Here is a 45,029-nt window from a genome sequence, read left to right on the forward strand (position 1 = left end):
CATTCGCATTCCGTTGACACCCATTCAGGAGGTCCTCCCCACGCCCGTGGGGGTGAGCCGGAGACCACGATGTCGAGCATGACCCTGCTGAACGTCCTCCCCACGCCCGTGGGGGTGAGCCGGAGCGAGGAACGTCTATCGTTGGGGTGGTACTGTCCTCCCCACGCCCGTGGGGGTGAGCCGACGCCCAAGCCCGCGAGGCCATCGCCCGCGCCGTCCTCCCCACGCCCGTGGGGGTGAGCCGGTCCAGGGCCGCATGAGCGCCGTCGAGGCCGCGTCCTCCCCACGCCCGTGGGGGTGAGCCGACCCAAGGAACGGCCCCCTCACCATGGACACCGTCCTCCCCACGCCCGTGGGGGTGAGCCGTCCAGGCGCTCCATGGTCAGCATCGGCGTGACGTCCTCCCCACGCCCGTGGGGGTGAGCCGCGAACGCCGCGCTGCACTGCTCGTCCAACGTCGTCCTCCCCACGCCCGTGGGGGTGAGCCGTCCTCCCGTTCGCCGCGCCCGGCGGCCACCACGTCCTCCCCACGCCCGTGGGGGTGAGCCGCTCCTTGAGATTGGGTTAGGCGGCGATCTGGTGTCCTCCCCACGCCCGTGGGGGTGAGCCGCACCGCAACGCCTGGGCCGCCTCCCGGTGGAAGTCCTCCCCACGCCCGTGGGGGTGAGCCGTCGGCTTGTACGCGCGTGTCGCCATGGGATGTGTCCTCCCCACGCCCGTGGGGTGAGCCGCCAGGAGGCGGCATCTCGGATGTACTTGGCTGGTCCTCCCCACGCCCGTGGGGGTGAGCCGTCGGGTACCTGAACGTCGGTGGCGAGGGTCCGGTCCTCCCCACGCCCGTGGGGGTGAGCCGACGGCCAGGAACTGCCGGAGATCCACCCCTCCGTCCTCCCCACGCCCGTGGGGGTGAGCCGTTGTCCCACATGCTGACCAGCAGATGGAGGGAGTCCTCCCCACGCCCGTGGGGGTGAGCCGGGTGACGAGTAATGCCCGCAACCGCCATGCCGGTCCTCCCCACGCCCGTGGGGGTGAGTCGTGCCCGGACCCGCACACAGGCTGGCACGTCCCGTCCTCCCCACGCCCGTGGGGGTGAGCCGGCTCCGTTGATGTCGCGGAGGATGCCGTTGATGTCCTCCCCACGCCCGTGGGGGTGAGCCGACCTCCGGGGAGTGATGTCCCGGCGCGGGGCGGTCCTCCCCACGCCCGTGGGGGTGAGCCGTCGGGCACGCCCGCGTCCGGCGGGATGACGTCGTCCTCCCCACGCCCGTGGGGGTGAGCCGCCTCCCCCACGGTCCTCTGTGGGTTTGGGTTGGTCCTCCCCACGCCCGTGGGGGTGAGCCGCAGGGGTAGGCCGGGATGGTCTGCCGGACCATGTCCTCCCCACGCCCGTGGGGGTGAGCCGACGGCCAGGAACTGCCGGAGATCCACCCCTCCGTCCTCCCCACGCCCGTGGGGGTGAGCCGGTAGATCATCCGCGCGTGGTCAACGTACCGTTGTCCTCCCCACGCCCGTGGGGGTGAGCCGGGAGCCCTCGTCCTCGTTGAACGCGCTCTCCAGTCCTCCCCACGCCCGTGGGGGTGAGCCGATGTCGGCCTGCTCGAACGACGCGGCCATGATGTCCTCCCCACGCCCGTGGGGGTGAGCCGGAGCCGCGCCCGTCGGGGCGGCGGATGCGGCCGTCCTCCCCACGCCCGTGGGGGCGAGCCGTCTGACGAACGCCGGTGGGGAGCCGGTGGGGCGTTCTCCCCACGCCCGTGGGGGTGAGCCGGAGCCGCGCCCGTCGGGGCGGCGGATGCGGCCGTCCTCCCCACGCCCGTGGGGGTGAGCCGCACGAAGTCTGGCGCGTGCACGCCACCAGCAGTCCTCCCCACGCCCGTGGGGGCGAGCCGTCTGACGAACGCCGGTGGGAAGCCGGTGGGGCGTTCTCCCCACGCCCGTGGGGGTGAGCCGGCGGTCCCCTCCTTCCCCGCGCGGATGTTCGCGTCCTCCCCACGCCCGTGGGGGTGAGCCGGAAGCGGCGGCGCCGTCGGACACCGACCGCCAGTCCTCCCCACGCCCGTGGGGGTGAGCCGGCGACCGGGTCGACCATCGTTGAGCCCTCGTCGTCCTCCCCACGCCCGTGGGGGTGAGCCGCGCGTAGAGGCCGGCCTCACCCAGGAAGAGCTGTCCTCCCCACGCCCGTGGGGGTGAGCCGCCAGGCAGCGATCGCGGCGCCGCGATCGGCAGCGTCCTCCCCACGCTCGTGGGGTGAGCTGGGTCGGACCATGACGGCGTAACCCTGAGGTGCTTCGCCGTGTCCGGCTGTCGTTGACCTGCTGCGATTTCCTAATGCCTCCCACGGATCATGTCTCCTTGAGCGCCTCGGAGATCCGGCGGCGGGCAGTTTCGTCCTGGCCCACGATGCACTTGGCGTAGATCCGCAGGAGGACGTCCACGCTGTGGCCGGCCCACTGGGCGACCTGGGGTGCGGGAACCCCGGCGTTGAGCCAGGTCGAGACGCAGGCGTGCCGGAGATCGTAGATCCGCCGGGCCAGAGGGGAGGCGACCTCCTGAGGGGTGAGGGCCTGCTCGCGCGCTGCCGCCCATGCTCGCCGGTAGGTGATGGCTGGCAGGTCCCCGCCCTTGACCCCGTAGAACAGCCGCCCGTCGGGATCGTTGCCGAACTCGGCGAGATGTGCGCGGAGAATCCTGGTCAGCTCCGGTGGGCACGGTACGGAGCGCGCTTGCCCATCGGCACGGTGCTTGAGGGAACGCACCTCGCGCAGTGCCCCGTCATCGGTCCACTCGCGGCCGGCGAAAGGCGCGGCCTCGGAGAAAATGAGCTCTCCCCAGTCGTCCGCGGGCTCTTCCAGTCGCCCCGTCTCGGGGTTGTGGACCAGAGGCGGGATCGTGACGTTGTGAACCCGGAGGTGTACAGCTTCCTCGGGACGCAGCCCGGCGTAGTACATGACGGCGAAGAACGCCTTGAGCCGCTTGCCGCTGGGTTTCCGCGCCTCCACGGCGGCCAGCAGCGCCCGTGCTTGGGCGTGGTTGACGACACTGCGGCGGTCCACTTCGGAGGTGCTCTTTGGTCGTTTCCACTTCAGGGCCTTGATCGGATTGTGGGAAAGGAGCTTGAGCTCCACGGCGTAATCCAGCGCGGTCTGCAAGATGGTCTTGTTTCGCAGCATGGTGCTGGTGGCGGCCCGCTTGCCGTCCAGCCGGGAGGTGGCGACCGCCAGCAGCTCCCGGACGGGCTGCGTTTCGGCGAGCGCGGACAGGGGCTTGGTGTTGGCCGCCAGCCAGCGCAGCACGCTAGCCGCATCCTCAGGCGCGCTATCACGCTGCCGGGTATTAAAGGCCCAACGCTTGAGCGCCCTCCTCACGTCCCGGTCCGGGGGTCTTCCACGTCCATCGATGATCATCGCGGGAGTGGCAGCGGTCAGCGCCCGCGCGATGTCCTGGCGATAGTTCGCCGACGAGGCGTTCCACTTCATGTCCACGAACGCGCACGTGAAGGCGTACCAGCTCATCTCCGGCGCTTCGGTCCGCTGCCACGAGAGGGGTTCACCGGTCAGCAGGCTGAACGGCTCACCGGTTCGTGCGGCCGTCAGCAACGCACTGCGGTAGGTGTCCGCCTGGCCTTGCCGAGGGAACGACTTCTTCCACTGCTTGCCAGCGGTCTGCCACAGCACCCGGTATGACGTGACCTTGCCCTTCGCATTCGTGCGCTTCTCGATCTTGTAGACGCGCACGTTATGGGTGACGTCCCTCATCGGGCGTCGGTCTCCAGGCCGGCCAGCCAGCGGTCGAACTCGCTGCGATAGATGCGCAGCTCCCCATTGGGCAGCCGAAAGCACTTGGGTGCGCGGCCCTTCTGGCGCCAGTCATAGAACGTGGAGCGAGTGATCCGCAGCTCGGTGCAGATATCGGTGACGGTGAGCTTCTCAGCCTTGGACATAAGGGGACTCCGTATGGTCTTCAGCGGTGAGGTGGGTGCGGTGATGCTCGGCAGGCTGGATTCAGGTCACCGGCATCGGAGGTGGTGGCAGGGGAGCGCGAACGCCCCGCAGCAGAGCACGGTGGACGATCCGGGTGGCCAGGCGAGTGGGCAGCCCGCTGCTCTCGCCGGCGGTGATGAGATGGGCACTCACCTGGTGTTCGGGAAGGCCGGACCAGGCCAGCAGGCCGCCGACGTGGTAGGCCAGGGCTGATAGGGCGCGTTGGCGGCCGTCGGTCAGGGTGGCCAGATGGGCGGCGCCGCGGGTGAGGACGGTGGTCAGGTAGGCGGCCGGGGCGCCGTAACAGCGTTCACGCCGGAGGGTGGGGGAGGGGCGAGGCTGGGTCGGGGTGGGGGCGGTAACGCGGAGGACTTCGTGGGCCAGCCACTCGGGCAGGCGGCCGGGAGATGCCAGATCGCCGGAGCGCAGGCGGTAGGTGCCGGTGCTGGTGGTGGTACCCGGGGCGAGGCCGTAGTTCCAGCCGGCTTTGATGTCGATCTGCCAGCCCAGTTTCCCCAAGGCCTGCCGGAGGTTGGCTGAGGGTGCGCGGTACCACAGGTGCCGGCCGCCGCTGGGAGTGGTCGTCACGACGGGCTGATGTTCGGGGGTGGTCGGCCAGGGGTGAGGTCCGCCGCGCACGCGGGCGAGCAGGGTCAGGGTGTGCAGGCCGGTGCGGATGCGGGCCAGCTCGGCAAGGGCGGGGTCGCCGGTCAGGTCGATGCCGGGCAGCAGCCCAGTGGCCGGATCGGCTGGGAGCGGATCGTCATGGGCGTCCAGATCCAGCAGGACCAGGCCGGAAGGACCGGCGGCCACGCCGGGCACGGCATCGGGTTGGCGCTGCCACCAGGTGCTTAGGCGGGCCGGGTCGGTGGTGGCGGCGTGCACGCCGTGGCACCAGCGTCCGGTCGGCAGGCACGGGCAGGTCTCGATGGGATGTGTGCTGCCGGGCCGGGCGGTGCTGTGGCAGCGGGGGCAGTTGGCCAGGGGGCGTTTGCTGGTCGGTGACAGCGGCACGATGTGCCAGCCCATGGCGGCCAGATACAGGGCCAGCTTCAGTGAGGCAGTCGGTAGGAGGGTGGGCATCAGGGGTCTCCGAGATCGATGGATGCGCAGTACGAGGCGCAGCGGGGGATGCCTCCACGTCCGGTTGGTGGCAAGGTGACGGGCCGCACCCGGACTGAGAGATCGCATGACTCGGCGGTGACCGGTCGCCTGCCGCGGTGGAGGAAGCGGGAGGCATCCCCCGCTGCCGCGCGGTGTGCGGAATATGAGAAAGCGCGGCGAATCGTTGTCCGGTTGTCCCAATCAGGCGTTGACCTGCACAAACGGTGGGACAACGAGTTGTCCTTCTCTTGTCCGCAGACGTCCCTTCCCGCATTGATCTTGGGACAACGGGGACAACTGGGGACAAGCCGTTGTCCCACTGTTCGTGCAGGTCAGATGAGGGTTGGGACAACCGGACAACGATTGCTTCTCTTTTCCAATCTGGAAAGAGAAGCTGATCTACGGTTCTAAACCGGTCGCATGCTTGATCACGTGAACGAAGCGCTGGGCGCCGCTTTTACGGCGGCGGATGTCCACCCCGACCTTGCGCAAGGACGGGGCCACCTCGGTCAGCCGGGTACCGAGGGTGCGCACATTGCCGGGCAATTCGCCGACGGGCAGGCCGTGCTCGATGCAGGTGCGCTGCAGACCGGCCAGCAGCTGGGCGGTGCTGTCCTCCCACGGCGTGGGACCGGCGAACAGATACAGCGCCCGGGCCAGGGTGTTGCCCTCGATGATGCTCATCCCAAGAGCGGCGATGCGGGCCCGGTAGGTGGCCAGGGTGCTCCAGCCGGTCACGGTATCCAGGGCGGCCAGCACGCGGGCGAAGTCGGCCATCCGCGGCAGGTCGCTCACCTCCACGGCCGGCAGCGCAGCCAGCACGCCGGACACCAGATCCAAGACCGCGCCCAACGCCTCCGGCAGCACCTGCTCGCGTACGGCCCGCACGTGGGTTTCGGGCAAGCGCACATCCAGTACCTCGGGCTCGACCAGCAGCATGCGATCGACCAGGTCACCGGCCAGCGGGGCCTTGAATCCGATGGTGGTCATCGCGATCACCCGCTGGAAGGCGAAGACGGTGATGTCTTCATCGGAGTGCAGTACCCGTTGCAGGACGGCATCGCCGGTCACTCCCTTGCACAACGAGTTGGACAGCCAGTCGGGAATGTCGGTGACGTTGTCGAAGGAGAAGGCCCAGGAGGCGCGGGCGAAGATGGCCCATTCGCGCTGGCTGGCCGGGGGTTCGCGATCAGCGGCCGGCTGCGGGTCGATCAACAGCAGCAGGCAGCGGATCAGGTTGGATTTGGCGGTGCCCTGCTCACCCTGGATGAGCAGGATCGGGTGCGGGATGTCGATCAGATAGGCGGCCACCACCCAGGCGATGGTCAGGCGCCAGTCCTCCTCCGACAGGTTGATCAAGGCGCGCAGGCCGTCCAGGCTCCCTCCGCGGGCCGGAGTGACCAAGGGGTGGGTCAGTTCCGAGCGGCGGAAGATGACCGGCGCGGTGGGTTCGGTGCGCCAGCCGCCGGGTGTGATGACGATTGCCTCGCCGGTCTCGGTGCCCATGTCCACCACCACGCTGTCTTCATGGCGGGCCATGCGTAAGAACACCGGTTCGGGATCCAGCTCGCCTGCCTCGCCGGCCAGCACGTTGAGCGCATCGGACAGCTCGGCGCCGGAGGCTACCTCGCCGGTACGGCGAAACAGGGAGGTGGCCAGCTTGGCGCGCAATCCGGAGCCGCCCTTGGCGGCCAGCGGTACGGCCAGGGCCGGGCCGAGCCGGGGGACGGCGTAGCTGCGGCCGTCATCGGCGCGGATCAGGCGGTAGGTGTCTTCGGCCATCTGCACCAGTACCTGGGCCAGTTTGGTCTTGCCCGACCCGGTGGCCGCATCCGGGCCATCGGGGTCAGGAATGGGGCTGCCGTCAGCGAAGCGGTCGGGGTCGTCTCCTGCCGGGTTGTGATCAGATGCCTCCACGTGCGAGCCTTTCGAAGTAGTGCGTGAACGTCGCCGAAAAGGCCCCGGGCAGGGGGCCTTTTCGCATTTCTCGGGGCGATGCGGGGACTAGAACGGCGGTTCGTCCCCGCCCCAACCGCTGCCGGAGGGATCGGACTGCGGGCCCGGTGGCGGGGCGGCGGCTGCGGCGGTCCACGGGTCGCTCCCGCTGACGGCGGGATGCGGGGCCTGCTCCCGGGTGGTCTTGGTGACGTGGGCGGTGGCGAACTTCAGCGACGGACCGACCTCGTCGACGTCGATTTCGTAGGCGGTGCGTTTGCTGCCGTCCTTGGCCTCGTAATCACGCTGTCTGAGGCGGCCGGTGACGATGACGCGCATGCCCTTGGTCAGGCTGTTGGTGGCGTGCTCGGCCATCTGCCGCCAGGCGTTGCAGCGCAGGAACAGAGTGTCGCCGTCTTTCCACTGGTTGCTTTGCTGATCGAAGACGCGGCGGGAGGCGGCCACGGTGAATGAGGCGACCGCCGTGCCGCTGGTGGTGAAACGCAGGTCGGGGTCGGCGGTCAGGTTGCCGACGATGGTGATGGAAGTGTCGCCGGAGGACATGGCAGGGCTCCTTCATTCGGGGACGGCGAGTGCGGGATGAGGGGTCAGTCGTCGCGGGCGAAGCGGCGCAGTTCGCGGCCGGTGCCGCTGCAGGCATCGCAGGCGCGGAAGGCGTCGGTGAAGAACCAGCCGCGGTGTTTGCCGGATCCACGGCAGCGCCGACAGGCCTTATAGGGATGCAGGCGCAGGGAGATGGCATAACCGGCGCCGTACAGCGCGGCCAGGCTGATCAGAACCAGCCAGCCGGGCAGCGCGCCGGCGGTCTCCGGCGGCGGCTCGGACAGGAGCGCAAGGGTCAGGGGGAGCATGGCCGGAGTCCTTTCGCAGCGCATGGCACAGCGCCCGGGCGGCGGTGATCGGGTGCCGTCCGGGCGGGAGAGTGGTTACGGAAGGTGAGGGCTGAACTGTCCGGCCGGGAACTGTCCTGCTGTCCTGCCGGGTCCTCTATAGGGCGGCGGCAGGACAGTTCGTCCGGACAGTCGGCCAGGACAGTTGCCGGCCTCGACGGTTACGGTTCGTAGCCTTCGGAGGCGTCGTCGCCGGGGGCGTACTCACGGAGGTAATAGCGGGCCGCCCGGCCCGCACCGAGCGCCGTGATGCTGCCGTGGTCACGCAGGATGGCCAGCCAGCCGGCCACCACCGAGCGGGAGCGGCCCACCGCGGCGACCAGCTCATCACGCCGAGCCCCAGCCGGGCCGCGCTGGGCCAGCAGGCGCAGGATGGGCCGGGCGATGTGCTCAGGTACGGGAATGGCGCGGTTGACAGCCGGATCATTGGCGTCGGCGTGCTCCACGGCGTGCTTGGCAGCGATCAACTCATTGAGGCTGGTGGGCCGAGCAGGTGGGGCCGGCATGTCGGTCAGACGGGCTTCGATCTCAGCGACCATGTCCTGGGCCAGCCGGTCGATGGCGGTTGAATCGGTGGGATTGATGCCCCAGTCGGTGCCGTCAGATCTGGTGGCGCACCCACCCCCGATGCCCTTCCCGCCAGACGGCACCGCGGATGCGGGGGCAGAGTGGCGGTGACGCTCGCCGTACCCGGGAAGCATCGCGGCGATGGCCGACTCCAGGCAGGCGACCGGCGCGCCGCGTCGGCCAGCCAGGGCTTCGACCGCATCCAGATCTGACAGATCGCGCACCCGGCCGGCCCGCCACAGGCTGTTGCCGTCGACCACCAGGGCCACTCCGTGCACGCCGCGGGCATAGGTCTCCATGTTCGGCATGCCAGCCAGCTCCCAGCCGGGGATGACGTTGTTCATCTCGCTGGCCCGGTTGACCCGCAGCACGATCTTGTTGTCGGCGTTGGCGTGCGGGTCCTTGGTGCCGGTGTATTGGATCACCCCGCGCTGGGAGGCGGTGGCCAGCACCACCCCGGCCGAGCGACCACGCCGGTAGATCTTCTCCACCAGCGCCTTGGCCTGAGTGCCGATGGGCGAGTTGTAGCCGGTGACCTCATCCAGCTCGTCGATCAGAATCAGGAGCACCGGCGCGCTCGGTGAGGGCTTATGGTTGCGCCCGCCGGAGGCCCGGGAGCGCTCGGTGATGACGACACCGGCCCAAGCCAAGATCTGCAGTGCCTTGTCGTACTCGCCGATGCCGGCGTGGGCATCGAGCACCTGTCCCCAGATCGCACTCAGCGTGCCCTTGGCCACGTCGATCCCCATCACCAGCACGTCGCACCGGTCGCTGGCTTGTTCGATGAGGTTGTTGTACAGCGTGGTCTTGCCGCTGCCGGTGGGCGCCACCAGAAAGGTGTGGTGCCCGCCGGCCTTGTCGAAGACGCTCAGGGCCAGGTCGTCGCCGCTGTCGGGATCGAGTCCGAGCACCAGCGGCCCGTCCATGATCGAGCGGCGCGCTGCGCCGGTCGATGCCGTGCCGCTCAGCGCCGGGTGGGTCACCTCGCCCTGCCACGGGTCGATCAGCTGCACCGCGATGACGATGATGCCGGCGTGCTTGGCATCGGCGCTGATGCGCACTCGCTCGGTCGGCAGAGCCAGGTGGGCGGCCAGGTCTTCGGCCAGGCCGCTGCCGGGCCGGGCCAGCTGGCTGGCACGTTTGCCGGTGGCGCGGATGTCGATGCGAAAGCACTGGCCCAGCCGGGTGTCGTCGGCCGAGATCAACTTAGAGTCTTCCAGGCCCACTGCAGTGGCCAGGGCATCCCACTGCAACTGCCGGGCCTGCCAGGCACGACGCTCACGCAACACGTCCGACCAGGTAAAAGCCGACCAGGCCAATGCGGCGGTGCTGGTATAGCCGACCAACGTGGGCAGATTGAAGGCTCCCCAGTGGGCGGCAAAGGCCAACCAACCTGGTACGGCGGCCACGGTGGCGGTCAGCGCGGCCGAGTACTTCACCGACCGGTGTGCCTTGTAGGTGCCCACCCAGGCCGACAGCGCCAACGGGGGCGCCAAGGCGCCGACCAGCAAAGGCTCTGGTCCTAGGGCGTGCATCACCTCCCCGGCCGGATACAGGGCGGTGAGCCCTGAGGCCAGACCGCGGGTCTCGGGCGCATGGGCCACCCACCGGCCATAACCGCGCACCCCTGCCGCCAGTACGCGGCCGGCGCTCAAACGGTCGCGGTAGGCGCCTGCCGGATACGGCAAGCCGTCGCCATAGCGGCTGGGAGCACCGCCTGCCCAACCGCGTCGGCCGGACCCACCCGTCCGGCGGGGACTGCGACGGGTACCGAAACGCTCGCCTCGTGCCATGAGCAGATCACCTCCTTCGAACCGGTGGGTGGCTCCGGCAAGCAGGCAGAGCTGCCTGCCGGAGCCATGCGGGTGAGCAGCGACGGGAAACGACGATCAACCAGCTGAGGCTGACGATGCGGGGCCGGGACGGCGGGTGACGATCTGCCGATAGCCGGGACCGTCCTCCCAAGCGAAGAAACCATGGCGCCGGCCGTCCTCTCCCAGCAGGGAGAATCCCCAGCGGGAGTTGTCGATCAGACGACCGGACCATTCGGCCACATGATCACCGGTGGTGGGATGGACGGGACTGAACTCCCGCCGGATGATCAGATGATCGCCGATGGTGACGTCGTCCCAACCGAGCGCAGAGGACGCTCGGATGGGCGCGGGCGTGCTCATAGTCGGCACCCCTGAGCATCAGGCGGCGTCTTGGCCGGTGATGGCCAGACCACGGGCGGCGACCTCGCGGGCCTCTTCGAACTCCTCTTCAAAGCGGGTGGCCGCAGTCACCGCGCCGGCCGCCGCCTCTTCCAGGCCGGTGGCGACCGCGGTCAGCGGGTCGGTGACGTTGGTCGGCAGCCCGAGGGCGGCCACGCCTTCGGCCCAGGTGCCGATCTCTCCGGCCAGGGTGCGCAGGCACTCGGCCATGGTGATGCAGTCAGTCAGGAACTCGGCGTCGGTGGTGGGCGGCTCGATGTTGATCAGCAGTTTGGACATGGTGACGGTTCCTCCGGAAAGAGCGGGACGGCGGACGGAGCGAGGTGGATGCGCCGAGGCAGGGTTCGGCCGACTGTCGGCAGGAGGGGACGCTTCGCCTGATCCAGGCGATAGAACGGCCGGAGCTGTGCCCTCGGCCGGGGGAGTGGCCGGCTGCGGGGGCGTCGGCTCCCCGGCCGAGGGTGCCGTTGGTGCAGCGGTGGAGTCGTCCCGATCAGCCTGACCACGCTGGGGAGAACCTCCGGAGACGGTGTCTCGGCCGTCGGGATGAGAACGGCGGTGGCGGCCGATCAGCGGGATGGGAGTGTGTCCGCCTGCCAGGCGCCGATCCCAGCGCTTCCGCATCCGGTGTTCGGCGCGCCGGTAGATGCGGTGGGCCAGGGTGCTGGTGATGCGGCGGGTGGCCCGGGTGCCGCGGGCGAACAGACGGCCGCTCCAGGCGCCGGCCCGGCCGGAATGGTGGATCAGCGCCTGGCTGGGAGTACGCCAGCCGGTCGCCTGATAGCCCGAGCGGATGGCGTTGGAACCGGCGCGGCGGCCGGTCTTGGTCCCCAGGATCGCCAGCACGATGATCAGGGTGAGGGGATCAATCATCGTCACCGCCCGGGTCGAGGTCTGGACCGGCGTCGTGGGCGGGCCGGTCGGCCAGGGTGAGGAGGGCGTTGATGACCACCAGGACGGCCAGCGTGCCGGCGGCCACCGCACCGAACCACCACGACCAGCCCCACAGGTAGTGCACGGTGACGGTGATGGCAGTGATGATCAGGTAGTCGCTCCAGTGCGGGCGCTGAGCCCACAGCGCGCGGCCGAAGGCGGCCAGGCGCCGGCGGGTCGGCACGGGGACGGGGCCCAGGGCCAGACCGGCGGTGACCGAGTCGGCCACGTCCGGGATGTTGTTGCCCAGATCGCCGACCCACTTGCTGATCTGGCCGTTGAAGATCAGGCCGTCCAGCAGCAGGACGAAGAGGCCGCAGACGAAGAACTCGTACATCTTCAGCTGACGGGATTTGAAGCCGACGAACACCGCGCCGGCCAGGGCGGCGAAGATGATCCATTTGCCCGCTTCCATCGCGGTCTCCTTTGCACAGTGGGAGTAAGGGGGTCACAGGGGCTACGGGGCCGCAGCGTCGTGATCGGAGAGGGCCTTGAGATCGACGATCCGCAGCTCGTTGCCGGGCCGCAGCGCCGCACGCATCACGTGCTTGTACAAAGCCGGGGTCTTGCCCGGCTCACTCAGCACACCGGACGGGTACGGGCTGGCCGGTGCGTGCTCAGCGGCGGGGGTCGGCGGGTAGGGGTGGCGACGGCGGCCGGGGTCAGCGCAGCGATCGGTCATGGGGTCACCTCGAATGGTCAGGCAGGGTCAGGGGCGCATCCCGCGCCGATGGCGATGTGACCGGCGCAGGCGGGGACGGGAGAGGTCAGGCTGGTCGAGCTGTGTCAGCGGTGGCGGCGCGCTTCTCACGCCGGAGCACGGTCTTGGCGTTGGAAGCGGTGACGCGTACGCCGCGAGCGGCCAGCCATGCGGTGATCTGCGCCGGGGTGGTGTCCAGGCCCAGGGCGTCGATGGCCAGGCGGATGCGCTCGGAGTCATGGGTGACCGCGGTCAGGTCGGTTACGACCCCGTCGGGGTCGGCGGCCGGTCCGGGCGGGGTCACCTGCTGCGCGCCGGGGTCGGCGCGGTCCGGCTCCCGAGACGGGGTGACCCTGTTCGACGGGGTCAGGGCGGGGTCGGCCGGAGCGCGGTGACCCCATGCGAGCGACCCGGCGGAGTCACCAAGACCGGCCGCCGCACTCGCTCTGGGCTCAGAAGGACCGGATGCAGACAGCGGAGTGACCTTCGGCCGCGGGGCGGCGAACAGAACCTTCGGGTCCGGATCCAGGACGTCCGGGCCGTGCCAGAGCGCGGCCCACGACTGCAGCACCGCGCTGGCCTGCTCCGCCTCGGCGGTGCGGGGCGACGGTTGGGTGAGAGCGGTCAGGGCCGCAGTCCAGGGCGCCGGCACACTGGTGGTGACCAGCTGGCCGGCGTGGGCCAGCGCGCCGAGCTGGGCCAGCAGGTCGTGCTGCCGGTCCGGATCGGTGGCCAAGCCGGCGTGCTCGATCGCGGCCATCATCGCGCTGCGCAGCCGGCGGGCGGCCCAGGCTCTGCGCCCCGGCCAGCGCGAGCCGGCGGCCAGGGCGGCCTGGTGGGCGGCGCGGGCCAGCGCGGTCACCCGATGCTGGGCGGCGATCTCCGAGACCTGCCGATCGGCCGGATCGGCCAGGCCCAGCCGGATCAGCAGGCGCCGGCGGGTGAAGCGCCAGTAGATGCGCTCGCGCTCGCGGGGGCGGCCGGCGTGCTTGCGCCGCTCGCCGGCCAGGCCGCGCTCCCACAACCAGGCCGCCACGAACGGCGTGGCCAGGCGCAGTACGTCCACGGCGAAGCTCCCGGCGGCCAGCGCCGACAGCACCGCCGACAGGCTGGTCAGTACCCATACCGCGGCGCCGTCGACACCGGCCGTGCCGTGCTCGCGGATGTTCTGCCGGGCGCGCACGGCCGAGGTCAGCACGGCCAGCTCCAGGAAGCCGAAGAACACCACCCGCAGCACCGTGGGCAGCTGGGGCAGTTTTTCGTCGAAGAACGCCCACATTCCGCTCGCGGCCACTCCGGTGGCCACCAGGGCGGCCAGCACGGTCAGCCGGTCGGCCGGGGTGCCGGCTTTGCGCAACCCGCGCCCGGCAGTCCACAACAGGGCGCCCAGGGCTACCAGCAAGATCAACGACAGTGCCGCGACCAGCCAGGGTTGTGCTCTGGCCAGGTTGAGCAGTTCCTCGCGAGGCACGAGGAATCACCTCCAACAGCAGGCGCCGCCGGACACGACCATGGCGTGGGCGGTGTCCGGCGGCGCCGAAGATGCGATGCGGGTCAACCAGAGGTCGAGGTGGTAGCGCGGGTGGCCCGGGTCAGGGCGTACGCGCGAGTGGCGGCGGTGGGCACGCCGGAGATGATCCATCCGTAGCGCTGGTAGGCCTGCGGTTCCTGGGCGGCGATGGCGTACAGCATCGCCAGCATGCACGCGCGGCCGTCCAGCCCGGCATCGTCCAGCAGCCGCTGGGCGGCCCGATCGGCGACGTACTCGCTGCGCCGCTGCAGGGCGAGTACGCCCAGCCCCGCGCTCACCCATGTGAGCGCGGAGATCACCACGGCAAGGGCGGCACCCCACACCAGAGCGATGAGCAAGGCAGCGGCGGAGAGACCGGCGACCCGCCCCAGCCATTGCTGGAGTCGGGTCGGCTTCTGCTCGTGGCAGACGAGGGCGTGGGCCAGGGCGCCGGCGGCGGTGTGCCCCGTGGGGGAGTCGAGCTCGCCGTACAGCACGCCCTCGGCGATGGTGATGATCGGGATGGGACTGTCGTCGCCGGTCCGCTCGGTGGTGACCATGGTGTCGAGCTCGCTGTCGATCACGAGCATGACCGCGGGCACCCCGGCCGTACGGGCCAGGTGTGACGCCAGCGCCGACAGCTCGGTCACGGCGGAGGCCAGGTGGCCGTTCACGGACATGCCGAGCAGATCCGGCCTGCCGTGGCCGGAGTGATCGGGGTGGGACGGCGGCTGTGGGAAGGGAACGGTGCTCATGGTGGCGGGTCTCCTCTAAAAGGGAGTGAGGGCAGGCACGATCGCCGGAAAGTGGGCGCGTGCATGAGGAAGGGGCGCCGGAGTCAGCGGCCGTCGCGGCAGCGCGAGCATCCCGGATGGACGCATCGGTTGGCCGGGCAGAGCGCCCAGACTGCGGCGACGGTGTCGAAGCTGAGGCCGGACCACGTGGCAGTGGCGATGAGACGGCGGGTGCGCGCCCAGACCAGTACGTCGGCCAGGTGTACCCGCACGGTGAGTGTCAGGGAGGTCATGTCATCCGCCTGGGGCGGGAAGGCAGTTCAGGCCGCCGGGCTCGCTGTCCTGCGGCGGCGGGTGGCCGCCAGCCGGCACCCCTGGCTGCAGTAGCGGTCGGCCGCGGCCAGGACGGGACCGCGGCAGTGGCCGCATCGATGCGGCAGTCGGGTGACCTTGCGGCGTTCCTGCTCGGTCAGCCCACCCCATATCCCGTGGCGCTCCATGCGCTGCAGGGCGTCGGTCAGGCACTCGAAGCGGACCGGGCAGGAAGCGCACACCGACTTGGCTTCAGCGGCGGATGCCCCATCCCAGCGTTCGGGGAAGAAGATCTCGGGATCGACTTCGGCGCAGCCCGCGAGGTTCTGCCAGGCGTTCATCGGGTCACCTCCGTGGCCATGGTGGGGCGGTCGGTGGGCATGGACTGGCGTACGTGCACATTCAGCAGGCGCCGGGTGAAGGCCGCAGCCGGGCCGGGTGGAGCCGATCCCAGGGATTCGGCCCGTTCTTCCCGGTGGATGCCGACGGCCATCACCACGATGACGCCGATGACGATCGCCGGGGTCAGCAGGCCGATGGCCAGCACGGTCTGCCAGGCACCGGCCAGCTGGACCGCCAGGAACGTGAGGGGACCGGGCAACACCAGCCCGGCGACGCGCAGGATGGTACGCATGGCGCACTCTCCGATTCGTGAGGGAGACGGAAGCGCCCGATAGGCCGGGCGCTTCCTGAGGGGGGAGGGCCCGCAGGACGAGCCCGGGAAACGCGCTAGAACAGGGCGTCAGTGCCGGCCGATTGCCGGATGGTTTGTTCGCGGTCGCGGCGTCGTGTGCGGAGCAGGCCGTCATGGCAGGGCAGGCACAGCGCCATCAACTGATCGCCGGGCAACGTGGCCGCCTTCGTGTCGGACACGTCGGTGGACGGGGCGAGATGCAGCGGCCGGCCCGGGCGCTGTTCACGCCGGCAGGCGCCACCGTCCTTACGGTGGGGATTGCCGCACTCTCCCCGGCATTCGCACTGGCCGCCGGCTCGTCCGGCGGCCACCACGGTCCACAGAGCGACACCGGCCGGCGGCGCCGGGACAGGATCGTTCATCGGCCCTGTCCGTCGATCTGATCGGGGCCGTTCTCTGCTCGGGCCCACGCGGCCAGATCCTCCGCATGCCGAGCGCAACCGGAGGCGTGGCCGCGTTCGGCCTCATCCGGATGGTCGGCTCCGGGGCCGTAGTCGTGAATCAGCTGGCCGCAGTGCCGATCCGAGCAGCACCAAGTGAACGACTGCTCGCCGAACACGTTGTCGGCCAGGTAGACGAAAGCGGCCTGGCCCGTGGTGTGGTCCGCTCCATCGGGCAGTCGCAGCATGGCGCCGATCCGTGCCCAAGGGTGCCCGGTTTCGCGTGCTCGCCGCGCGTACCTGCGAGCCTCGCTTTTGATCAGGGCGTCCAAGTACTTGATCGTCCACAGGCCGGGCAGCGGATCGGCCACCTGCTGCCGGGAGGCGGCACCCGGGAACACCGGCTGCCAGGTGACGGCTTGACTGCCGTAGGCGTCGGTCACCAGATGAGCCACAGCGGTCTGGATGTGGTGACGCGCCTCGCTCCATGCCCGATCCGTCGGAGTCGGGATCATGCGTTCACCCCCGTCGGGGTACGGCGCGCGCCGCGGTCTGCGGCCGGTGCGAAGGCGGTCATGTCGCTCCCGCACTCGGCGCAGACCCGCCGGTTGTCCGGCGACCGCCGGGTGATGAGGTGATCCATCAGGATCTGCGCGGCCTTGGCGTCGGCCAGTACCCGGGTGGCGGTGTCGTGGTCGTCGGGCAGCTGCCCGTGACGCTCCAGTTCCCAGTGCAGGAAGGTCAGCGGCGCTGCCTGGTGACAGCGCTCGGCGGCGATGGTGGCGCGGGCCGCGGTCAGCAAGGCCAGGTATTCGCTGCGGATCAGGCCTTCGCGGACCCGGCTCGCCTGGAGCTCGGCTACCAGCTCTGTGACGATGCCGGCCAGTTCGCCGGCGTCGTCGATCAAATAGGCGGCCTGCGCGTGGGTGCGCAGGGCATCGATGCATCGGCGGGACATCATGACGGCCCGCTCATCCGTAGCACGCTGCGCCACTCGTTCAGCGTCTCCTCCAACGTGGTGGCGATGGACTGCAGCGCCTCGGCCTGCGCCAGCTGGGCGCAGACGGCGGCGAGGCGGAGCTGGGCACCGAAGGCGGTGGCGTCCTCGCCGGTGGCGTCGTGCGGGTCACAGCCGGACAGCACCTCGTCGAGCTGCAGCTGTGCTTCCTGCAGGTAGGTGAGGGCGGGAACGACGGGCGATGAGGATGACGAGTGGTCGACGGACATGGGAGTGCTCCTTTCGGTAGGCGGGCATGACGAAGCGCCCGACCGGACCGGGAGGTCCGACCGGGCGCTGACGAGACGTTCCGAGAGTCAGGCGGCCATGCGATGCAGCGGAGGCGGGGCCGGCGGTTCGGGCTTGCTGAAGGTACGGCGAGCGCGGCGTCCGGCCGCATCCCGGCACGCCACGGACAGGCTCGACAGCCATTCGGCGGGAGTCAGGTCCAGGACGATCCGTTGCCCGCTGCCGGGACAGCGGGAGACGCCGTCGGCGGCGCGGTGAGGCCACAGCATGTTCCGGCGGAGGATCCGCCAGGCGCCGCAGTCGGTGCAGACGGCCATGGGCCGCTCATCCGGGTGCAGGCTCAGCAGGTTCGGCGCCATCGTGCTGGCCAGCAGGACCGGCCGTTCGTTGTGCCGCATGGTGTTCTCCTCGCGCAAGATCAGGGGGCTTGCGTTCTCCGCCCTTCACGCGCCGACCACCATGTTCGTGGTTCGGGGCGCAAGGGACGGGCAGCGCAAGCGCTGCGCGTGCTGCCAGCCGTACCGGATCGTGGCCGCGGGACCTCGTGGTTCGTCACCTGAGCCGATGATCTGGCTGGCAGATCCGCTATGCAGTTGGCAAGTGGCGGTGACTTCGTCGAGTCGCCGGGCCTGCCGGCTTTGACCCGGTCCGCGTCCGGATCGCGGGCCGGATCAGCGCCTTCAGGACCAGTGCCGGATCATGCCGCTGTCGGCTTCTCCAGCCGCTCGGCCGCCCGCAGCATCTGGGTGGCCAGCGCTCGCAGTTCATCGGCGGTCCCGTGGATGGTGGTCCGGAAGATCCGGACCCCGCCCCGTCGCTGCTCGGAGGCGAACTCGATGCCGTGGATGTGCCGGACCGGCACGTAGACACCGGGAAACCAGGCTTGCGAGCGAGGGGCGGGTGTTGAGGTCTTCATCTCTGACTCCCATCTCCTGGCTGACTTGGCTAGTCAGGCCTATTGTGCTCATCTTGGACATCCTGGCTAGTCATGTCAAGACGCAATACCGAAAATCTAGCTAGCCTGGCTAGCCACCTATAGGGTGTGGCCATGAGCGACGACGCTGACTACCTCGGCCAGCTTGACCCTGATGATCCTCGGACGCCGTCGCGGCAGATTGCGAACAAGCTGCGAGCCGCCATCCTCACCGGGAAGCTGCAGCCCGGCGACAAGCTGCCTTCGCAGAGCGAGCTGGCCGGGCGATACGGCGTAGCGCGCGAAACCGTGAAGGCCGCCCTGCGCTTCCTGACCTCGGATCATCTGATCGTCGCCCGGCAGGGGAGCGGGGTGTTCGTCCGGGCTCAGACACAGCAGCCCGTGGGGTTGCGCCCGCACGTCGAGACGGGCTTCGACCGCTCGCACGCCTCGCTTGATTTCGCCGGCTTCTCCGGTGAGACCCTTCGCAACACGATCATGGAAGTGCTCGACAAGATCAGGGCGGGAAGGCTCACTCCGGAGTCGCTGAAAATCCGGATCATGATGTACGACACGACGGCGCCCATGCTCCTGCCACGCCGGGCCGGCACCGACTCCACCGAGCCGCTGATCCAGAAGCGAGCGGACCGGATAACACGCCGGGCCGTCGAGGGAATCATCGACGCCGTGCAGGAGCTGGCTGATCTGAAGCTGGTGAAGACCGCGAGCGTCGACGTCCGCACCCACAACCTCGCACCGTCGTTCAAGCTCTACATCCTCAACCGTGAGGAAGTGTTCTACGGCTTCTATCCGATCGTCGAACACGCGATCACGCTGGACGGGGAATCCGTGACCCTTCACGACCTGATGGGCAAAGACGCCACGCTCTTCCACTTCTCCATCAGAGACGGCGAGACTTCCGATGGACCGCAGTTCGTACAGCAGGCACAAGCGTGGTTCGACTCCGTCTGGGGGACCGTGGCCCGCGAGTATGTCCCATGACCGCTGACATCGCAGCATTGGTCGGCGGCAGCTCGGTGATTCTCTTCGACTTCGACGGACCCGTGTGCAATCTCTTCGCGGGCCATCCGGCGTCAAGAGTCGCCGATACGGTTCGCGCTGCTCTCGCCCACCGCGGAGTCCAGCCGCCTGATGCCCTCAGGGACGCGCCCAACCCTCTTCGCCTGCTCGCATGGACCGGTGAGCATCGGACTGATCTCCTGCCCGAGATGGAGGACGTCTTGATAGCCGAAGAGGTCAGGGCGGCCGAGAAGGCGACCCCTACGGCCCATGCACACGAGGCCATCGAGCTCGCCTGCCGTACGGGGAGGGGCGTGGGGATCGTCAGCAACAACTCGGAAGCGGCCGTCTCGCGATATCTCGATATGCATGATCTGACCCGATATGTAGCGGTTCTCTCGTGTCGGATCTACGGGCACCCGGAGCTCATGAAGCCCAGCCCGGAACCGATCCTGAAGGCCGTTTCCGCGCTCGGGAGTAAACCGAGCTCGTGTCTGTTCATCGGCGACGCTGTGACCGATATGGAAGCAGGAATCCGAGCGGGGACGGCGACCATCGGGTACGCGAAACATCCCGATCGGATTCCAGGTCTCGAAGGCGCCGGTGCCGGCTACGTCGTCGACAGCCTGAGGCATGTTCTGGATGCCCTCGACTCCGGCGGCGCCCTCCGGTGATGGGAGACCCTGTGGAAGCTCTACGCGTTCCGAGTGTTCCGTCGGACGTCGTGCGATCCGTGGCCGGCCGCTGGCCGGCTCTCGAAGCCTCCTGGCGACAGAGCGTCGAAGCCGAGCTGGTGGAGCTGTGCCGGCGGTATGAGGCGGATCCGATCGCGGTCCTGCCGGCCCGGTACGGCTTCGTCGTCGAGGTGGCGACCGTCAACGGTCCCCTGGTCATGCGGGCAAGCCCCGACCCGAACGGGTCCTTCCAGTCGGCTGTCGCGATGCGACTGGCGGACATCGGCGCCGGTCCCAGGATTCACGAGGTGACCCAGACCGACTCGGGCACGTGGACCGTCATGGACCGCATAGAGCCCGGCACCCCGCTCTACGCCCTTCCCGTCAAGGAAGACCTCTCCCTGCCGCTGGCCGCGATGCTGCGGCCACTCGTGGACCAGCCCGCCCCGGCACCGGACATGCCGTCGATCAGCCAATGGCTCCGGCACCGCTTGGAGCAGGGGGACGGCCTCCAAGACCTCGCTCCGGGACGCTCGCCGGCCCATTATGACCAGCGACAAGAGGCGCTTGCCGTACTCGATGACCTCAGCGCCGACGACCTTTCCGGCCTCTGCCACGGCGACGCCTCCACCGGGAACCTTCTGCTGGCCGCCAACGACCGCATGCTGATGATCGATCCTCGCGGAATGCGTGGCGAGGCCGCCTATGACGTGGCCGTCGTCGCCCTTAAGGCCACCCGATGGCTGCCGGCGGTGGACACCGTGGCGATCCTGGCGGACATGGTGGGGGTGGACCGGGAGCGGGTCCAGGCCTGGGTCACCGTTGCCGATGCCGCCCGGGTGTAGCTATCCGGCAGATCTGCCTGCGCTCTATGTCTGAGGTTCTCCCTGCGGGTCAACCTCAGAGAGGACTTCTGCCCTGAACGGGGACACCGGGCGCAACCGGCTCGATCTCCTCAAATGCCGCGCTCCGGTCCTTGCTTCTATCCGGTACGGCGGGGCGGCCCGCTCTCTGTTCGGGCCGCCCCGATAGAGGATCAGCGGCGGGTCAGCAACATCAGCTGCTTGTGTGCGGTGGACTTGATCACGTCGTCGGTGCCATCGAGCAGCCGGGCGCCGCGAGCTGCGAGCGCGTTTGCGGCCAGTACGCCGGAGGGGCGGATCGCGGCGATGTGGTCGAGGTAGCCGGTCACGGTCCGCTCGGCGGCATAGGCGGTGCGGCCCAGGCGGTCGGTCTCGTTGTCGTACAGCGCCATCAGGGTCTCGCGGCGCCGGTCGGCCCGGGCGCGGATGCGTGAGCTGGCGTCCTGCTCGATCGGCCACAGCTCGTCGATCAGGGCGCGCATGTCGTCGATGAGGATGTCGGTGCGGGCCAGGGCGGTCTCTTCGGCCGCCCACTGCCGGTAGTAGGCCGTGGTCAGGCCGAGAGTGCGGCGGGCCTCGCCCAGGCGGTCCAGTGCTCCGGCGGTGTGCCGCACGCTCCAGCGGGTGTAGGCGTCGCGCACGGCGAAGCGCTCAGTGTTGGCGCACACCGGCCGCCACGGAGTGATGAGGGCCTGGGCGGGGCTGCGGCCGTCGTGGCTGTTGAGCATGACGACGAACGGCACGATCTCGTCATTGATGCCCTCGGCGTCCACGCGCACCGACTCGGGCAGGCGCAAGGACACGAAGACGCGCTGACCTTCGCGCAGGGCACCAGCGGATTCCCAGATCACTTCCCGGGTGTTGACGAGGTCTTCCAGGAAGGCGAACAGCCCCCGGTTCTGGATCGGCAGGTATCGGCGGCCGACGATGCCCAGGGCGGCGCCGGTGTCGGTGCGCACGGTGACGTACTGGCCCGGGACGATGCGATAGTCCGGGCGGCCGTCGGCGCCGTGGATGAGGTAGCGGGCCTTGCGCAGCTCGACGTCGAAGTCGATGCCGCCCAACTGCAGGACGTGGTCGATGTCGGTGGTGCCGCCGGGGATGACCTGGCCCAGGCCGTGCCAGGCGGGGGTGGAGGTGTACAGGGCGGCCTGTCCGCGGCTGGTGTCCAGGCCGTCACGGCCGACGACTTCGGCCGGATCGGCGGCCACGTAGCTGCCGTCGTCGCGGCGGCTCCATTCGCCGGAGGCGACCAAGGCGCGGCGGGAGTCGTAGAGCTGCTGGTTGCCGTCGGTGCTCATGAGGGATGTCCCCTTTCACAGGATGGGGTCGCCGGGCCGCCAGCGGGCGCTGTCCTCGCCGTATCCGCTCGGCGCGATGTCGCCGATCGCGGCACGCAGGCGGGCGAGGGCGGCACGCTCGTGGTCGTCCTCGGGGCGCGGCAGGCGGAAGGCGCCGGGCGCGGCGGTCAGCGTGTGGATGCGCTCCAGACGGAAAGAGCGGGGGCGGCCGGAGCGGTGGTCCATGGCGCGCACGATCAGGTGGCCGGTACGGGTGGCCACCAGCTCGTACGGCTCGATGGTGCGGGTGGTCTGTTCGCCGTCCGCCGCCACATAAGTGATCACGAGGGGCCGTTCGGCGGTGATCGCCCGCTGGAGCTGGGTGTGGAGCTCGGCGATGCCGGTGGGAGTGAGGCTGGCCGCACGGATGTGCCGCAGCGCGGGCCCGGAGGCGAGGATGTGGCGCTGTCCGTCGCAGCAGTGGCCGACGACGGTGAAGATCTGGCCCTGCAGGGCCGTGATGCTGCCGTGGTAGCGGACGTCGGTGCCGATCTCGTACATGCCCTGACCTCCTTCTTCTCCTCTCTCTATACTCATAAAACTATTGCTAACTGTCAATAGTTTGCGAGTGATTCCATTGACGATCCGCAAGAAAAACTGACATCATGAGCCCCACGAACACCGCCGAGATCCGCACGGAGCGACACCGGCATGACATCGAGGTGGCACGCGGCTCAGGTAGCCGGTAGGCCGTTGCTGACGGGCACCTCGGGGTCGCGCTGCCGGCCATCCCGGGCAACGCGCGGCCCTGCGAACGCCGTTGCCGTACTGCGCCACGATGGCTTTGGCCGCTGCATGGAAAGGACCTCGCCATGGGCATGTGGAGCGTGCGCGTGGAGACCGACACCGGCGCCGACGACAGCGCTGGCTTCGGTCAGGAGTTGCGCGCTGCCCTGGCTAAGTGGCACCCAGCCGTCGGAGACGCTCACTTGGCTGGCCGCCGCGTGCCCGGCCGGGTCAGCCTTCAACTCAACGTGGAGGCCGCCAGCGCACGCCGGGCGGTGGAGACGGCCGTGCGGGAAGTCACCGCTGCCTTGCGCGATCTGAGTCGTCCGGTGCACATCGCCCGTATCGAGGTGGTGGCCGAAGACGAGTTCGAGGCGGAGATGCGCAGCATGCCGGTGGAGCTGATGGGCGTGCGGGAGATCGCCGAGGCGGCCGGCGTGACGCGACAGCGCGCTGATCAGCTGACGCATCGCGAGGACTTCCCGCAGCCGCTGGCGAGCCTGGCCGCGGGAAAGATCTGGTCGGGTGCGGCGGTGCGCCGGTGGCTGGCCACCTGGGAACGCAAGTCCGGCCGGCCGCGGGCATCGTCGAGCTGACTCGTGAGCGCGCACGATGGGGGAGTGCGCCGGTAGCTGATCGGCCTCTTGGAGCAGTCCCGTCGGAGAGATCTGCGCGAGGCATCCGGAGCGTGTCCCGGCAGAGCGGGCCCGCGGGATGGACATCGCCCTGGCGCCGATCTCGGTGATGGCCTGTGCATGGCGTCGCCGCGGGGGTAGGTTTTGTCGACGTTCCCGCTTCGGGTGAGCCGGCCGTCTTTCCGTCTCAGGAGATGGGCGGCTCCTGCAGTTGGCCCTGTACCCAGCAACGCCGGACCATCCCCGCCGGAGTGTGCCGGGAGACCCAGGCCGAGGCCACGCTCGGCTCCAGGGAAAGCTGCGCCGCCCACAACTCCAGATCGAGGTCATCGGCACCAACCGGAGCCGTCCGGGTGTGGACGGTGCCCTCCTGGGTGCGCCAGCCCAAGACGAACCCGGTGGGCTCAGCTGAGCGCAACGGCCGTTTGAAGCGGTGCATTACCTCGACGATTGCGTACAGGAAGCCGACGGCAAACACGATCGTGATGAATCCGACTGTCTCGCCCTGTGCCACTGATCACCCTCCCCGCCAGGCAGCGATCACGCGCTCTCTATTGCCTTAACGAAGCGATCACGGGTGATGGTGCCGGACCGCCGCAGCGCGATCATCGACGCAAATGCCACTCAGGACGAGACGCGGTGAGGACGACCGCCTTGAAGATCTGTGTGTTCGAGCTGGCGACTCACCTCCCACAGGTGTGGGAGGACCCCGTCCAGGACGCTCTCTTATCCGAGGTGACTGGCTCACCCCCACGGGCGTGGGGAGGACGAACAGGGGCAGGGAGATGAACGGGCGCAGACCGGCTCACCCCCACGGGCGGGGGGAGGACGAGACCTACCCGACGCTGCAGCTCGGCAGCGTCGGCTCACCCCCACGGGCGTGGGGAGGACACCATGACCGTCCTGAAGGACACGCCCCACGTCGGCTCACCCCCACGGGCGTGGGGAGGACGGCACATCCGGGCGCACGTACATCGCCCATGACGGCTCACCCCCACGGGCGTGGGGAGGACCCGGATTCCTGGACCCGCTAGTGGTCGGTCGACGGCTCACCCCCACGGGCGTGGGGAGGACGGGCTGGACCACCTGGGCATCACCGCACACCACGGCTCACCCCCACGGGCGTGGGGAGGACGGCGCCCCGGGGAGGGATTGCTCGTATCTTGGCGGCTCACCCCCACGGGCGTGGGGAGGACACATCCGCACTGCGCATCATCGGCGAGGCCAGCGGCTCACCCCCACGGGCGTGGGGAGGACGTGGTGGCCGTGACCTTCAGCCCGCCCGGGGTCGGCTCACCCCCACGGGCGTGGGGAGGACTGTGGGAGCGGGCGCTCCTCAGTGGTCGTCGTCGGCTCACCCCCACGGGCGTGGGGAGGACCCGTAGGAACCGCAGGGTTTTCGCCACGGTGGAGGCTCACCCCCACGGGCGTGGGGAGGACGCCGGAACGCGAGTTCTGGAGCGCAGGTTCGTCGGCTCACCCCCACGGGCGTGGGGAGGACTGCAACCTGTCCTGCCGCTACTGCGATACCCCCGGCTCACCCCCACGGGCGTGGGGAGGACCTCATCCAAGTCGACCCACCGCAGTCCGAGAGCGGCTCACCCCCACGGGCGTGGGGAGGACGGAAAAGGAGAACCGCCAGCCACGGAGAGGGCCGGCTCACCCCCACGGGCGTGGGGAGGACTCCACCTCGACCCGCGCGGTTCGGCCATCGATCGGCTCACCCCCACGGGCGTGGGGAGGACGATCTCGGTGGTGTGGGGTTCGGGGCTGGTGTCGGCTCACCCCCACGGGCGTGGGGAGGACAATTGCAATCTGGGACACATCAACCTGGATGCCGGCTCACCCCCACGGGCGTGGGGAGGACGCGGTGACGAGGAACTGCAACGGCAGCCCCTGCGGCTCACCCCCACGGGCGTGGGGAGGACCTCATGCTGCCCGACGACGAGTTCGACGCACTCGGCTCACCCCCACGGGCGTGGGGAGGACGGGGTGATGTGACCGACAAGGAGAACATGGGGCGGCTCACCCCCACGGGCGTGGGGAGGACGAGCACGTGATCAAGACCAAGCGGTTCGCTGACGGCTCACCCCCACGGGCGTGGGGAGGACATCACCCGGTGGAGCTCGACGTAGTCGGCCTGCGGCTCACCCCCACGGGCGTGGGGAGGACTCGGCCTCAACGCCGTTTTCCCGGCAGATCTCCGGCTCACCCCCACGGGCGTGGGGAGGACCACCTCCCCGCCCGTCGCCGTGAGCTCGGCGGCGGCTCACCCCCACGGGCGTGGGGAGGACTACTTCAAAGGTCCTGTTGTTGCTCATGCGGCCGGCTCACCCCCACGGGCGTGGGGAGGACAGGGCCGGAATCTAACCGGCCTAACTGGCTAACGGCTCACCCCCACGGGCGTGGGGAGGACTCGACCACGACCCTCGGGAGCGGTCTGTGGTCCGGCTCACCCCCACGGGCGTGGGGAGGACGTCGCCGACGCCGTTGTCACTCGACTCCTGGAGCGGCTCACCCCCACGGGCGTGGGGAGGACCAGTTTCAGGTCTGGTCGATATCGTCACTAAACGGCTCACCCCCACGGGCGTGGGGAGGACCTCACGGCCGCCTCCCACACCTCGTCCGGAACCGGCTCACCCCCACGGGCGTGGGGAGGACTCCTTGGAGTCGCGCACCGCTCGGCCGCCGCCCGGCTCACCCCCACGGACGTGGGGAGGACGGGGGCCACGGCCGACCGCGGCCGATACCAGCCGGCTCACCCTCACGGGCGTGGGGAGGACCTGACGCCGATGGCGCAGGGCGGGGTCCTGTCCGGCTCACCTCCACGGGCGTGGGGAGGACCGGGGGCCGAGCTTCCAGTCCTCGGAGCGGACCGGCTCACCCCCACGGGCGTGGGGAGGACGCGGCCATCCGGCTGGCCTGCGCGGAAAACCGCGGCTCACCCCCACGGGCATGGGGAGGACACCTGCTCCACCTGGCAGCCGACCGCGTCGACCGGCTCACCTCTACAGGCGTGATAAGGACGTCAAAGACGGTCAATGGGCACCATGCTTCACCTTCATGCAATGGAGGGTCATCTAAATTTCATCTGTTTAGTTTTCAATCTGCGGGACTTTATTCACCTAGCGGGGGCGAGACTCAGTAGGCCGCAACCGTAGGCCTTGCCTCGGCCGATGCCGTTTCGTACAGCGGAGGCAAAGAGATTGGAGTCTGTGACAATGAGATGACCGTCATAGCGGACGTGGTCGATGGTTAACTTCTGCGCCTCTTCTCTGACGTGGGTCTTGCCCTGCATCCGAAACGCGGGGGAGGGAGCAACATCGGGACGGCCGTTTCTGCCGGCCGGGATGACAAAACCGTTGCGTTCCCCCTGGCGGATTATCCAGTTGATCTGAGCTTCGGGAGTGCGATGGACAACGCGACGTGGCTGATCCCGCTTTCCCTGTTCGGCGCGTCTGTTCTGTTGCTTCTCATCCCGCTTGACGGCTCTTGTGGGGTTGGCTACCAGTCGGAATGCGAATCGATGGCCACCTGTAATGGCCGCGAACAGAGGCTGCAGGTCTCGTACTTGGTACGGCTCGCTGAGGTAGTACTTCGGCAAGCCCGACCAGTCGGGTTCGACATGGCTCTGCACATACAGCAGAAATCCCTGTTCGCTCTGGTCGAGGCGCCATAGCACGCCGTGTTCCTGTCGGGGCGGCTGTTCACCTTCGACCTGTGGGAATGCCGTCATCACGGTGCGGTGCATCTGGTGCACATCCGCATAGTCACGGCGAAATTCCCGCGAGGTCACATCAATTTTTAGCTTGCTCAGGAACACCCGAGCCTCCTGCTGAAATCATTTTCTCGGTCAGGGCGACATAGCCGGAAAGCACGGTCCGGGTTGTGAAACGCCGGTCGTTTCGGGCAAGGGAAATAGGCTGGTCACGCCTCGGTTCGGCGCCGGGGGTGGTGGGTTCGCACTCGATCATGGTGCGCAACTCGATGGTTTCACCGCGGCGGAGGCCACTAAGCGCTCGATCGTGGGACTTGGGACGTGTTTCCAGCCAGAGATGCTCACGCAAGACCGTATCGAGCGATTTCTCCTGTAGACCTTCGGCAGTACATGGTTCTCCGGGGCGGCCAATACCGATCAGCGGGCGGGTCGGCACGAAAGGCTTGCGACCGAAACACAGTGGCCAGTGGGGACGTTGCACTGCCTCAGCGGCTTGGTTGAGCGTGGGCTCGTCCCCTTCGAGCACGACAAGGAATAACGCGTCGGCCAGATAGTAGCGCTCGCTGACAACGGTGCGGTGACCACCTCCTGCGGTGGTAGGGACGTTTTGAGCGGTGTGGTAGTCACGTTCCAGAATGCCTTCACGGTCGACGCGTACCGCCATGCGCAGCTGTGCGAGTCGGCCCAGGCGCGTTGAGTCGTCGCGGGAGATGCCCAAGGCTGCGCCGAGCAAGCCGACGATGCCGGACTTGGTGGGTTCTGATGTGGTCTCGCGGGTCGTGAAACGTGACCGGATGCCCCAGGACTGCATGGGGGCATCCAGACAGAGCGCCAGACTGAACGCCATCGCCGGTCAGACCTTGGCAGTGGAGAAGACGCGGCTGGCAAATTCATCCAGGGAGGGGACCTTCTCGGTGTCTGCCAGGCCGTTGAGAGTGCCGGTCACCGAGGCGGCGGTAACCGATGCGATGTCATTTCCGCCGTAGAACCGACGTATACGACCCAGGTGTTCGAGAAGGCGCTGAGTGGAAAGACCCAGCAGATCCGTTCCGGAGACCGGGTTCAGGAACGCGTTGGCGAGGTTCCACGCGCCTCGCTGCCGGACGACGGAGATCAGTGTGTCCGGCAGGGTGAGAGCAGCCATGGAGTTCTGCTTACCGCTGGGGACTGCGTGGATGAAGGCATACAGCCAGGTCCGAGCTGTGCGGGCGACCAGATCGGTGTCGTTGCCGAGGTTGCGGGTGAGCTGGTCCAGATCGAGGTTGGCGTAGCGGTAGTAGCAGGCACTGTTGAAGTCCACGGTGCCGATCATGTCTGCGCCCGACTCGTCTTGGGGCTTGAGGTCATCCACGGCGGTGTAGTAGTCGAACTCGTTGACCACTGCGTGGGTGGACAAGGCATGGGCGACCTGGCAGGCGGCGTCGATATTGAAATCCTTGTTGTCGGCGATCATTCGGCCGAACAGCGCCACGTCAGCGACTTTGCTTGCGTCCAGGATGCGTCGCGCTTCAGCCAGGTCTTGCTTAGATGGTTTGATCTTTTTGGCTTTGCCAGTGCTCTTCACCTCCTCGGCATTCTCTTCTTCGCTGTCTGTGGTCTTCCGCTTGCCGCGACCTCTGGCTGCGGCCGCGGCTTTGGCGGCTGCGGCGGTTTCGAGCCGGTCCCACTCGCGGTGACAGAAGTCGGCCAGCAACTCTGAGGCTTGGCGTCCGACAAACAGCAGGTACTGGGTTAGACGGGTGTTGGTGTCCACTCCGAATCCAAGCGCTTCCAGGCCTGCGGTCACCACAGTGGTGGTGGCCTCGGGGCTGCGGCCATGTTCGTTGATCAAGATTTCGCTGGCATTGTCGAGTAGCCGCTTGGTGCGTACGCCGGTTTCTTCATGCTTCAGGCCGTACTCGTTGAACAGCAGCCGGGCGGCGCGTTTGATGCTCTGGCTGGAGACCCTGCCGCGTGTGACACCGCCGAAAGTTGCGGTCTTGGGCTGACCTGTGTCGTCGCGGTTGAGATTGCTCACCGGGAAAGACTGCAGCAGGTGAAGCTCGATGATCATAGGAATCTCCTGGGGGTTAGATAGCTGGAGAGGGAGAGGAAGCTACAGAAGGGGTGGGGCGGTGGAAGTCTCGTGCCCAGCCCAGGCGGACTCGGTGGACACGCTCGGGATCGGCTCGCTCGTCCATGAGCGTCACCACATCGTCCAAAAGCTGGTAGTAGTCGAGCGTGATGTCCTCGGAGCTCAACAGCCGGATCGTTTGACGCAGGTAGTGCGGGAGGGAGGCACGGTCGACGGCAAGCAGCTGGACGAAACGTCGTTCAGCAGAGTTGCGCTCAGCAGCCAGGATTTTCATCGATGTTCCCAAGGAACGTGATCCATTGCTGCGAGTGCTTCGCGGTTGGGGATGCAGCGCGAACAGTCCGGCGACCAGAATCCATGCCTGCTGCTCGACTTGGGGCGGATCGAAAGGAAAAACCGCAGCGTAGGCTTCGGCCTCATAACGTGGACCGTTGAGGGACCGGCGAAGCTGCGCCAGCGTCCGGCGGGCTTCCGACACCTGGTGGGCACTTCCGGACTCAAGTTTGGCGTGCAGGCTGTACAGGTGCCCGATGAAGCGGCGACGTCGCTCACGTATCTCGTCGTACGGCGTGGAGAGGGCCTGAGTGCTCATGTGAGGGCCTCCTTGTTGATGAACTGCTTCGCCTGAGCGATGAACACGTCGGTGAGGCGGTGGAGCTTGCCGGTGAACTGGCCGAACACTCGCCCTGCCTCGGATAGGCTCCGACCCGTCCGAGGCGAACCGTTCGCCCAGCGATCGGCCGTGGCCGTCGCTAGTTGGCGTACGCTACGAGCCCAGCTTTCTATGGCCGTTGCTTCTGATTGCTGTCGGCGGCGGGCCTCGCCCAGGGCGCGTAGGAACCCGTCAAATGGGCCAGGAAGCCGGGCCCAGTACGCCAGATCGACGGTGCTGTCGCGTTCAACTTGCATGGCGGCGGCGTAGTCGCTTTCCATAGCGCGTAGCGCTTCGGCTACCTGATCGGCCAGGTCAACGGCGTGACCGATGATGGGACCGGCGGGCTCGTGCTGGGCGCGTAGCAGTGCAACGGGTGCGGCGACCGCTTCTTCTGACCAAGACTGGACCACTGCGGCTTGGGCTCCCAGACGCTGTCCGAACACGCGCAGCGTGTAGACGGTGTCGTCGCTGATGACGCCGTCTTCTACCAGCTCGGCAATGTGATCCAACGCCCGAGGCCGACGTCGCTGGTGCTCGTCACCGGCTAAAAGCAGCGTTTCGGTATGCCGCCATACTCCTCGACGTTCATCCAGCCGTACTGGCCGGAACTCCTCCCACTTCTTCTGTCGTGGCTTGCGCGGAGGCCGGCGAAATGCCGACATCAGCTCCACCCCAGCCAGCTCGTCGCGTAGCTCGGTGCCTGGAGCGATCACGACACCCGCCACCACCGGGCCGGTCTCACTCTCCCGTGGCAGGAGCAGGATGCGCCGGGACTGCCACGTCAGAAGATCGGTCCACCCTTGTGAAGAGCGCTGATCCGGCTCTGGGTTGGGGAAGGCGGCAGACTCCCACGCTGGTTGATCCTGAACGGCTGTGGGTTGGGGTTGCCCGCGTTTCGGGTTATAGATCGGCATGTTGAGCATCAAGGTCTCGTGGAGCGTTCCGCCCTCGACGACCACGACTCCGAAGTAGTTCGCCAACCCGCGTATGGAGGACTTCACGTTCTGATAGGGAGTCTTGGTCCCGCCCGGGTCATAGGCGTGAACCGTCACCAACCACCGAGCGGCTTGCCCAGCCTCCAATGTGATCTGCTCGGCCGAAGTCGTGTGATCGAAAAGCGTCACATTGTTGCCGCTCGCACGGTCAAGTACCAGCTTGGCTACGCTTGACGGTGGACACTTGGCGAGTGGCGGACACTGCAGGAACGGCCGCTGGGAGTCGAACAAGTCGAACCGGTCAGGGTAGTCAGTTAGATATCGCTCCAGCGGGCCCGCCGTGAAGCCGTCCTTCCACACCTTCTCCCACGCATCGGTGTCAGCCGGGCCGTACACCCGATGCGCCAAGGCCAAAATCAGCCGGTATAGAGCCGCAGTCATCGTGGGGGTTTCAGCGGCCAACCGCCGCAACTTGCGCGCCTCCAGCAGCACATCCCTCAGCCCAACCTCATCGGACGAGCCATTCACGAGCTCGACCGGCAACCATCGCTGCTCCATCAGATCGAAGATCACATCCGTGCCTTCCTGCGTTCAGGCGCTATTACTGGCTCATCCGAGGCGGCCAGCGAGCAGTACCGATTAGTCGATCAGTACACCGAAAAGACGGGAATAGCGCATGCGATATCCCTCAACCGCGCATTGGCCATCATGAAACACCAGTGCCCGATGTCGGCTTAGCCAGGAACTCCCGGAGAAGACCAGCGGGACCGGCTGCCGCTGAATCGCCTCGACCAGCCCGTAGGGCACATCAGCCGGCGCGATGAGCCGCACACAAGAATCCAGCAACTGTCCGAGGACCTCAACGGAGAACGAGGCATCACGGTCCAGGTCGATAGGCGTGGTGCCCTCTACTGGGATGACACCCACAGCAGATGACTGGAGGGCCACCACCTCGGCGATCATCTGGATCGTTTCCGGGAGATCGTCAGTTTCGCTCATGAGGACCGCTCCTGCTGCGCGTTTTTCCCGAATGCGTTGGTTGAGCAGTTATATCCCTAAGCGAGCGGTCGGGATCCGGCAGTGGTAGACAGATCAGTCGTACGTCGGCGCTCTGATTGTCGTGCTTTCTGAGTAACTGCTCATCGGCCGCCTCTCCATCCTTCCATCCAGGTGGGTAGGCCACTGGGCTTGTGCCGTACACCTGCTCGATGAGATCCGATACCTCGGTGGGTGAATGGATGTGAGTGCGATCCTTTAACAGTGCCCAGGTGCGCCAAGTGAGCGCTCGCGGGTACACCGCGCCGGTGTACGGCGGCAGCACCGGACCCTTGGCGGTCTCGGTCACACCCGTGATCACCAAGGTAAGCTCGGTCAGGTGGGGAAAGCGTCGATGCACCCTGCCGTGCCGCTGCACGCGGCCCATTCGCTGAATGAGACTGTCGATCGGCGCAAGATCACTCACTAGGACATCGAAATCTAGATCCAGGCTCGATTCCAAGACCTGTGTCCCCACGACAATGGCCCGAACAGGGCGATGAGGGTTGCGCGCTCCCTCCTCTTCCGGAGGTCCGAACCGCTTGCGCAACGCTTCCTCGACCTCGTAGCGAGGCTTGTCTGCCATCTGGCCGGTGATGGCGAACAGTTCTGGCCGTTCCTCCGCGGGAAGCTTCTCGATGGCGGCTAGCAAATGGGTGTGTGTTGCTTCGGCGCGGCGGACCAGATTGTGGACCACCGCGACACAGCCGCCCTTGCGGATCCTGCTGATCAACCAGTCCACGAGCTCTTCATCGGCTACGTTGTCCAGTTTCATCAGCCGGTTTGCGTTGAGATCGCTCACCGCAATGGGGAACGTTTCGATGTTGTCGGCGGTAGCGTAGGTGAGCCGGGGGTAAGCAGATATCTGCTCGCGGGTGCCACTTTCCTCACGCCCCAGGCCAGTACGCCAGGTGGAAATGAGCTGGGTACGACGATGAGTGGGCAAGGTCGCCGATAGCAAGATCACAGAGACGCCGAGCAGTCCCATCCACCCCAAGACCCGGTCCAGCAGCCTCGACATGTAGGTATCGAAGGCATGCACCTCATCGATCACGATAATCTTGCCCGACAGCCCGGCAATGCGGACGAAGACATGCTTGGATCTGATCCCGGCCATCAGTACCTGGTCTACTGTTCCGGCGCCGACCGGCGCAAGCAGTCCCTTCTTGTGAGTGAACCACTCGCGAGCATCTGACTGGGCCGAGGTTTCCTCGCCTTCACCCTCATCCTCGTCTGCATTCACACAGACCGGCTGGATGGCGGCTCCGGTTACCTGGTTCAAAGCTTGTGCAGCTAAAAACTCGCCGGCACTGCCGTGCAGCAACCGCACGGCGAGATCAGGCTGATGGGACTCCAGCATCTTCCTGATATCGCGGTAAGCCTGGTTGCTGGTCGCCTTGGTCGGAGCCGCGAAGTATAGTCCCAGCCCATCTTCTGTTCCTGCGGCGGACCGAACCGCCTGTGCAGCAGCCTGTAAGGCCGCCTTCGTCTTTCCCTCACCTGTCGGCGCCTCTAAGATCAACAACGTCGGGGAGTCGAGGACGTGGCTCAACCCCTCCACGGCTACCTGAACCGGGCGTGGTTCCTCATTGAAAAGGGCTCTGAAGCTCACATCTTCCGGCGGCCTCCAGGAAGTCCACCCTGCTCGCTCCACCGCCGTCACCGCTAGGTTCCTGACTTGAGCTGCGTAGGTGCCGAGATCTACTGCAGCTCCCTTGTAGGGGAAATTCACCGTGTCAGAAGCGATCCAGTCGCTTGCTGAGGTCAGTCCGGACAAGGCGACAAGAAGCCCCAGGTCAATCTGCACCTGCCTCCATGAAGCCGTCGGCGGTAATTCCAATCCCCATCGATGCAGAAGTTCGTTGACTAGTCCGTCGCACCAGCTATTCCATCTTGCCCCTCCCCAGTCCCCCCACTTCTTGCGAGCCTCGCTGACCGTTGCGCTGCGAGGGATGAAGCCATGGTGTCCCCCGAGCGCGTAGGCGATGTCTTGAGCCGTGCGTCGCGTTGCGCCCCATTGCCGCAATATCCGATCCATGTGTATGGCGGTGAGGACTCCGTGGGGGGTATCCACACGTTGCCGTAACTGTTTGTGGTCAGGCATCTCGCGGAGCGTGGCGGCTGCAGGCTCACCCATAAGCCCTATGGCGAGGTCGCGACGCAACGCCTGAAAGGCTGGGGACAGCTTACCGAGGTCATGCAATCCGCAGAAGAATGGTATCCATGCTCGTGCGTCGCCGATCGGCGCGAGTGCTGATGAGAGTCTTGCCTGAACCCAAGGGCTGAGTAGCTTTCCATATAGCAACTCTGCTACTGCCATTGTGTCAATCGCGTGACAGATTAATGGGTGCATCGCATCTTCGTTGCCCGCTTTGCCCCACGGTGTCCGAAAGTCTAGGCCGTGTCCTTCGATGTCGCTCAATGAGAAGCCTCGCGATGTCAGGTTTGCCGACCGCAACAAGATTCGGATGGTACACGGAAAGGCGAACTAAAGGCCCGCTATGTGAGAAGCGCGCCAATGTCAACATGGTGGAACGCGTTTGGCGGTGTACGGTGGCCTGATCCGCAGCTGGCGGCTTGAACGATGCATCCCGCTCGTTGAAAACTCCAAGTGTAATTGGAAAGTAGCAGGTCGGAAAGTGCCCTCCCGTGGTGCGTGGTGAGCTGACGGTGGGTAAACGCGAGCTCTACGAGAAGATTCCCCATGCTCCTGGGGAGTGAGCCGGGCAACGACCAGGTCACCCCGCTCATCGATCGAGTCCTCTCCACGCCCGTGGGGGTGAGCCGATGCTCGACACCACCGCAATGCTGCGCGGCCAGTCCTCCCCACGCCCGTGGGGGTGAGCCGCCGAGGGTGCGGAGGGCGCGGACGACGGCGGTGTCCTCCCCACGCTCGTAGGGGTGAGCCGATCACCTACCGGCGGTGTCAGCTGCTGGGCCTATCTTCCCCACGTCTATGGGATGCGTCGTTGAAGAGGGCAGGTGTGTAAGTTTGGATCTGGTGGAGGCAGTCTGGCGCCAGCTCCTCGTTGATCATGCTTGGAGTCCTCTTCGATCGTGATCATTCCCAATGTCTTCCCACAAACTGAAGAAATGGGAGAAGGGGAAGGCGTTTGCCCAGGTGGAAGCCGCCGGTGCGCCTCGCTGGGTTGGTGTCTCATAATCCCTGGGTCGCGGGTTCGAGTCCCGCCCGCCCTACCCTCCACAGCCTTGACAAGAGTGTCCCTGAACTGCACTTTTGCTCTTTGAGGCGATCTTCTGCCGTCCGGCTGTCAACGGTCGTCATCGGCCTCTGACGGTTGATCGTGCCGAATACGTGCCGAAGTTTCAGCGAAGAGCCGAGCCCTACTCGGCGGAGTGGGATGCTTCTCACCCCTGTAGCCGCGCGGCCCGCTTCGAGCAAGTCCAGTACCTTGCGCCGGAACTCCGGCGGGTAGCCCCGTCGTCCCATGCCACCTTCCTCTCATCAAGCGGCACAAGAATCCAGAAATCCACCTCCACTCAACCCGGGGCACACCAAAGTCTCCACCGAAGCCGGGGCGATTCACCCCGCTCGCTGATCTTCGCTGGGGGAGCGTGACGGCTTGACTTGGTCCCACCTGGAACCGTTGAAGATCTGCGGGACCGGCGCGGTCTGTGGACTCGGGAACTGCCGTCCCCGAACCCCTGTCAGGCGAGAGCGTCGCCCGCTCAGCGGGCGTGGGGGCTGGCGTCACCCGCTGACACGCCGGCCCGCGCGTCAAGCGCCGCGTCGAGAGCCTTGAGTGTGCGCTTGTGGGTGAGGTGGGCACGCAGCCGGGCCAGCTGGGACAGCGCGGCCTCGCCGTCCATCCGCGACAGCGCATACACGGCCGCGCCGGCGACCAGCGGACTGCGCGGCCCACTGCCCGGGATCTCGCGCAGAGCCGTCTCCACCAACTCGCCGAGGAGCCGGGCCGTATCGGAGTGCGGGGGCGAGAAGGCCAGCACCCAGATCAGCCCGCGCAGCGTGACGGCGTTGTAGGAGTCGAAGTCCTCCGGATGGCCGCCGCGCAGCGGCAGCGGGCGGGGCCGCCCGGCCAGGCCGATCCAGTCAGCGATCTTGCGGCGGGCCTTCTCCCCGCCGATCTCCTCCAGGAGCGCTCCCGCCCGTCGTTCCCAGGCCGCCCCGGGCCTGGCAGCCCTGGCGGTGGCCGTGTGGGCCAGCAGTTCGCCCCACCGCCCGCCCAGACCCGGCAGGTCGGCCAATACCCTGTCGGCCCAGACCTCACCCGGGTTGATCGGTGGGTGACCGGACGAGGCCGCCAGCTCGCGCAGCCGGCCACCAGTCCACCAGCCCGTCATCGACGTCCGCCGGATGACGGCGACCAGTTCGGGCGAGAGGCCGCGCCCCGTCTCCAGCAGGTGGTCGGCCAGCCGGACGAGCAGGCCCGAGGCCGCGTACGTCACCTCCTCCTCGACATGGCCGAGAAGGAATGCGGCCACCTCCGGCATCGCGGTGAACGGCAGACCTCTGGTCACGATCTCCATCAAGGTGGCGATGTGGTCTCCCGCGTCCCCGTAGCGCAGCAGCGCGCCGGCGAGCCCGATCCGCAGTACGTCGTCCTGGGCGAGGAGGAACTCGGTCGCCGGTCGCTCTTCCAGGCTCCAGAAACCGCCCGGCGGGAGACCGCGCCGCGCCAGCGTCCCGGCCAGCGCTTCGACGTCACCCGCACCGGCCAGCCGTCGGATCTCCTGGCTCATTTCCGTCATGCCGGGGCAGTTTATGGGCGCCAGCCGACATTCCGCGTACTTCCGGAGCGATCCCCTCGCGAGACGCAGCTCTCACCGGGCGGGTGCGCTGGTTCGGCAGGCGGGTCGGCAAGTACGAGCGTTTCATCCTGTCGGCGCCACCGTCCGTGTGAAGCCGGGTGAGAGCAACTTCGGACCGACATCGGGTTCCCAAGATCAGCAATGATCTCCGGCGGGTCCAAGTCAAGCCGGGCGGATTCCAGCGATCTTCGCAACACGGGGTCATTCGACTGTTGCGACGAGCTTAGCGAAGAGCTCGGCGGGGTCTGCCAGCCGAGGATCTTGCGGGGGCGGCTGTTGAGGTGGGCGGCGACGGCGTCGAGCTGGTCGGCAGTGAAAGAGGACAGGTCGGTGCCCTTCGGGAAGTACTGGCGGAGCAGGCCGTTCGTGTTCTCATTCGAGCCGCGCTGCCAGGGGCTGGCGGGCTCGCAGAAGTAGACGGGGATGCCGGTGACGGCGGTGAACTCGTCGTGGCGGCTCATCTCGCTGCCCTGATCCCAGGTGAGGGAGCGTGCGATCTGGCGAGGCAGGCCGGCGAAGGTCTCGATGAGGGCGTCGCGGACGTGTTCGGAGGTCTTGCCGTCGAGCAGATGCAGCAGCATGACGTAGCGGGTGGTGCGGTCGACGAGGGTGCCGATGGCGGAGCGGGTCCCCTGGCCGACGATGAGGTCGCCCTCCCAGTGGCCGGGCACCTGGCGGTCATCGACGTCACTGGGCCGCTGGTGGATGAGCTTGCCGGGGTCGATGAACCGGGTGGCGCGCTCATCGCCGCGTCGGCGGCGGCGCCGGGCCTGGCGGCCGGTGCGCAGGGTCTCGGGCTGGCGCTCCAGGCCGCCACGGTAGCTGAGGCAGATCGCCTGGTAGATGGTCTCGTGGGCAAGGTGCCGATCGGGCTCGTCGGGGAAGGCGGTGCGTAGGTCCTGGCTGATCCGCTCGGGGCTCCACCGCTGGTCGAGTCGCTGCTGGATGTAGGTCTTCAGCTCCGGGTCCCGTCGGACCTTGCCCTCCTTCGAGCGCGCTCGCCGGACGGCGGCACGCCGCTGAGCGCGGAACGGATGGTACGTGCCCGTGCGTTCGTCGCGGGTACGGCGCACTTCCCGGCTGATGGTGGCAGGACTGTGCTTGAGCCCTCGGGAGATCGCGCGCAGCGAGGCGCCGGCACGGAGCATGTCGGCGATGACGATCCGCTCGTCCTCCGACAGGAACCGTGGCGAGATCGTGCTGTCATCGGGCTGCTCGGTGATCGGCGCGTAGATGCGGACATTCCCCGCCCGATCTACGATCTTCCGTTCGTACCTCCACCGGTTGCCGGTCTTACGGTTGACACCGACCTCTCGGCACGCGGCCGAGTTGCTCATTCCCTGCGCCATCAGGCGAAGGTATTGATCACGCTTGTCCGCCAGTGGAGCGGGTCCGCGCTTCTTAGGGCGGCGAAACGGCTTGGTCATTGCAACATCCCAGGAGCCGGGTGTTGTGACGAGATCTAGAACCTAAGGTGGGGGAAGGGGGAGCCACTTCTAGCACGTAGACCCAGGGCCGGCCGCTTCCTGAGCCTCACCGTGAAGATCGTGTCCAAGGTCGCCGGCCAGGTCGGCTTCACGGTGCTGCCGCGCCGCTGGATCGTGGAGCGATCGCTGAGCTGGTGCCTGCGCGCCCGGTGTGACGTCCGCGACTACGAACGCCCGCCCGCCCACAGCGAGGCCCATCTGTGCTGGGCCGCCATCACGCTGATGACGCGACGGCTGACCACGAAAAACGCCCGGTCATCGACCCGCGTGCGGATCGCGTCACCCCAGGCCGCATGAGTCATCGGTCACTTCCAGGGCGAAGCGTCCGGCGATCTGCTCGTCCAACTCACCGAGCACGCCTGCCCGCGGAGCCGGGTTCGCCACCCGTCACAGTGTGAGCGCTCGCGCCTTACCGCGCGGCGTCACCGCCAGCCTCCTGCTCGTTTTCACGTGCTTCCTGACGCTCATGCGCCGCCCGCTGCCGATGCCCAGACACGTCCCCGACTCCCTGCTGAGCGGCCTGCTCATGCACCGCGGCGTTCTGGCGATGGGCCTGGGCGGCACGCCGATGACCGGCGCTGGCCTCGGCTTGCGCCCGCGCCGCCTCCTGGGCGGACTGCTCGGCCCGCTCAGCGGCCTGCTGCGCCTGCTGGGGGCTGGAACCGGAGGTCACCTCCTGCGGGGAATGCGCCAGCTCTTCGATCCGCTCCCGCACCTGCTCAGCCCGCTCATCAGCCCGCTGCGCCCGCTCATGAGCCCGCTGCGCGCGAGCCCGCGCCTCCGCATTGCGCTCCGGCACATGCTCGACCATCGCGATCTCCTACCCATCCACCGCATGATCAATCAAGGGATTACAAACAACCACTTAACACGCTGTGATGGTTGGGTTCGCCGACAGCGCGGGGCGACGAGGAAGAGTCTTTGATGGTGAGGCGCTGGGTGAAGCCGCTGGGCTCATCCCGGTGAAGCATCATCCTGGCCAGGGCGGTGTTTCGGTGATCGTTCGGCCTGGCGGCGCGGGTCAGGGCCGGTGAACAGGGCGATCAGATGGTGGACCGGGATGCGGGAGGGGCACGCTAGGCGGGGCGGGGCCTGGGCTGTCCGGGAGTGGGCTGATCGGTCCAGTCGCTGAGGACTTGGTCGAGGCGGGCGGGATCGAGTGGTTTGGCGAGGTGGGCGTCGAATCCGGCGGCGCGGCTGCGTTCGCGGTCGCTGTCTTGGCTGAATCCGGAGACGGCGATCAGGCGGGTACTGCGGTGGGTTGGAGTGCGGCGCAGCCGGCGGGCGACGGTGTAGCCGTCGGGGTCGTCGCCGAGGGCCAGGTCGCACAGGATCAGATCGAACGGGTGCTGGGCCGCGGCGAGGGCGTCGGCGCCGTTGGTGGCGATGGTGACGGTGTCGCCGCGCTGGCGTAGCAGCACGGCGTACATGGCGGCGAGGTCAGCGTTGTCCTCGACGAGCAGGACCCGCATCGGCGCCCGGGTGGTGACCGGCGCGGGGCGCTGCTCGGCGCCGTTGGGCGGGGCGTCGGTGAGCGGCAGCCGAACGGTGAACGTGGCGCCGGTCCCGGGACCGTTGCTGTGGGCGGTGGCGCTGCCGTCGTGCAGCGTGGCGATGCCGCGGACCACGGCCAGGCCCAGGCCCAGGCCGGCGGGAGTGCTCTGGCCGGAGGTGCCGGCCCGCACGAACGGGTCGAACAGGCCGGCCGCCGCCTCAGGGGCGAAGCCGGGTCCCTCATCGCGCACGCGCAAGACGGCGTGCCCGGCGTCGGTGGTCACCTCGACGTGGACCGGGATGTCGGTGGGTGCGTGTTTGCGGGCGTTGTCGAGCAAGTTGCTGATCATTTGGGCGAGGCGGACCGGGTCGCCGTCGACGGTCGCGGGCATGTCGGGCAACGTGAGATGGATCCCGGCGCTGCCGGGGCGGGTGGCTTCGATGTCGCCGACGATGGCGGCCACGAGCGTGCGCAGGTCCAGTGGCCGACGGGCAACCTGCAGGTGGCCGGTGACGACCCTGGCGGCTTCGAGCAGGTCGTCGGTCATCCGGGTCAGGGCGGTCAGTTGCCGGGCGAGTACGGCGAGGGCCGGATGGTCGGGGACGTCCAGCCCAAGGACGTCCAGGGCGGCGCGGGCCGAGGCGAGGGGATTGCGCAGTTCGTGTGACAGGGTGGCGATGAACCGGTCCTTGGCCTGCTGCTGGGCTCGCAGCGCGTCGCCGGCGGCGGCCAGTTCGGCGTTGACGCGCTGCAGTTGCCGGTTGGCGTCCTGCAGGTGGCGGCCGCGGGTGAACAGGTCGGCCTCCATCTGCTCGATTCGGGTCTGCAGCGCCACGGTGATGCGTTGCTGCTCGTGGCCGTGACGGCGCAGCTCGACCAGGTCGGTGACATCCTGGACCCGGTGGACGATGAACGCCACACTGCCGTCGTCGGCGAACAGCGGGGTGTTGACCGGGCTCCAGTATCGCTCGACGAACCCGCCCTCGGGTGTACGGATGTCATAGCGCTGCAGGGCCAGGGCGTCGGGCCGGCCGGAGTCCACCACCGTCTGCAGGGATCGGCGCAGGTTGCGCACGCCGTCGGCGTCCGGGTCGTCAGGGTTGTCGGGGAACACCTCGAACATCGGCCGGCCGGCCACCGCCTCCCGGTCGATCATGGTGGCGTCGGCGTAGGCCTGATTGATGGTGACGATGGTGAAGTCCGCCGTCATGATCAAGTATGGCGACGGGAGCGACTCGAACAATCGTTCGTAGTCCAACGGCCATCCGCTTGCGGAGGCCATCACGGGTCCAGCCGGTAACCGATGCCGCGCACGGTGGTGATCCGCGGGCTGCTCGCGCTGGCCATGGCGAGTTTGCGGCGCAGCCGGTACACATGCTCGATGACGGACGAGCCGTCCTGCCGGTGCGGGTCGGCGCCCCACACCGCGCTCAGCAGCTGGCCGGTGGCGAACACCTGCCGGGGCTGGGAGATCAGCAGCGCCAGCAACTCGTACTCCAGCGGCGTCAACGCCATCGGCACGCCGTCCACGGTGACCTCTCGCGACCGGGTGTCGACGGCCAGCGCGCCGACGCGATGCACCGCCTCGGCACCCGGGGGGTGCGCGCGACGCAGCACCGCCCGGATCCGGGCAGCCAGCTCCGGCAGGGAGAACGGCTTGACGACATAGTCGTCGGCGCCCAGCTCCAACCCGACGACGCGTTCCCGCTCCTCGACCCAGCCGGTCAAGATGATCACCGGCAGGTGACGGCCGGCGCGTACCCCGCGCAGGAAGTCCAGGCCGTTGCCGTCGGGGAGGCCGAGATCCAGCACGAGCAGGTCGACGGAGTGGGTGCGCAGCAACGCCGTCGCACCGCGGGTGTCGCCGGCGGTATAGATCCGAAATCCGTCGCGGGTGAGGTAGGCGGTGGCCATCTCGACCAGGTCCGCCTCGTCATCCACCAAAGCGATCACCGGCCGCGTCACTGCCGGGCGCAGCGGCTCGTGCACTGGTGAGTCGTTGACCGGCCGGTCATCCCGCGTCGATGCGGCACCCATGTGGTGAGGGTAACACCGAAGACGTCACGCCTGCCGCCGCACCTGGAGCCGCCATGCCTCCACCAGATGATCCCGCCGGTTCGCGCACCGGGCGAAGCATCGACGGGCCCGGCACCTCGCGGCAGCATCGGGCACTGCAAGCGAGGGAATACAGCACCGCCGCCGCGGCGCGCGCGGAACGCCGGTGTGAGCAGTCCGAGCGCGCCGGCCGGCTCATCGAGCGCAGCGAGCAGCGCATCGAGCGCGCCGGCCGGCTCATCGAGCGCAGCGAGCAGCGCATCAAGGGCTCCGACCAGCGCATCGAGCGCGCCGGCCGGCTCATCAAGGGTGACGACCGGCTCCGCGCCGCACCCAGCGACCGCCTGTCGCCACGCCAAGCGCCGACGCCGACGCCGAGCTGCTGACCGACATCGACGACACCTACGCCCACGGTACCCCTGCGCGACTGGGCGGTCTTCACCCACACCGCCGCCGACCTGTGCGCCGAATCCGGCCGCGCCCACATCGACGAGCCCATCATCGCCAACGCCTACGCCCTGCTGGGCGGCGACTTCAACTGACCGGCCCGCCATGCCCGCCCGGCCTCCATTATCGTCGTCGACAGCCCCGACGACGACGTCGCCGTCAACCGGCACCTGACCGATCTCGGCGAGACCGACATCACGACGAGCGCACTGGTGATCATCCGCCCCACCCCCGGCGCCACCCAACTGGCCACGCTCGGTCATGACGTACTGATGGCGGCGGGCAAAGCTCCACCGCCATCACAACCGAACGCATCGGCAAAGCCGTCTGGGACCTGGCCCGCTCCTGGACGATCGGCGCCGGCGTCCGCGACATCGTGGCCGATCGCGCCCACCGGCTCACCGCCGCGCAACACGCCGCCTTGCACCAGCTGGCCGCCCAGACGGCCAGCCGCCTATGGCTGATCTGCAGCGGCCCGGAGCCCTTCATCCTGCCGCACGAGGCCATGGGCGCCGGCGTCGAGCGCATCGACGCGGCCACCTTCTATGCCTGCCTGCCCGCCAGTGATCCCACCCGCCCGGCCCCTGCCGCCCAGGCCGTCCCTCGCTGGCCGGTGCTGCCCGACGCCGACTTCCCCACCTTCCTGGACTGCGGGCCGTGGCCGACGACGTGGCCAGCGCCGCCCAACGGGCCCGCAACCAGAACCCGCCCACCCGACGCATGCGTTTCTGCGTGAAGAGCATCGTCGTGGACGTGGCCGTCCAGGCCTTCACGATCGCCAGCGGGTGACCAGGCGCCAGCCGGGGGTAATTGAGAGCCCCTCCCACGGCACCCACCTGACCTGCGGACATTAAGCTAGCCAGCTAGCACGACCGGCGGTGACCAGCCACTTCGTGTCCTCTCTCGTTGGAAGTGGGCCATTCTCACTCGACCTGAGTCCTGGAACCGGGTTTCTCAGCTACCCGAGCCACCGGTTGAGCGCGGAAGGCGCCATGGCGGGGCGACGGGAATGCGGCGGTGGCGGGCGACCACCAGAACGGCGGTGCAGGCGAGTTCCAGGAGCGCGCTGGTCAGCAGGCTCGCATCGGTGCCGTAGACGCCGCCGGAGATCGGGGCGGGCGCGTGCGGGACGACGGTGATCAGCCGGTGGGCGCCGAAGACGTCCGGGCCGAACAGTGTGTCGGTCGCCAGGTTCCAGCCGGCGTGCAGCGCAATCGGCAGCCACATTGTTCGGGTGAGGAGGTAGGCGCCGGCGAACAGGACACCGGCCGGCGTGCGGGGAGGGCGTACAGCAGCGCGTCGGGCAGGGTGTCGTTGGCGGCGGCCATCGCGACATGTCCGGCACCGAACAGGACGGCGGTCACCCCGAGCGCCGTCCAGGTGCCGGCCAGGTGCTCGATGAGGCGCAGCAGGTAACGAGCCAGGGTCTCCTCGATCACCGGGGTGAGGACGGCGGCGGTCAGGGCGGTGGCGGCGACCGAGGTCGCCGATGCGGTCGAGCGGGTCAGATCGATCGCGCCGGTGGCGTACAGCACCATGATGACGGCGGTCGGCAGCGTGAAGCCTGCCGCCAGTCCCCAGCCGAGGCTGCGGCCTATCGCGTGGGTTCGCCATGGGTCGGCCCACCATGATCTGTTGCGCATGGCCTCCACTGTGTGCCGTGACCGGCCCCGGGTTCCATGCAGACAGCGCCACCATCAGCGGTAGGACTGGCCTTACCGCCGATGCGGCCCGGCCGAAGCCTCTTGCCTCCATGGCTCCGCTCGGATGAGAACAACGGCCAGTGCGTTGCTCGCGGGATCTGAGTTACCGCGGCTTTTTTCAAGAACGCCAGCTTCTCGCGCAACTCGGCGTTTTCTCGCTCCAGCTCCCGGACGCGGGCCCGCTCCGGCCCGGAGACCGGCGGCTCGTCCTGGCCGTGCACGATCCGGTGCCGGTGCACCCAGCTGCCCAACGTGCTGGCGTCGATGCCGAACTCGCGGGCCACCGCCGCCGCGGTCCGCTCGCCCTCCAGCACCATGCGGACGGCCTCGTCCTTGAACTCGGGCGAGAACTGCCCACGACGCCTCGTCACGCACCTACCTCTTCCAGACTTCTGTCAGCTCATGTAGCTGGCTGTTCGGGATCTGCTAGGCACCTCACGGTTTGAAGGGTGCGCGGGCGGTGCCGCCGACCACGGTCATTCGCCTACCTCCGGACTTCCCGTAAGGCCTGCATGCCCCAGATGCCGGCGCTGACCCAGCCGAGCACGGCGACCGCCATCAGGCTCAGGGTGAATAGCGGGGGATAGCCGGGGCCATGGGTGGTCACCGCGGAGTCGAAGGAACTGCCGGTGGCGAGGAATGCGAATGCCGCGACTGTGACAGTGGCGAGGACGTCACGGGTCCACCGGCCCGCCCTGGTCTGACGCCTGGCCCGGTACCACCATGCGATGCCGAACGGCACCGCGAAAAAGGGTGTGATCAGGACCGTGTCGGCGGGGCCTCCGGTGAGAGGGGAGATGACGCCTGCGGCGGCCGACAGGAGAACAGCGGCCCGCAGAGTGCGGATGCCGATGTTCTCGGCGTTCGTCCGCCCCAGCGGCTCCACCTGACGCTTCCATCGGATGGGCCTGCGAACGGATCGCGGCCGGGAGGCAGCCGGGCCACGCGTATCGGAGCCGGATGATGGGGTCGTCCGGCCGTCCAGCCATATCCAGACATCGTCCGACGGCTTGAGGCCTCACCTGCCGCGGACGCGGCGCGAAACGTCCCACACCGGTGACTTGCGCCGTACCGGTGGAAAGCGGACGGTGCCGTGCCGGCCCGGCCGGTACACGACCCGGCCGGGACGGCGCATTCGGAACTCAGATGCCGTGGATGGCGACCGCGACCCCCGAAGTGCTCAGACCTCTTCGACGCTGCTCGGCTCGCGCCGGGACAGGTCGATGCCGAGCTCTTCGGCGGCG

Annotated in this window: 45 protein-coding genes, 2 pseudogenes and 3 CRISPR repeat arrays; of the genes and pseudogenes, 7 read left to right on the forward strand and 40 right to left on the reverse strand. The window is 68.1% G+C overall.

Annotated features, from left to right (window positions below):
* Positions 1 to 31: 31 nt before the first annotated feature.
* A CRISPR array of direct repeats spans positions 32 to 672; the repeat unit is 29 nt; unit sequence GTCCTCCCCACGCCCGTGGGGGTGAGCCG.
* Between the two features lie 91 nt (positions 673 to 763).
* Positions 764 to 2,194: direct repeats of the CRISPR family, unit length 29 nt; unit sequence GTCCTCCCCACGCCCGTGGGGGTGAGCCG.
* A gap of 148 nt (positions 2,195 to 2,342) precedes the next feature.
* The 22 genes and pseudogenes from Pta02_RS36915 to Pta02_RS37020 all read right to left on the reverse strand — a co-directional run bounded on the left by Pta02_RS36915 (position 2,343) and on the right by Pta02_RS37020 (position 18,135).
* Positions 2,343 to 3,755 carry a tyrosine-type recombinase/integrase gene (locus tag Pta02_RS36915; RefSeq protein WP_203879668.1) on the reverse strand — a complete coding sequence of 471 codons (1,413 nt, stop codon included), beginning with the start codon at positions 3,753 to 3,755 and terminating at the stop codon, positions 2,343 to 2,345.
* The gene (locus Pta02_RS36920) at positions 3,752 to 3,940 is read right to left on the reverse strand and encodes a helix-turn-helix transcriptional regulator (protein WP_203879669.1); all 189 of its coding nucleotides are present in this window, start codon (positions 3,938 to 3,940) and stop codon (positions 3,752 to 3,754) included. Before Pta02_RS36920 ends, Pta02_RS36915 begins: the two co-directional genes overlap by 4 nt.
* A 61-nt stretch (positions 3,941 to 4,001) precedes the next feature.
* Complete coding sequence (locus tag Pta02_RS36925) at positions 4,002 to 5,063, reverse strand: bifunctional DNA primase/polymerase (protein WP_203879670.1); 1,062 nt, start codon at positions 5,061 to 5,063, stop codon at positions 4,002 to 4,004.
* Between the two features lie 420 nt (positions 5,064 to 5,483).
* On the reverse strand, positions 5,484 to 7,001 hold the full coding sequence (locus Pta02_RS36930) for an AICE element replication initiation protein (protein ID WP_203879671.1): 1,518 nt from the start codon (positions 6,999 to 7,001) through the stop codon (positions 5,484 to 5,486).
* A gap of 87 nt (positions 7,002 to 7,088) precedes the next feature.
* Positions 7,089 to 7,583, reverse strand: coding sequence for a single-stranded DNA-binding protein (locus Pta02_RS36935; RefSeq protein ID WP_203879672.1), 495 nt, complete (start codon positions 7,581 to 7,583; stop codon positions 7,089 to 7,091).
* A 44-nt stretch (positions 7,584 to 7,627) separates the two neighbouring features.
* Entirely contained in the window at positions 7,628 to 7,891 is a 264-nt protein-coding gene (locus tag Pta02_RS36940; RefSeq protein ID WP_203879673.1) for a hypothetical protein, read from the reverse strand.
* A 200-nt stretch (positions 7,892 to 8,091) separates the two neighbouring features.
* Entirely contained in the window at positions 8,092 to 10,185 is a 2,094-nt protein-coding gene (locus Pta02_RS36945) for a hypothetical protein (protein ID WP_203879674.1), read from the reverse strand.
* Between the two features lie 201 nt (positions 10,186 to 10,386).
* Complete coding sequence (locus tag Pta02_RS36950; protein WP_203879675.1) at positions 10,387 to 10,671, reverse strand: hypothetical protein; 285 nt, start codon at positions 10,669 to 10,671, stop codon at positions 10,387 to 10,389.
* An 18-nt stretch (positions 10,672 to 10,689) separates the two neighbouring features.
* Entirely contained in the window at positions 10,690 to 10,989 is a 300-nt protein-coding gene (locus Pta02_RS36955) for a hypothetical protein (protein ID WP_203879676.1), read from the reverse strand.
* A gap of 586 nt (positions 10,990 to 11,575) precedes the next feature.
* Entirely contained in the window at positions 11,576 to 12,058 is a 483-nt protein-coding gene (locus Pta02_RS36960) for a hypothetical protein (RefSeq protein ID WP_203879677.1), read from the reverse strand.
* Between the two features lie 42 nt (positions 12,059 to 12,100).
* Positions 12,101 to 12,325 (reverse strand): hypothetical protein, encoded by a 225-nt coding sequence (locus tag Pta02_RS36965; RefSeq protein WP_203879678.1) that lies wholly within the window; start codon positions 12,323 to 12,325, stop codon positions 12,101 to 12,103.
* Positions 12,326 to 12,410: 85 nt separating this feature from the next.
* Complete coding sequence (locus tag Pta02_RS36970; RefSeq protein WP_203879679.1) at positions 12,411 to 13,814, reverse strand: hypothetical protein; 1,404 nt, start codon at positions 13,812 to 13,814, stop codon at positions 12,411 to 12,413.
* Positions 13,815 to 13,897: 83 nt separating this feature from the next.
* Positions 13,898 to 14,608, reverse strand: a complete 711-nt coding sequence (locus tag Pta02_RS36975; protein WP_203879680.1) for a hypothetical protein — start codon at positions 14,606 to 14,608, stop codon at positions 13,898 to 13,900.
* Between the two features lie 83 nt (positions 14,609 to 14,691).
* Entirely contained in the window at positions 14,692 to 14,880 is a 189-nt protein-coding gene (locus Pta02_RS36980) for a hypothetical protein (RefSeq protein ID WP_203879681.1), read from the reverse strand.
* Positions 14,881 to 15,027: 147 nt separating this feature from the next.
* A pseudogene (locus tag Pta02_RS41660) lies at positions 15,028 to 15,240 on the reverse strand (WhiB family transcriptional regulator); the annotation flags it as partial.
* A complete protein-coding gene (locus tag Pta02_RS36990) occupies positions 15,237 to 15,533 on the reverse strand; it encodes a hypothetical protein (protein WP_203879683.1) in 297 nt (98 codons plus the stop codon). The pseudogene Pta02_RS41660 and the gene Pta02_RS36990, both read right to left, overlap by 4 nt.
* 95 nt (positions 15,534 to 15,628) lie before the next feature.
* Entirely contained in the window at positions 15,629 to 15,955 is a 327-nt protein-coding gene (locus tag Pta02_RS36995) for a hypothetical protein (RefSeq protein ID WP_203879684.1), read from the reverse strand.
* Positions 15,952 to 16,488 carry a hypothetical protein gene (locus Pta02_RS37000; RefSeq protein ID WP_203879685.1) on the reverse strand — a complete coding sequence of 179 codons (537 nt, stop codon included), beginning with the start codon at positions 16,486 to 16,488 and terminating at the stop codon, positions 15,952 to 15,954. The genes Pta02_RS36995 and Pta02_RS37000 overlap by 4 nt, the downstream gene beginning before the upstream one ends.
* A complete protein-coding gene (locus Pta02_RS37005) occupies positions 16,485 to 16,934 on the reverse strand; it encodes a hypothetical protein (protein WP_203879686.1) in 450 nt (149 codons plus the stop codon). The genes Pta02_RS37000 and Pta02_RS37005 overlap by 4 nt, the downstream gene beginning before the upstream one ends.
* Positions 16,931 to 17,200, reverse strand: a complete 270-nt coding sequence (locus Pta02_RS37010; RefSeq protein ID WP_203879687.1) for a hypothetical protein — start codon at positions 17,198 to 17,200, stop codon at positions 16,931 to 16,933. The genes Pta02_RS37005 and Pta02_RS37010 overlap by 4 nt, the downstream gene beginning before the upstream one ends.
* Before the next feature lie 87 nt (positions 17,201 to 17,287).
* Positions 17,288 to 17,617, reverse strand: a complete 330-nt coding sequence (locus Pta02_RS37015) for a hypothetical protein (RefSeq protein WP_203879688.1) — start codon at positions 17,615 to 17,617, stop codon at positions 17,288 to 17,290.
* A 299-nt stretch (positions 17,618 to 17,916) separates the two neighbouring features.
* On the reverse strand, positions 17,917 to 18,135 hold the full coding sequence (locus Pta02_RS37020; RefSeq protein ID WP_203879689.1) for a hypothetical protein: 219 nt from the start codon (positions 18,133 to 18,135) through the stop codon (positions 17,917 to 17,919).
* Between the two features lie 132 nt (positions 18,136 to 18,267).
* Between Pta02_RS37020 and Pta02_RS37025 the strand changes: the two genes are divergently transcribed.
* The 3 genes from Pta02_RS37025 to Pta02_RS37035 are packed head-to-tail and all read left to right on the forward strand — an operon-like array spanning position 18,268 to position 20,671.
* Positions 18,268 to 19,134 carry a winged helix-turn-helix domain-containing protein gene (locus Pta02_RS37025; protein ID WP_203879690.1) on the forward strand — a complete coding sequence of 289 codons (867 nt, stop codon included), beginning with the start codon at positions 18,268 to 18,270 and terminating at the stop codon, positions 19,132 to 19,134.
* Positions 19,131 to 19,826 carry an HAD family hydrolase gene (locus tag Pta02_RS37030; RefSeq protein ID WP_203879691.1) on the forward strand — a complete coding sequence of 232 codons (696 nt, stop codon included), beginning with the start codon at positions 19,131 to 19,133 and terminating at the stop codon, positions 19,824 to 19,826. The genes Pta02_RS37025 and Pta02_RS37030 overlap by 4 nt, the downstream gene beginning before the upstream one ends.
* Positions 19,827 to 19,885: 59 nt before the next feature.
* On the forward strand, positions 19,886 to 20,671 hold the full coding sequence (locus tag Pta02_RS37035; RefSeq protein ID WP_203879692.1) for a phosphotransferase: 786 nt from the start codon (positions 19,886 to 19,888) through the stop codon (positions 20,669 to 20,671).
* Between the two features lie 191 nt (positions 20,672 to 20,862).
* On the opposite strand, the gene Pta02_RS37040 is transcribed toward Pta02_RS37035, so the two are convergent.
* Both Pta02_RS37040 and Pta02_RS37045 read right to left on the reverse strand, forming a co-directional pair.
* The gene (locus tag Pta02_RS37040) at positions 20,863 to 21,990 is read right to left on the reverse strand and encodes a DUF932 domain-containing protein (protein WP_203879693.1); all 1,128 of its coding nucleotides are present in this window, start codon (positions 21,988 to 21,990) and stop codon (positions 20,863 to 20,865) included.
* Positions 21,991 to 22,005: 15 nt separating this feature from the next.
* Positions 22,006 to 22,530, reverse strand: a complete 525-nt coding sequence (locus Pta02_RS37045) for a helix-turn-helix transcriptional regulator (RefSeq protein WP_203879694.1) — start codon at positions 22,528 to 22,530, stop codon at positions 22,006 to 22,008.
* 311 nt (positions 22,531 to 22,841) lie between these two features.
* Between Pta02_RS37045 and Pta02_RS37050 the strand changes: the two genes are divergently transcribed.
* On the forward strand, positions 22,842 to 23,351 hold the full coding sequence (locus Pta02_RS37050; protein ID WP_203879695.1) for a hypothetical protein: 510 nt from the start codon (positions 22,842 to 22,844) through the stop codon (positions 23,349 to 23,351).
* A 226-nt stretch (positions 23,352 to 23,577) separates the two neighbouring features.
* Here Pta02_RS37050 and Pta02_RS37055 read toward each other — a convergent pair whose 3' ends face one another.
* The 10 genes and pseudogenes from Pta02_RS37055 to Pta02_RS37100 all read right to left on the reverse strand — a co-directional run bounded on the left by Pta02_RS37055 (position 23,578) and on the right by Pta02_RS37100 (position 37,935).
* Positions 23,578 to 23,904: a hypothetical protein gene (locus Pta02_RS37055; RefSeq protein WP_203879696.1), complete on the reverse strand. Its 327-nt coding sequence runs from the start codon at positions 23,902 to 23,904 to the stop codon at positions 23,578 to 23,580.
* A 226-nt stretch (positions 23,905 to 24,130) separates the two neighbouring features.
* A CRISPR array of direct repeats spans positions 24,131 to 26,356; the repeat unit is 29 nt; unit sequence CGGCTCACCCCCACGGGCGTGGGGAGGAC.
* A gap of 155 nt (positions 26,357 to 26,511) precedes the next feature.
* Positions 26,512 to 27,213, reverse strand: a complete 702-nt coding sequence (cas6e, locus tag Pta02_RS37060) for a type I-E CRISPR-associated protein Cas6/Cse3/CasE (RefSeq protein WP_203879697.1) — start codon at positions 27,211 to 27,213, stop codon at positions 26,512 to 26,514.
* Entirely contained in the window at positions 27,188 to 27,955 is a 768-nt protein-coding gene (cas5e, locus tag Pta02_RS37065) for a type I-E CRISPR-associated protein Cas5/CasD (protein ID WP_203879698.1), read from the reverse strand. The genes cas6e and cas5e overlap by 26 nt, the downstream gene beginning before the upstream one ends.
* Positions 27,956 to 27,961: 6 nt before the next feature.
* Positions 27,962 to 29,161 (reverse strand): type I-E CRISPR-associated protein Cas7/Cse4/CasC, encoded by a 1,200-nt coding sequence (gene cas7e / locus Pta02_RS37070; protein WP_203879699.1) that lies wholly within the window; start codon positions 29,159 to 29,161, stop codon positions 27,962 to 27,964.
* Between the two features lie 16 nt (positions 29,162 to 29,177).
* Positions 29,178 to 29,774: a type I-E CRISPR-associated protein Cse2/CasB gene (casB, locus tag Pta02_RS37075; RefSeq protein WP_203879700.1), complete on the reverse strand. Its 597-nt coding sequence runs from the start codon at positions 29,772 to 29,774 to the stop codon at positions 29,178 to 29,180.
* Positions 29,771 to 31,345 (reverse strand): type I-E CRISPR-associated protein Cse1/CasA, encoded by a 1,575-nt coding sequence (casA, locus tag Pta02_RS37080; RefSeq protein ID WP_203879701.1) that lies wholly within the window; start codon positions 31,343 to 31,345, stop codon positions 29,771 to 29,773. Before casA ends, casB begins: the two co-directional genes overlap by 4 nt.
* Positions 31,346 to 31,411: 66 nt before the next feature.
* Entirely contained in the window at positions 31,412 to 31,771 is a 360-nt protein-coding gene (locus tag Pta02_RS37085; RefSeq protein WP_203879702.1) for a hypothetical protein, read from the reverse strand.
* On the reverse strand, positions 31,758 to 34,268 hold the full coding sequence (gene cas3 / locus Pta02_RS37090; protein ID WP_307837520.1) for a CRISPR-associated helicase Cas3': 2,511 nt from the start codon (positions 34,266 to 34,268) through the stop codon (positions 31,758 to 31,760). The genes Pta02_RS37085 and cas3 overlap by 14 nt, the downstream gene beginning before the upstream one ends.
* Positions 34,269 to 35,497: 1,229 nt before the next feature.
* Complete coding sequence (locus tag Pta02_RS37095) at positions 35,498 to 36,538, reverse strand: hypothetical protein (protein ID WP_203879704.1); 1,041 nt, start codon at positions 36,536 to 36,538, stop codon at positions 35,498 to 35,500.
* Between the two features lie 261 nt (positions 36,539 to 36,799).
* A pseudogene (locus tag Pta02_RS37100) lies at positions 36,800 to 37,935 on the reverse strand (IS30 family transposase).
* A gap of 201 nt (positions 37,936 to 38,136) precedes the next feature.
* On the opposite strand from Pta02_RS37100, the gene Pta02_RS37105 reads away from it, so the two are divergent.
* On the forward strand, positions 38,137 to 38,382 hold the full coding sequence (locus Pta02_RS37105; RefSeq protein ID WP_203879705.1) for a transposase: 246 nt from the start codon (positions 38,137 to 38,139) through the stop codon (positions 38,380 to 38,382).
* 112 nt (positions 38,383 to 38,494) lie between these two features.
* Here Pta02_RS37105 and Pta02_RS37110 read toward each other — a convergent pair whose 3' ends face one another.
* From Pta02_RS37110 to Pta02_RS37120, 3 genes are all read right to left on the reverse strand, one after another.
* Positions 38,495 to 38,896, reverse strand: a complete 402-nt coding sequence (locus Pta02_RS37110; protein WP_203879706.1) for a hypothetical protein — start codon at positions 38,894 to 38,896, stop codon at positions 38,495 to 38,497.
* A gap of 265 nt (positions 38,897 to 39,161) precedes the next feature.
* The gene (locus tag Pta02_RS37115) at positions 39,162 to 40,862 is read right to left on the reverse strand and encodes a hybrid sensor histidine kinase/response regulator (protein WP_275423648.1); all 1,701 of its coding nucleotides are present in this window, start codon (positions 40,860 to 40,862) and stop codon (positions 39,162 to 39,164) included.
* Positions 40,862 to 41,617: a response regulator transcription factor gene (locus tag Pta02_RS37120; RefSeq protein ID WP_203879708.1), complete on the reverse strand. Its 756-nt coding sequence runs from the start codon at positions 41,615 to 41,617 to the stop codon at positions 40,862 to 40,864. The genes Pta02_RS37115 and Pta02_RS37120 overlap by 1 nt, the downstream gene beginning before the upstream one ends.
* Positions 41,618 to 41,670: 53 nt before the next feature.
* Here Pta02_RS37120 and Pta02_RS37125 point away from each other — a divergent pair, with 53 nt between their 5' ends.
* Positions 41,671 to 42,021, forward strand: a complete 351-nt coding sequence (locus Pta02_RS37125) for a hypothetical protein (RefSeq protein WP_203879709.1) — start codon at positions 41,671 to 41,673, stop codon at positions 42,019 to 42,021.
* A gap of 718 nt (positions 42,022 to 42,739) precedes the next feature.
* Complete coding sequence (locus Pta02_RS42105; RefSeq protein ID WP_275423649.1) at positions 42,740 to 42,871, forward strand: hypothetical protein; 132 nt, start codon at positions 42,740 to 42,742, stop codon at positions 42,869 to 42,871.
* 350 nt (positions 42,872 to 43,221) lie between these two features.
* Here the strand turns inward: Pta02_RS42105 and Pta02_RS37130 are convergent, their stop codons facing one another.
* The 3 genes from Pta02_RS37130 to Pta02_RS37140 form a co-directional block, all read right to left on the reverse strand.
* Entirely contained in the window at positions 43,222 to 43,725 is a 504-nt protein-coding gene (locus tag Pta02_RS37130; protein WP_203879710.1) for a CPBP family intramembrane glutamic endopeptidase, read from the reverse strand.
* The gene (locus Pta02_RS37135) at positions 43,677 to 44,156 is read right to left on the reverse strand and encodes a transposase (RefSeq protein WP_203879711.1); all 480 of its coding nucleotides are present in this window, start codon (positions 44,154 to 44,156) and stop codon (positions 43,677 to 43,679) included. Before Pta02_RS37135 ends, Pta02_RS37130 begins: the two co-directional genes overlap by 49 nt.
* A gap of 113 nt (positions 44,157 to 44,269) precedes the next feature.
* Entirely contained in the window at positions 44,270 to 44,671 is a 402-nt protein-coding gene (locus Pta02_RS37140) for a hypothetical protein (RefSeq protein WP_203879712.1), read from the reverse strand.
* Positions 44,672 to 45,029 lie beyond the last annotated feature (358 nt).

Source organism: Paraplanobispora takensis, assembly GCF_016863195.1.
GTDB lineage: Bacteria > Actinomycetota > Actinomycetes > Streptosporangiales > Streptosporangiaceae > Planobispora > Planobispora takensis.

Bases quoted from the DNA above. Each gene is read 5' to 3' on its own strand.
- Pta02_RS36915 (WP_203879668.1), bottom strand. From the start codon at position 3,755: ATGAGGGACGTCACCCATAACGTGCGCGTCTACAAGATCGAGAAGCGC.
- Pta02_RS36920 (WP_203879669.1), bottom strand. From the start codon at position 3,940: ATGTCCAAGGCTGAGAAGCTCACCGTCACCGATATCTGCACCGAGCTG.
- Pta02_RS36925 (WP_203879670.1), bottom strand. From the start codon at position 5,063: ATGCCCACCCTCCTACCGACTGCCTCACTGAAGCTGGCCCTGTATCTG.
- Pta02_RS36935 (WP_203879672.1), bottom strand. From the start codon at position 7,583: ATGTCCTCCGGCGACACTTCCATCACCATCGTCGGCAACCTGACCGCC.
- Pta02_RS36940 (WP_203879673.1), bottom strand. From the start codon at position 7,891: ATGCTCCCCCTGACCCTTGCGCTCCTGTCCGAGCCGCCGCCGGAGACC.
- Pta02_RS36950 (WP_203879675.1), bottom strand. From the start codon at position 10,671: ATGAGCACGCCCGCGCCCATCCGAGCGTCCTCTGCGCTCGGTTGGGAC.
- Pta02_RS36955 (WP_203879676.1), bottom strand. From the start codon at position 10,989: ATGTCCAAACTGCTGATCAACATCGAGCCGCCCACCACCGACGCCGAG.
- Pta02_RS36960 (WP_203879677.1), bottom strand. From the start codon at position 12,058: ATGGAAGCGGGCAAATGGATCATCTTCGCCGCCCTGGCCGGCGCGGTG.
- Pta02_RS36965 (WP_203879678.1), bottom strand. From the start codon at position 12,325: ATGACCGATCGCTGCGCTGACCCCGGCCGCCGTCGCCACCCCTACCCG.
- Pta02_RS36975 (WP_203879680.1), bottom strand. From the start codon at position 14,608: ATGAGCACCGTTCCCTTCCCACAGCCGCCGTCCCACCCCGATCACTCC.
- Pta02_RS36980 (WP_203879681.1), bottom strand. From the start codon at position 14,880: ATGACCTCCCTGACACTCACCGTGCGGGTACACCTGGCCGACGTACTG.
- Pta02_RS36990 (WP_203879683.1), bottom strand. From the start codon at position 15,533: ATGCGTACCATCCTGCGCGTCGCCGGGCTGGTGTTGCCCGGTCCCCTC.
- Pta02_RS36995 (WP_203879684.1), bottom strand. From the start codon at position 15,955: ATGAACGATCCTGTCCCGGCGCCGCCGGCCGGTGTCGCTCTGTGGACC.
- Pta02_RS37000 (WP_203879685.1), bottom strand. From the start codon at position 16,488: ATGATCCCGACTCCGACGGATCGGGCATGGAGCGAGGCGCGTCACCAC.
- Pta02_RS37005 (WP_203879686.1), bottom strand. From the start codon at position 16,934: ATGATGTCCCGCCGATGCATCGATGCCCTGCGCACCCACGCGCAGGCC.
- Pta02_RS37010 (WP_203879687.1), bottom strand. From the start codon at position 17,200: ATGTCCGTCGACCACTCGTCATCCTCATCGCCCGTCGTTCCCGCCCTC.
- Pta02_RS37015 (WP_203879688.1), bottom strand. From the start codon at position 17,617: ATGCGGCACAACGAACGGCCGGTCCTGCTGGCCAGCACGATGGCGCCG.
- Pta02_RS37020 (WP_203879689.1), bottom strand. From the start codon at position 18,135: ATGAAGACCTCAACACCCGCCCCTCGCTCGCAAGCCTGGTTTCCCGGT.
- Pta02_RS37025 (WP_203879690.1), top strand. From the start codon at position 18,268: ATGAGCGACGACGCTGACTACCTCGGCCAGCTTGACCCTGATGATCCT.
- Pta02_RS37030 (WP_203879691.1), top strand. From the start codon at position 19,131: ATGACCGCTGACATCGCAGCATTGGTCGGCGGCAGCTCGGTGATTCTC.
- Pta02_RS37040 (WP_203879693.1), bottom strand. From the start codon at position 21,990: ATGAGCACCGACGGCAACCAGCAGCTCTACGACTCCCGCCGCGCCTTG.
- Pta02_RS37045 (WP_203879694.1), bottom strand. From the start codon at position 22,530: ATGTACGAGATCGGCACCGACGTCCGCTACCACGGCAGCATCACGGCC.
- Pta02_RS37050 (WP_203879695.1), top strand. From the start codon at position 22,842: ATGGGCATGTGGAGCGTGCGCGTGGAGACCGACACCGGCGCCGACGAC.
- cas5e (WP_203879698.1), bottom strand. From the start codon at position 27,955: ATGGCGTTCAGTCTGGCGCTCTGTCTGGATGCCCCCATGCAGTCCTGG.
- cas7e (WP_203879699.1), bottom strand. From the start codon at position 29,161: ATGATCATCGAGCTTCACCTGCTGCAGTCTTTCCCGGTGAGCAATCTC.
- casB (WP_203879700.1), bottom strand. From the start codon at position 29,774: ATGAGCACTCAGGCCCTCTCCACGCCGTACGACGAGATACGTGAGCGA.
- Pta02_RS37085 (WP_203879702.1), bottom strand. From the start codon at position 31,771: ATGAGCGAAACTGACGATCTCCCGGAAACGATCCAGATGATCGCCGAG.
- Pta02_RS37095 (WP_203879704.1), bottom strand. From the start codon at position 36,538: ATGACGGAAATGAGCCAGGAGATCCGACGGCTGGCCGGTGCGGGTGAC.
- Pta02_RS37110 (WP_203879706.1), bottom strand. From the start codon at position 38,896: ATGGTCGAGCATGTGCCGGAGCGCAATGCGGAGGCGCGGGCTCGCGCG.
- Pta02_RS37115 (WP_275423648.1), bottom strand. From the start codon at position 40,862: ATGGCCTCCGCAAGCGGATGGCCGTTGGACTACGAACGATTGTTCGAG.
- Pta02_RS37120 (WP_203879708.1), bottom strand. From the start codon at position 41,617: ATGGGTGCCGCATCGACGCGGGATGACCGGCCGGTCAACGACTCACCA.
- Pta02_RS37125 (WP_203879709.1), top strand. From the start codon at position 41,671: ATGCCTCCACCAGATGATCCCGCCGGTTCGCGCACCGGGCGAAGCATC.
- Pta02_RS37130 (WP_203879710.1), bottom strand. From the start codon at position 43,725: ATGCGCAACAGATCATGGTGGGCCGACCCATGGCGAACCCACGCGATA.